This window comes from Alistipes sp. CHKCI003 (assembly GCF_900021155.1).
Lineage (GTDB): Bacteria > Bacteroidota > Bacteroidia > Bacteroidales > Rikenellaceae > Alistipes > Alistipes excrementavium.
Genome location: NZ_FCNT01000101.1, coordinates 1 through 51,816 on the forward strand (window position 1 = coordinate 1; position 51,816 = coordinate 51,816).

General features: G+C 60.6%; 44 protein-coding genes, 1 tRNA gene, 1 other RNA gene, 2 pseudogenes and 1 riboswitch. Of the genes and pseudogenes, 26 read left to right on the forward strand and 22 right to left on the reverse strand.

What is annotated here, in order from left to right:
• Window positions 1-150 precede the first annotated feature (150 nt).
• The 13 genes and pseudogenes from darG to BN3659_RS12365 form a co-directional block, all read right to left on the reverse strand.
• Window positions 151-1,224, reverse strand: a complete 1,074-nt coding sequence (gene darG / locus BN3659_RS12310) for a type II toxin-antitoxin system antitoxin DNA ADP-ribosyl glycohydrolase DarG (RefSeq protein WP_216092808.1) — start codon at window positions 1,222-1,224, stop codon at window positions 151-153.
• Window positions 1,221-1,873 (reverse strand): annotated as a pseudogene (darT, locus tag BN3659_RS13690) (type II toxin-antitoxin system toxin DNA ADP-ribosyl transferase DarT). Before darT ends, darG begins: the two are co-directional and overlap by 4 nt.
• 249 nt (window positions 1,874-2,122) lie before the next feature.
• Entirely contained in the window at window positions 2,123-3,400 is a 1,278-nt protein-coding gene (locus BN3659_RS12320) for a reverse transcriptase/maturase family protein (RefSeq protein WP_224757811.1), read from the reverse strand.
• A gap of 526 nt (window positions 3,401-3,926) precedes the next feature.
• Entirely contained in the window at window positions 3,927-4,298 is a 372-nt protein-coding gene (locus BN3659_RS12325) for a four helix bundle protein (protein WP_091537283.1), read from the reverse strand.
• Complete coding sequence (locus BN3659_RS12330; RefSeq protein WP_091537285.1) at window positions 4,267-4,923, reverse strand: hypothetical protein; 657 nt, start codon at window positions 4,921-4,923, stop codon at window positions 4,267-4,269. Before BN3659_RS12330 ends, BN3659_RS12325 begins: the two co-directional genes overlap by 32 nt.
• 169 nt (window positions 4,924-5,092) lie before the next feature.
• Complete coding sequence (locus tag BN3659_RS12335) at window positions 5,093-7,759, reverse strand: hypothetical protein (RefSeq protein ID WP_091537286.1); 2,667 nt, start codon at window positions 7,757-7,759, stop codon at window positions 5,093-5,095.
• Window positions 7,760-7,894: 135 nt separating this feature from the next.
• Window positions 7,895-8,944, reverse strand: a complete 1,050-nt coding sequence (locus BN3659_RS12340) for a fimbrillin family protein (RefSeq protein ID WP_091537288.1) — start codon at window positions 8,942-8,944, stop codon at window positions 7,895-7,897.
• Window positions 8,945-9,032: 88 nt separating this feature from the next.
• Window positions 9,033-9,998 (reverse strand): DUF5119 domain-containing protein, encoded by a 966-nt coding sequence (locus tag BN3659_RS12345; protein ID WP_091537289.1) that lies wholly within the window; start codon window positions 9,996-9,998, stop codon window positions 9,033-9,035.
• A complete protein-coding gene (locus BN3659_RS12350) occupies window positions 9,995-11,284 on the reverse strand; it encodes a DUF3575 domain-containing protein (protein WP_091537291.1) in 1,290 nt (429 codons plus the stop codon). Before BN3659_RS12350 ends, BN3659_RS12345 begins: the two co-directional genes overlap by 4 nt.
• 81 nt (window positions 11,285-11,365) lie before the next feature.
• Window positions 11,366-11,692: a helix-turn-helix transcriptional regulator gene (locus BN3659_RS13695; RefSeq protein ID WP_410488825.1), complete on the reverse strand. Its 327-nt coding sequence runs from the start codon at window positions 11,690-11,692 to the stop codon at window positions 11,366-11,368.
• 248 nt (window positions 11,693-11,940) lie between these two features.
• The gene (locus BN3659_RS12975) at window positions 11,941-12,327 is read right to left on the reverse strand and encodes a hypothetical protein (RefSeq protein ID WP_141682587.1); all 387 of its coding nucleotides are present in this window, start codon (window positions 12,325-12,327) and stop codon (window positions 11,941-11,943) included.
• A gap of 103 nt (window positions 12,328-12,430) precedes the next feature.
• A complete protein-coding gene (locus tag BN3659_RS12980) occupies window positions 12,431-12,646 on the reverse strand; it encodes a hypothetical protein (protein ID WP_141682588.1) in 216 nt (71 codons plus the stop codon).
• A complete protein-coding gene (locus BN3659_RS12365) occupies window positions 12,619-12,945 on the reverse strand; it encodes a hypothetical protein (RefSeq protein ID WP_141682589.1) in 327 nt (108 codons plus the stop codon). Before BN3659_RS12365 ends, BN3659_RS12980 begins: the two co-directional genes overlap by 28 nt.
• A gap of 51 nt (window positions 12,946-12,996) precedes the next feature.
• Between BN3659_RS12365 and BN3659_RS12370 the strand changes: the two genes are divergently transcribed.
• The 17 genes from BN3659_RS12370 (at window position 12,997) to BN3659_RS12450 (ending at window position 31,320) form a co-directional block, all read left to right on the forward strand.
• On the forward strand, window positions 12,997-13,590 hold the full coding sequence (locus BN3659_RS12370) for an N-acetylmuramoyl-L-alanine amidase (protein ID WP_091537297.1): 594 nt from the start codon (window positions 12,997-12,999) through the stop codon (window positions 13,588-13,590).
• 9 nt (window positions 13,591-13,599) lie between these two features.
• On the forward strand, window positions 13,600-14,052 hold the full coding sequence (locus BN3659_RS13380; RefSeq protein WP_216092811.1) for a hypothetical protein: 453 nt from the start codon (window positions 13,600-13,602) through the stop codon (window positions 14,050-14,052).
• 6 nt (window positions 14,053-14,058) lie between these two features.
• Window positions 14,059-14,550 (forward strand): hypothetical protein, encoded by a 492-nt coding sequence (locus BN3659_RS12380; RefSeq protein WP_091537299.1) that lies wholly within the window; start codon window positions 14,059-14,061, stop codon window positions 14,548-14,550.
• 2 nt (window positions 14,551-14,552) lie between these two features.
• A complete protein-coding gene (locus BN3659_RS12385; protein ID WP_091537301.1) occupies window positions 14,553-14,939 on the forward strand; it encodes a hypothetical protein in 387 nt (128 codons plus the stop codon).
• On the forward strand, window positions 14,936-15,328 hold the full coding sequence (locus BN3659_RS12390) for a hypothetical protein (protein ID WP_141682590.1): 393 nt from the start codon (window positions 14,936-14,938) through the stop codon (window positions 15,326-15,328). Before BN3659_RS12385 ends, BN3659_RS12390 begins: the two co-directional genes overlap by 4 nt.
• 5 nt (window positions 15,329-15,333) lie before the next feature.
• The gene (locus tag BN3659_RS12395) at window positions 15,334-17,445 is read left to right on the forward strand and encodes a hyaluronate lyase N-terminal domain-containing protein (RefSeq protein ID WP_091537304.1); all 2,112 of its coding nucleotides are present in this window, start codon (window positions 15,334-15,336) and stop codon (window positions 17,443-17,445) included.
• Window positions 17,446-17,712: 267 nt separating this feature from the next.
• Window positions 17,713-17,801 (forward strand) — tRNA-Ser (locus BN3659_RS12400).
• Between the two features lie 209 nt (window positions 17,802-18,010).
• On the forward strand, window positions 18,011-19,456 hold the full coding sequence (sufB, locus tag BN3659_RS12405; RefSeq protein WP_091537305.1) for a Fe-S cluster assembly protein SufB: 1,446 nt from the start codon (window positions 18,011-18,013) through the stop codon (window positions 19,454-19,456).
• A gap of 585 nt (window positions 19,457-20,041) precedes the next feature.
• Window positions 20,042-20,620 (forward strand): flavodoxin family protein, encoded by a 579-nt coding sequence (locus BN3659_RS12410; protein ID WP_366142839.1) that lies wholly within the window; start codon window positions 20,042-20,044, stop codon window positions 20,618-20,620.
• Between the two features lie 18 nt (window positions 20,621-20,638).
• Complete coding sequence (gene sufC, locus BN3659_RS12415; protein WP_091537307.1) at window positions 20,639-21,394, forward strand: Fe-S cluster assembly ATPase SufC; 756 nt, start codon at window positions 20,639-20,641, stop codon at window positions 21,392-21,394.
• A gap of 3 nt (window positions 21,395-21,397) precedes the next feature.
• Window positions 21,398-22,222: a SufD family Fe-S cluster assembly protein gene (locus tag BN3659_RS12420; protein WP_091537308.1), complete on the forward strand. Its 825-nt coding sequence runs from the start codon at window positions 21,398-21,400 to the stop codon at window positions 22,220-22,222.
• Window positions 22,223-22,724: 502 nt separating this feature from the next.
• The gene (locus tag BN3659_RS12425) at window positions 22,725-23,939 is read left to right on the forward strand and encodes a SufS family cysteine desulfurase (RefSeq protein WP_091537310.1); all 1,215 of its coding nucleotides are present in this window, start codon (window positions 22,725-22,727) and stop codon (window positions 23,937-23,939) included.
• A gap of 55 nt (window positions 23,940-23,994) precedes the next feature.
• Window positions 23,995-24,678: a nucleoside/nucleotide kinase family protein gene (locus BN3659_RS12430; RefSeq protein WP_091537312.1), complete on the forward strand. Its 684-nt coding sequence runs from the start codon at window positions 23,995-23,997 to the stop codon at window positions 24,676-24,678.
• A 7-nt stretch (window positions 24,679-24,685) separates the two neighbouring features.
• Complete coding sequence (locus BN3659_RS12435) at window positions 24,686-25,795, forward strand: BT_3928 family protein (protein WP_091537314.1); 1,110 nt, start codon at window positions 24,686-24,688, stop codon at window positions 25,793-25,795.
• Window positions 25,796-26,049: 254 nt separating this feature from the next.
• Window positions 26,050-27,042, forward strand: a complete 993-nt coding sequence (locus BN3659_RS12440) for an efflux RND transporter periplasmic adaptor subunit (RefSeq protein ID WP_224757812.1) — start codon at window positions 26,050-26,052, stop codon at window positions 27,040-27,042.
• Window positions 27,043-27,049: 7 nt separating this feature from the next.
• Window positions 27,050-30,082, forward strand: coding sequence for an efflux RND transporter permease subunit (locus tag BN3659_RS12445; RefSeq protein ID WP_091537317.1), 3,033 nt, complete (start codon window positions 27,050-27,052; stop codon window positions 30,080-30,082).
• Window positions 30,079-31,320 (forward strand): TolC family protein, encoded by a 1,242-nt coding sequence (locus tag BN3659_RS12450; RefSeq protein ID WP_091537318.1) that lies wholly within the window; start codon window positions 30,079-30,081, stop codon window positions 31,318-31,320. The genes BN3659_RS12445 and BN3659_RS12450 overlap by 4 nt, the downstream gene beginning before the upstream one ends.
• Here the strand turns inward: BN3659_RS12450 and BN3659_RS12455 are convergent.
• Window positions 31,317-31,724: an OsmC family protein gene (locus BN3659_RS12455; protein ID WP_091537320.1), complete on the reverse strand. Its 408-nt coding sequence runs from the start codon at window positions 31,722-31,724 to the stop codon at window positions 31,317-31,319. The two genes, BN3659_RS12450 and BN3659_RS12455, sit on opposite strands and share 4 nt — an antisense overlap.
• Before the next feature lie 277 nt (window positions 31,725-32,001).
• Here BN3659_RS12455 and BN3659_RS12460 point away from each other — a divergent pair, with 277 nt between their 5' ends.
• The 6 genes from BN3659_RS12460 (at window position 32,002) to BN3659_RS12480 (ending at window position 39,968) form a co-directional block, all read left to right on the forward strand.
• Window positions 32,002-35,013, forward strand: a complete 3,012-nt coding sequence (locus tag BN3659_RS12460) for a tetratricopeptide repeat protein (RefSeq protein WP_224757813.1) — start codon at window positions 32,002-32,004, stop codon at window positions 35,011-35,013.
• A gap of 10 nt (window positions 35,014-35,023) precedes the next feature.
• Window positions 35,024-36,730, forward strand: a complete 1,707-nt coding sequence (locus BN3659_RS12465; RefSeq protein ID WP_091537323.1) for a hypothetical protein — start codon at window positions 35,024-35,026, stop codon at window positions 36,728-36,730.
• Window positions 36,731-36,863: 133 nt separating this feature from the next.
• Window positions 36,864-37,121 (forward strand): hypothetical protein, encoded by a 258-nt coding sequence (locus BN3659_RS12470; RefSeq protein WP_091537324.1) that lies wholly within the window; start codon window positions 36,864-36,866, stop codon window positions 37,119-37,121.
• Complete coding sequence (locus BN3659_RS13565; RefSeq protein ID WP_224757814.1) at window positions 37,118-37,255, forward strand: hypothetical protein; 138 nt, start codon at window positions 37,118-37,120, stop codon at window positions 37,253-37,255. Before BN3659_RS12470 ends, BN3659_RS13565 begins: the two co-directional genes overlap by 4 nt.
• On the forward strand, window positions 37,255-37,773 hold the full coding sequence (locus BN3659_RS12475) for a P-loop NTPase family protein (RefSeq protein ID WP_224757815.1): 519 nt from the start codon (window positions 37,255-37,257) through the stop codon (window positions 37,771-37,773). The genes BN3659_RS13565 and BN3659_RS12475 overlap by 1 nt, the downstream gene beginning before the upstream one ends.
• Window positions 37,774-38,231: 458 nt before the next feature.
• Complete coding sequence (locus BN3659_RS12480; RefSeq protein WP_091537344.1) at window positions 38,232-39,968, forward strand: thiamine pyrophosphate-dependent enzyme; 1,737 nt, start codon at window positions 38,232-38,234, stop codon at window positions 39,966-39,968.
• A gap of 363 nt (window positions 39,969-40,331) precedes the next feature.
• Here the strand turns inward: BN3659_RS12480 and BN3659_RS12485 are convergent, their stop codons facing one another.
• The 5 genes from BN3659_RS12485 to BN3659_RS12505 are packed head-to-tail and all read right to left on the reverse strand — an operon-like array spanning window position 40,332 to window position 43,599.
• Entirely contained in the window at window positions 40,332-41,036 is a 705-nt protein-coding gene (locus BN3659_RS12485) for a Dph6-related ATP pyrophosphatase (RefSeq protein WP_091537326.1), read from the reverse strand.
• Entirely contained in the window at window positions 41,024-41,590 is a 567-nt protein-coding gene (locus BN3659_RS12490; RefSeq protein ID WP_091537327.1) for a DUF2284 domain-containing protein, read from the reverse strand. The genes BN3659_RS12485 and BN3659_RS12490 overlap by 13 nt, the downstream gene beginning before the upstream one ends.
• Window positions 41,587-42,321 carry a DUF6064 family protein gene (locus BN3659_RS12495; protein ID WP_091537329.1) on the reverse strand — a complete coding sequence of 245 codons (735 nt, stop codon included), beginning with the start codon at window positions 42,319-42,321 and terminating at the stop codon, window positions 41,587-41,589. Before BN3659_RS12495 ends, BN3659_RS12490 begins: the two co-directional genes overlap by 4 nt.
• A 13-nt stretch (window positions 42,322-42,334) precedes the next feature.
• Complete coding sequence (locus BN3659_RS12500; RefSeq protein ID WP_091537330.1) at window positions 42,335-42,835, reverse strand: threonine/serine exporter family protein; 501 nt, start codon at window positions 42,833-42,835, stop codon at window positions 42,335-42,337.
• Window positions 42,832-43,599, reverse strand: a complete 768-nt coding sequence (locus BN3659_RS12505; RefSeq protein WP_091537332.1) for a threonine/serine exporter family protein — start codon at window positions 43,597-43,599, stop codon at window positions 42,832-42,834. The genes BN3659_RS12500 and BN3659_RS12505 overlap by 4 nt, the downstream gene beginning before the upstream one ends.
• Window positions 43,600-44,505: 906 nt before the next feature.
• A riboswitch (cobalamin riboswitch) is annotated at window positions 44,506-44,701 on the forward strand.
• A 159-nt stretch (window positions 44,702-44,860) separates the two neighbouring features.
• Between BN3659_RS12505 and BN3659_RS12510 the strand changes: the two genes are divergently transcribed.
• Both BN3659_RS12510 and BN3659_RS12515 read left to right on the forward strand, forming a co-directional pair.
• Window positions 44,861-46,543 (forward strand): putative transporter, encoded by a 1,683-nt coding sequence (locus tag BN3659_RS12510; protein WP_091537333.1) that lies wholly within the window; start codon window positions 44,861-44,863, stop codon window positions 46,541-46,543.
• 94 nt (window positions 46,544-46,637) lie between these two features.
• Window positions 46,638-46,997, forward strand: a complete 360-nt coding sequence (locus BN3659_RS12515) for a hypothetical protein (protein ID WP_141682592.1) — start codon at window positions 46,638-46,640, stop codon at window positions 46,995-46,997.
• 226 nt (window positions 46,998-47,223) lie between these two features.
• Here BN3659_RS12515 and BN3659_RS12520 read toward each other — a convergent pair whose 3' ends face one another.
• The 3 genes from BN3659_RS12520 to ffs form a co-directional block, all read right to left on the reverse strand.
• Window positions 47,224-48,747, reverse strand: coding sequence for a nucleoside hydrolase (locus BN3659_RS12520; RefSeq protein WP_091537336.1), 1,524 nt, complete (start codon window positions 48,745-48,747; stop codon window positions 47,224-47,226).
• A gap of 4 nt (window positions 48,748-48,751) precedes the next feature.
• On the reverse strand, window positions 48,752-50,653 hold the full coding sequence (locus tag BN3659_RS12525; protein ID WP_091537338.1) for a TonB-dependent receptor: 1,902 nt from the start codon (window positions 50,651-50,653) through the stop codon (window positions 48,752-48,754).
• Between the two features lie 496 nt (window positions 50,654-51,149).
• Window positions 51,150-51,248, reverse strand: an RNA gene (ffs, locus tag BN3659_RS12530) — signal recognition particle sRNA small type.
• Between the two features lie 297 nt (window positions 51,249-51,545).
• Here ffs and BN3659_RS12535 point away from each other — a divergent pair.
• Window positions 51,546-51,816 (forward strand): annotated as a pseudogene (locus BN3659_RS12535) (MFS transporter); the annotation flags it as partial.

Sequence of the window (51,816 nt, forward strand, 5' to 3'; positions counted from 1 at the left end):
TAGAAAATCGTCTCTTATTCTGCAAAATATTTGCACCTTATTTGTTATTAAAACTATCCATTTTATGGATTTGGGCACTAAAAAAAATTTTAAGGGGCCATCTAAACTTGTTAGACAGCCCCTTTACTTAAACGTCGTCGATTTGCTATTTTACTTTACAATCCTAAATAGACTATCTCTTCCTTTGGAAAAATCTTCTAAATAAGAATAAGCTATTTGAATATACTTTTCTTTGAACAAATGTTTTTTACGAGGGGACCAATTTTGAATCTGTGTAATGGTTTGAGCTAAGTCAATACAAGTATTTTCTTTCCGAACGTATGCAACAGATGCGAGAATTTCCAGAGACAGAGCTGATTGAAATCCAGAGATCAGTTTTATCAATAATTTCAAACGATCAATCTGTTCCGACTTCAGTCTTGTTTTCACATATTCGCTGACTTCTTTTATCGTGCTATATTGCAACTCCAAAGAATCGAAAGCTCCGATCTTCATCTGTTCGAGACCTTTGATATATTTCCCGTTAATGTCGTGCAAAATATATCCGACCTGAGTACAATAGGGGCCATAATGTCCTGCAACGAATTTCAGTTTGCCAAATGAAGGTTCACCCAGCAATTGCATAAAGTACGCTAATTTATTTGCAACGAACAAACTGCTGTTTTCACCTAACGATTCATAGTAAAACAGAGAGTACAGCAACATGGCTCTCGCCGGAGTTAATTTTGCCTCCCGACGATTCGTTTCCTGCTTCAACAATTCGCTGACGGCTTCGTTCGGCTGGTAGATATGAATATCCACATTCAATTCCCCAAGATACTTTTCCATCAACTCTTTCACTTTGCTCCAATCCAATCCACCGTTACCGCATCCGAGAGGAGGAATAGCAATACTTCTTATCCGATATTGGTCAATAATCTGCACCAAATCTTTCAATCCTTCTTCAATATATTCATATTTGGAGCGATGCTTCCAGTCCTTTTTAGTCGGGAAATTAATTATCCATTTAGAATCGGTCGAAAGATTACTGTCTCGTGTTACCAACAATTTGCCTGGGGAAATGCTTCCTTCTTTACACGCTTGTTGATATACTTGAAAATTATAAGGATACCTATCCTTAAATTGCAAGGCGATTCCTTTACCCATAACACCAACGGTATTAACGGTATTGACCAGAGCTTCGTCGGAAGCTGCCAACAAATTACCTGTCACATAATGTATCATGGATAAAAATAGTTATTTTTACTATCAACGTATATCGGTATCTCAATGGCCAAACGAGATAAAATCGTTTTTACATATGCCTCACGGTCTGCCGTCTTAACAATAATTCCGGCAACACACGAAACCGGTACACAGTCTTTCACCAAAAATTCTGCCTGTTTTCTCCGCATCCGATCCATATTGGCCTCATCATTCCCCCAAAATTGCGTGCTGACGATTTCCCAATCCACATGAATCAAATCCTTGATGTCATTATAAAATTCAGTAAGTTTATTCTTTGCATGTCCATCGGTAAAGCACCATACAGGACATTGCGCAACAATATCCTTAATACGACAAACGATATAGACCAATTCGTCTTGTGGTTTTTTTTAATACCCCGATACCCCGTTTTAATATTTAATAACATCGGAGAATGACCTCCGAAATAAAACGGAATGTAATCTCCTAAATCCCCGCCCGGAGGGTTAATCCGAACATGAAAATTTTGTCGCTGTTCGATTAACTGAATGTCCCCGATATTGACATATTCAGGATCTTTCATACGACTATTCTTAGTGTATAATCCATGTTTTAGAATGAATTCCAAATTGGAATAGTGGATCATTCTAAAAATGAATTTTGAAGTATAGTCTGTTTGAATATCCATATCTTTATGTTACAAATGTAAGAAAATTTTAATTTACAAAAAATTTCTATCGAGAAGAATAACGTATCTATCTATTAGTATTCAAATAGTGATAGTATTATATTATTTTAAGACTCACTTATTTGATCTCGTCGTACTGCACAAGAGAAAGTCCGGCAGATATCGCCGGACTTTAATAAGGAAAACCCGGAGAGAGCCGACTTGCATCGATGCGCCTCCGCAAAGCCGGTCTGCACCGAGTTTCCTGTTTCATTGCTTCGGAATCGGGGCGTATTCCGAAAACAACGTTTCCTGACAATAGCCAATGTTCCCACCGAGACCGTCTCTGCGCATCGCCGCAGAAGCATCCGTCGCGGCTTTATAGCGTTCTTTTATCTTCGCCTTCCGATAATCCCGCGTGAAACGGAAATACTTTCTCAACGGCGACGACGCGAACTGAGCTTCCAGAATCCTGTACGCCTTGAAATGCCCCAGATGACCGCAATAAGAATTGATTACGGATAGCATCTGTGCAAGGCGTTCGGACGTCGGAACGCCTTCGAGACATTCCCGCTCCAAATTTTTCATGGCCGTATGGAACAACCCCACCGTCCTTGCCGTAGGATAACGACGGTACGGTTGTACCAATGCTCCGAGGAACGACGCCCCTTTCGTATAGTGTTGCAATACGATCTTATCGGGATGCAAGGTCAGGTGCAATTTCGACGACAGGTAGTCGCGCAGACAGGGAATCAGACCGCGCAGGTAATTGCGGCTCGGATGGACGATATAGAAATCGTCCACGTAACGTCCGTAATGGCGGCATTTCAATGTACGCTTCACATACTCGTCCAGCCTGTCGAGATAAATATTGCTGAAAAGCTGCGACGTAAGATCGCCGATCGGCAGTCCTACGCCCGGAGGCGATTTCAGCAGGCTTTTGGACGGAGGCAATCCGTTCCACTCCGAGGGCGAGCCGACGATGCGGCAGTTTTCGACCGGATTACGGAACAGAATCGCACGAATCAGGAAATCCGCCAAATCGCGGTCGAAATTTACAACACTCTTTTTCCGCTCGATCGTCCGTCCGATGATCGCATAAAGCAAACCTTTGTCGATGCTCATAAAATACCCCTTCAAATCGAGTTTCAGCACATAGGCTGACCGCGTATAGTTGTGCGTACAACTGCGCATGTGGTGCTCGAAACGTTCTATGCCTTTCAACGTTCCCTTTCCTTTACGACAGGAATAGCTGTCGTAAATCATCTGACGCTCGAACAGCGGGGCCAGATAATTGAACAGCAAATGATGCACGATCCTATCGCGGAAAGGCGAAGCGAAAATCTCTCGTTTGACGGGACGATCCGTAATGAAGCAGATGCCCGGCGACGGCCGATACGCCCGGTCCCTGATCTGCTCGTACAACACGATGAGATTATGTTCCAAATCCATCTCGAAAGCGAGCTGGCTCTCGGTATTGCGTTTGTGTTTTCTCGCATCGTAATAGGCCCGGAAAAGATCGGTCAGTAAATCGGAACCGATTCCCATAACTACAAGGTTCTTTCAAGCAGCGGTAAATTCTTGGACGGGACGCACGGGGAAGCCGTTGGCTCGGTTGTTGTTGTTCAACGGGTTGACGTTCGTCGAGTTGAAGTTCAAGTTACGGCCGTTGTTCGTCGAGTTCGGCACGGCCGACCAATAATAGCCGTTGCTGCCGACGTTGTTCAGCGACCCTGACGAGTTGTTGCGATAGCCCGAAGCAGGAAAGAAAGTAACCGCTTGCTAAATGGGGCGGAGGATTCCCTCGAAGGGGCAAACTCCGCCGCAGATTGGTTTTTCATTACCGACGACAACGCAACGCGACCGTCGCAAGGTCCGCTGCGAGATTTTTTCCGCCGCCGGTGGGTTACTGAATTTACAAGACACGCTTCCGAAAGCCTTGACTTTACGGAACTCTGGCCCTGAATCTGCCTTGAAAGGGGTGTTTTCGATATTCGGCTGCGAACCGAATCGCGCCCGACACCCTTTGGGAAAGAACCTTTCATACGAACCGCGCCTTTCGTATCAGGAGTTTTCACCCCCCCCCTGAATCGGGATTACTATGCCCCTTGACGTATTTCTGCCAAGATGCGAGCTGTTTCGATACAGCCTCGACTTGTTCGACCAGATGCGCATACAGCTTGGTGCTGATATGGTGTAGGTCATGCAGAAGGCGCAGCCGTATTTTCACCCCTACGAGCCGCTCGCGCATGTCGATGATGAGCGGCAGCTTTTCGGTCGTGGAATTTGCCTTGTAGATCAGTACGAGAATCTCTGTCAATTCGTTTTTAAGCGTTTCTACCAGCGTGAATTTCACGTCGCGCGGAACGTTCCCCATATCCCTGAAAACGCTCTGCAAAAGGTCGTAGGCGGCCTTATATACCGGAAGGTTGTCGTATTGAGCCACTCCCGTCTGCGGTGATGAGCATTTTTTTCAAGTCGGAGATAAAGAACATGCACTCCATAGGCGTCGAGGAGGCAAGATCGAACCCGCGCACACGCTCGGCCACGACACATGCCGTCGAGAGCGTGAAATCGGGTTGCGCCTGCGCTGCCGCAGCCGGAAGTCCGATAAGAGTTTTTTGTTCCTGCATGGCAGGAACACCGTCACATGTGACGGCCGCTCCGGCACTTTCCGGAGCAGTCGCACACATGCACGGGGAAGAAACGGCGGAATCATCTCCCGCCTTACTTTTCGAGCGCGGAAGCGCAAGCGGCACGGATGCTTTCCATGTTTCAAATTCCGCGACGACGACAGGCCGGCACGAAGCCAGCACCAGACGGTCGGGCTCCGTTTCGAGACGGGTCAGTCCGTCGAGCACCCGCTCTTCCGTACTCGACGGAAAGCCGATGGAGATCAACTCTCCGCCGTCGAGCGTTTTGAGCGAACGTTTGGTCGGTTTGAAAGGCCGTATCTGCGTACAGACGGCAAAGGCCGACCGTTCGTAGGCTTTCCAGAAAAGCCCCTCGCGGTAGAGGATGATGCGGTCGGTATTCTCCGCTTCGGCTCGTATGAAATCTTTGCTCGTCATGGCTCAAATAGTACCTTTTCGTGCCTTGTGTTATCGCTTTACGGCACCGGGAACTTAGCCCGGAAAATCGAAAAATTTTTTCGACCGGCTCCGCCGGTAAACACCCTGCGGCTGCAAGCCGCAGGGAATAAATCCAATAAATCGAATCAATCGAACGGGCGCTTCGCGCCTATTCTTGGACGGGACGCACGGGGAAGCCGTTGGCTCGGTTGAGGTAGTTCAACGGGTGGACGCTCGCCGAGCTGAAGCTCAAGTTACGGCCGTAGTCCGCCGAGTACGGCACGGCCGACCAATAATAGCCGTAGCTGCCGACGTAGTACAGCGACCCTGACGAGTAGTTGCGATAGCCCGAAGCAGGAAAGAATACCGTATTTTCTGTACAGTTGAAATCCCAACCTTTCTCGGCGGCGTTCCATGTACCGTTAATCTGCGAAGCGGTCGAAGTATTGCTGCCGGTGGTAGTGAAAGCCCTGAATGCATTGTTGAGCGGGACCTTGTAACCTACCGGACAAGGGTCGTAAACGGTTTTGGTAGAAGTCGCCAAATCCGATGACGTCGAAGTATTATCGGCAGCCCACAGATTATAATATGTTCGATCCATATAATAATTGGAACAAAACGTTCCGGGATTCAGAATACCGTCGGTAATAGCCGTGTTATCCGTATCCCAAGAAGCAGTGGACAAAGTCGTCGAAGAAATCCCCGCAGCATCATACCATGTCTTATTCGTATTGCCTGTTCCGGTCGAAGGGAGCATGGGGTCTTTGCGCCCCCACTGATAAAACGGGTTATTTCCCAAGACGGAGACGGTGTATGCCTCCTGACGGACCGTGATGATCTGCTGCTCTCCGGTTTCATCCTGCGTGAAGCGCACCTTGACGCTGCGGGCGGCGTAGGTCGTAGTCTGACCGTCGCACCAACCGAGATTATAAGGTAACATCGTATGAGTACCGGAATAAGAGACGGTTTTCAAATCATCGCCCAACTTATAATCCGTGACCCAGATATGCCAGCTCCACAAGACCTGATCGGAATTGTCGTACACGGCGACGACGGCATTGCCCTGCGCGATGGTCTCCTGATTGACCGTGAACTTCAGACTTCGATTATTGTCCGACAGCTCGACGCCGGAGACCAACCCCTTCGCGTCCTGCCATACCAACTTGGCGTAAGCAGGCTGGCAATCCTCATTGTCATAGATATACGGATTAATGTCTTTCCCCTTATGATTGAGAAAAGTTTTCAATACGTTCGAGCCGCTGGCCTTTGAGGTATAAGCATTCTTATTGTAGTAGGGCGATGTCGGATTTTTCTCCTTGTCGATTGCGTTGCCATAGACGAGCGGCAGAGAATAGATGCCGGGCGCGTTGATGACGTAACAGTTCGCCGTCCGCTCGACCTCGGCTGCCCCGGTGGCGTTGGAGAGGTTGTACGGGGTATGTCCGCTGCTGGTATTGATATCGGGAGCGTTTTTCAACGTTTCGGTATGCGAATTGTCCGTAACGCCGTCCTGCCCCCAAGCCGAAGCCGGGTAAGATTTATTCGATGTGCTACCGTTGCTGTCTTTAATCGTGAAAGTTTTGAGCCAATCGGGCTTGTCCTTTGTCCATGTCTGCCCGTCGTCAATCGAGAACTCGGCCTCCCAACCGACAGGGACGGTCTTCGTAGCGTCGCCTGTACGGGAAACGGTGACGTAGCTGGCAACGGTATAAGTATCGTCCCCGCCCTCGTAGGTGAAAGAGGGAGGCGTGACGTTGAGAACGGGAGTGATGTCGATACTCGTAGTGGAAATCTTATAGATGACGGTTCTGCCCATCGGCCATTGGTTGCCTGCAATGGAAGCGGTCAGCGTTCGCTGGGTCGAGGTCAGGTCGTCCGTATAGACGATCTCGATTTGCGCCCTCTCGGGCAAGGTCTGGGGCAGCATCATGAACGTAGCGACGTTGGAGGTAATTTCCTGCCCGGCCGAACCGTTCACCTCGACACCGATTTTCTGAGAAAAATCCTTGGCGGCATCGTGCTCCGTCCAATTCGTGCTCCCCATCGAAAGAACGGCCTTGCCGTACACGCCTTTGAGCGTGATCTTCGTAATTTTTCCGGCCAGCACCTCATCGCCCGTGGTTAATTTGACAGCGGTGAGCGCATGACCGAAAACCAGCGGAGCAGCGCTGTTGTCGTCCCCGTTCAGGTCGTCGGTGACGGCGACGCACAAATCCTTCTGGTCGGAAACGGCAGAGGGAACGGAGTACGTGATTTCGGGAGTACCGACAGCAGCCTTATCCGAGAGCGCAATGCCCGCTCCGTTGTAGGGCGCGTAGGCGAAGAAGCGGAGCTTGCGCCCGTCATTCGGCCAATGGTACGAAGTGGTCCAAGTGGACGATTCCGAGACCTCGACATTATACATGAACTCCGGCGTGCAAGAGCTTTCGTTCCAAGAACCGTCGAAAATCGAGGCCAGAACGCCGAACGACTCGTAGAACTTCTCGTCGGTGACGGGTGCGGCACGGGTTTCGGATTCCGGCCGCACGAAACGTGTGCCGTCGATGCCCTCGCAAACGGAGGCGTGCAGGAACAGCGTGTCGGCGGGAGTATCGCCCTGTAAAGTCAGAACGCCCGACGACTGCGGAGCGGAGTCCTGCGCGGCATCTGCGACAGCGCGGCTCTGCGGCACGCGATGCCACCCGTCCTGCTCGGAAACCTCGAAGCGGATCGTCCGCCCCGAAGGCACCGTGTCGGCTATCGGGTCCTCCGAACACCCGGACATCGACAAGACCGCAGACAAGAGGGGCAAAGGCCAAAAACGCTGCGGGAACAAAAACATTCTTCTCTTTCGCATATTGTGTACGTTTTAAGATTTCGAGCGATGGCCGTGCCATCCGTGCGGGCCTGTCCCGACCCGCCTTAGTGACCGGAAAGGGACATTCAACCCCTTCCGGCCTGTAAAAAGGCCGTGCGACCGACCTGCATGAAATTACATTTCGACATCATCCGGTTGCGGATCGGCAGGCTCCCAGCCTTTTACGGTCACGTCGAAGATAATGGGCTCACCGAAAATCTCGTCACCGCCATGCTCTTCGTCCGGATCTACGTTGCCGGCACCCTTCGAGAAGTCGAGCGTATAGATGTATTTCGTATTCTCCGCCCATGTCGTGTTGATGCCGACAGCAGCCCAACCGTAAGCATCCGCAGTTTCAGGGTAAACCTGCGCACCGTCCTTGGTCTTGATATTCACCAATACTGAGAGGAAAGAGTTCCCGTTAGTATTGGTCGGATCGGTCGAAGGATCCCATTTTGAAAGTGTCTGCGGGATCAGCATGGCGTTGTCGGCTACTTCACTGATTTTCGTCATGATGGTCTGAGCGTTGTCGTCCAAAGTAATCGCGGTATTATACTCGACCTTATAGTCCGTCTTTTCATTACCTTGCTGCCAAGAACTGTTGCTGAAATCGAACGTGCCGCTCGAAGCGACCGAACCGATCTTGACGCCTTTCACCAAATAGATATAAGCGTTGTTCGTATTCTTGGCCTTTACCTCGATCTGCGAAAGTCGATGCTTAAATTCCAGCGGAACACCGGCCCCTTCGTTGTCGGATTTATTACCGTTCGCATTGGCCGTGATGAAGTCGATCTGATCGGCGATCGTAGTGGAGGGAGTAACGGTAACGGATTTCGTCGTGTTGTCGATCGTCACGCCCGAAAGCGTCGAAGGAGCATAAGCGTAGAACGAAAGAGAACCCGTAGCGGGCCAATAATAAACCGGATCGGAAGTGAAAGAACCCGTCGTACCGCTTACCGACTGTTTCGTGAAAACCGCATCGGTGAAATAGGGAGTTCCGGTATCGGTGAGAGCGGTCACCTTGAACGATTCGAGGTTGTTGATCGTAGTCTCCTGAGCGCGGGTACCCATTGCGGAACGGAACGCGATCCCGTCGCCCGTGTTGAGTGAAGACGTTTCGTCCTTCGAGCACGAAACCATCGCCAAAGCTGCCCCGGCAGCGAAAACGAATAATACTTTTCTCATAACTGATAACTTGAATTAAAAAAAAAGAGTTAATAAATAATTGATTATCATGGATTTCCCCCCCCCAATGCCGGGGTGAGCGGGGCCATCACATTTCGATACCGATATTTACATCCTTCCACTCGTCCACCGAGGGTTGGAAACCGCCGCCGTTGACGATAGGCTCAGGCAGCGGAAGGCCGCTCAGCCTCAAAGTGACCTCATACGCATCGGGATCTTCGTGCAGTTGCGAGGTGACTTCGTCCGCGTCGAACGTGTAGGCGTATTTGTTGCCGTCGGACAGGACCGCATAGACGATCAGCGTATGTCGGCTTTGCGTATCGGGACAATGGCCGAAAGCGAGGAACTCCCCTTCAACAGAGGTCTTATCGGCGCTGACCCGCAATTCGAACGGATGCGTGACCTGCTCGGCAGAAAGTGCCGCCGAACAGGGCAGGATGCCGCCTGACATACTCGACAAGGTAGCGCTCAACCCCGAAACGTATTTCAGATTCTCGGCGTCGGTGATCTCGACCCGATATGTGCGGACCGATACGACGGGATGGAGCGTGAGCTCCGGTTCCGGCTCCGATTCCGTGAGCGTAATATCCTCTTCGGAGCCGCTCCACAGCCTGTCGGCCGTCAGGGCGATGCGCTCGCCCTCCGTGCCCTCAGCGCGGGGGGCATTGTCCGAGCGGACACCCAGACCGGTGACGCTCGAAGCGAGCAGGTCCGTCGTTCGGGTCGAAACCTCGAATGTCCCGTGCCGCTCCGTATTCCGATAGACGACACCTTCCGTGTCGGAGTTCAGGCAGAGAGCATCGTAGGAGCCGACGGGCACGCGGATCGTGCCGCCGCTACGATCGGTGAACTCGTAACGCAGCGCCTCGCCCTCCCCCTTCGGAAAGAGGTACAGAGACATGGAGGCGGGCGTGGCGTCGGGCGCCTCCGACCAATCGAAGACCACGTTCAACGAAACGACATGGGAGTGGTCGTAGCATAGTTCTTTATGTTGGCATGCCGCCAGCGCCAGCGCGGCTGCACAGTGCAGCAGGTATTTCATCGTCTTTTTCATCGTGCACCTCCTTTTCCTTTATTGGTGTTCCCTCGGCCGATCAGCCAGACGAGCGAGATTTCCACTTTCGTGGGGCCGAACCAGTGTCGCTGCCGGGTCGCCTGCCACACGTAGTGGCCGTCGATGGGCTCGTATTCCTTGTATTCGCCGCCGAGGTAGCCGATGCCGATGCCGAAGTCGATGTTCAGCCGCTTGGCCACGGGAAGCGAATAGCCGTACTCGATGCCCGCGCCGTAGCTGAGTTTGCTCTGGTAGCCCGTGCCGCCCAGCTCGAAGTCGTAGGTCAGCATCTGGCCGTACACGCCGAGGTGGTGGCCCGTGAGGGGCTTCTGCTTCGCACGTCGGCCGAAATACTTGCGGACGTCCAGCTCCCCGCCGTAGGTGCGCCAGTAGTCGTGGCGTTTGTCGCTTTTCCACCATGCGTACATCCAGTTGCCGCCGATCGACCATCCCCGGCCGAGGTAGAACTCCGCGCCGAGGTTCGGCACGAGGGCGGCATCGTAGAGCATGTTCGTTTTCAGCGACATGTAGAACGGCTTGCGTGCCGGCGTTTCCGGCTCGACGGGAATCTCGGCGGGAGCGGGAGCGGGTTCCGGTTCTACGACCGGTTCGGGTTCAGGGGCAGGTTCGGGCTGAGGCGCCGGTTCCGGCTTCGGAGCGGGGGCGGGGCGCTCGATCTCGCAGATCAGGCGCACGGCGGTACTGCGCAGTTGGGGAAAGAAATGCTCCTCCATATACCACCACGCACGGCCGCCGCGAAGCATACCCAACTGCCTGTTGCGGCTGTCCACGACTTTACCGTCCCGAATGACCCATACGGGAGTGTTGCGCAGAATATCGAGCGCTTCGTCCCGATAGGGCATGTCCGAAGCTGCGACAAGCCGCTCCAGTCCGGCCCAGTCGATACCCAAAGCCTGAATGTCGAGGGTGGCTCCTTCGAGCGAAATATGCTCTTCAAGCCAAGCGACGAGGTTCTTCGCACGCTTTTCCGACAAGCGCTCGTTCAACTCGGTGACACCTTCCGGCGAGGCCGTACCCACGATCCGGAGGGTTTTCATACGGCACGAGGCGTCCCGCTGCAAGGCCCGGAGGCTCTCCGCGAAAGCGGTCAGACGCTTTGCGTTGTCCCGAAAATCGGGCTCCAGAATCGAATACCCCTGACGGAAATAGACCTGAACGTTCAGGGTATCGGTCTGCACCTGCATCTGCATCCGTTCCTGCCCGTAACCGATACGGCAGCACCCGAGCAGCAACAGAAACAATAATATAAATCTATTTATTCGCATACCTTGTAAAATTGGTTTTCTATATTTTCCGGAATCAGTCTTCGAGCGAAATGCCGACAGAAATCCGCTCATTTCGTATTTTTAACCGCTTGCTGCTTTTGCCTCCGACGAAAAGAGCCGAATTTCCCCCCCCCTCGAAAATTCGGAAGATACGGCCCGATTGCCTTTCGTGGAAGTCGGTTTCGATCCCCGCCTCAACTCCGAAGGCGTCATGCCGAAATATTGTTTGCAGAATATCGTGAAATAGGAGGAAGTGGCGAACCCATAGCTTGCGGCGATTTCCGCAACGCTTTTATCGGTATTCCGAATATCGCGCAGGATACGTTCGGCACGACGTTCGTTGAGCCACTCGCGTACCGGCCGCTTGAATTCCGCTTTGAATTTTCGCTGAAAATTGCGTATGCTCATGTTGGCCAACGACGCAAAACCGCCCACGTCATTGACATGCAGATAATTTTGAAGTACGAAATCCTTGAAATTATCGCTGTTGCCGATAACGGATTTCAATAGTGTATAAAGTTCTTCCGGGCTATGATAACCCCGCAGGAGAATACATAGCTCCTCCTGTTTGAGCCGGTGGAAATGGAGACAATTAAGCCCTTCGCCGAGATTGTGGCAAAGTTCCGAATAGAAAGAAATAAGTTCCTTACAAACAGCTAATTGCGGAAATTTTCGGGGGGGGGAGAATGCTTACTGCTACGCTGACGCACATGGTGTTGCAGATCGGCCAAATCGTATTTGTTGCAAAGAGGCAACTGCCCGGCGAAAAAGCTGGCGATGAAATGACATGAGCCGATAGTTTGTCCGGTGAAGCCGATATTCTTCGGGAGAAATACCAGCATGCCGGATTCGACGGTGCGCGGCGTGAAATTCCCCAATGCGATCCGCAGGCGGCCTTCCGCAAGATAAAGAAGCACACTACGGCTTTCGTTCATACCCGAAATATCCGTGCCGTCAGACAAACGATACTGTCGAAACAGCGCGCTTTCATCCGTCGCATAATATACGCAGCCCGTGTGATCTTCTTTATTGTGCAGAGGCATAAATGTATATCTTAGTTTTCGGTGGCAAAATTACGATATTATACACGATCCGAATTTCTGAAATACGACAAAAAATATTCACAACACGACAAATTGCGCGTTTTTAATATTTAGCCATAGGGACAAACCGCACAGACGTTCCCGTAGATACGACAGATAAATCCGAGCAGGACGTATTCGTTCGCAGTTCGACCGGCAGTTCCATGAGTTGCGATACTTTCAGTGCGATCGCGCGGCTCATATAAATATCGTCGTGCTTCCCTTCGACGGCTCCATAGCTGCCGTCGGGTTTCAACTCGTACCACTCGATTTCATCCAACGCCCGCACTTGTCGCGTTCGATATAGAGGATTTCGCGCAGGCGTTTGGTCATCTGAGTTACAAGATCGGTCTTGCCGGCAGCGTTCGTGCGGAACCCGTAACGCTTCGGTCGTCCCTCGCGGATCTGCACGGGGTCTGTCCGCAAGAACAGATTATCGTAGTGTTCTTTTATCGTGTCGAGAATCGTCAGCGTATGGTCGTCCTCCTGCCCTTTGGGGTCGAGGCTGTTTGCTTCGACGGCCAGCAGCGTATGACAGAACCACTCGGCGATCTGCACCGAACTATTGCTCCAATACAACGAGGTGAAAAATAACGCCAGCCGGCAACAACCTAAAAATAACGATACGAAATGAAAATCTTGATCGACAACGGGCACGGCCGCGCCACGGCCGGAAAACGCTCTCCCGTATGGCCCGACGGGAAACAACTCTTCGAATACGAATTTAACAGGGCCATCGCCCGACGAGTGCATGAGGCGCTGACCGCACGCGGGGCCGACTGCGTGCCGGTCGTTCCCGAAATCGACGATATTCCGCTGGCGGAACGCACCCGCCGTGTGAACGAGATCGCCGCACAGGCCGGCCCGGAAAATTGCCTGCTCGTTTCGATTCATGCCAACGCCGGAGGCGGCACGGGATGGGAGGCATGGACATCCGTCGGAGAAACGGAAGCGGACAGCTACGCAACGATCTTTTACGAAGAGGCCGCCCGTGCATTTCCCGAACAGAGGATGCGTATGGACACGATGGACGGCGACCCGGACAAAGAGGCGCATTTTTATCTGCTCCGACATACGACCTGCCCGGCCATTATCACCGAGAATTTCTTTATGGACACGGAGGCCGATTGCCGGCTGATTCTCTCGGAGGAGGGCCGCAAACGTGTAGCCGATATGCACGTTTCGGTGCTGCTTCGCTGTATCGAATATCACCGAAACAAATAACCTGCCGCTATGAAAATCTACTACGATTCCAAACTCGCAAAGAGCCTGTTGTTCGGCTCGTTCAAAACCTGCATGTTCTTCGGCGTCGTGCTGACCGAGTGCACCGCATTGTCTGAAAAAGTGAAGCGGCATGAGGGGATTCATGTGCGGCAATATTGGGAATGTCTCGCCGCCGGCGTCGTATTGTGGTTTCTCCTCCATGTAGGAGCCGCGTTGCTGGGCGGCCATGTGTCCGCATGGTGGCTGTTGTTCGTGCCGACGACCTTCTACCTATTGTATGGGGTCGAATGGCTGATTTCTTACGTCTATCACATCCTCCGAGGCGATGCACGCGACCGATGGAACGACGCAGCCTACCACGCTTCCGCCTTTGAGATGGAGGCATACGCGCACGAAGCCGAGGCCGATTACCTGTCCTCGCGCCGGCGGTTCGCGTTCGTCAAATATTACGGAAAACTCTGATGGAACATGATACGCGCCTTACTCATAGCCTCTGTTCTGTCGCTCTGCATGGCAGGTTGTTCACCCAGCAGGGTATTGGTGCAAAGCCGCCAGACCGATAGCGTGCGGATAGACGAGAAAATCCGGATTCGGACGCAAATAAAATATGTTCCGGTCATCGTACATATTCCCGATCAGCAAACGAGCGTAATAGCCGAGCCGTCCGACACATCGCACCTCGAAACGCAATATGCCGCCTCCGATGCCTTCATACGTCCCGACGGGAAATTATATCACGACTTACGGAATAAGCCGCAAGAGAAGTCCGCAATCGTCCCCGTCGAAATTACGGATACAACGGCGACGAGTACGATCGTCCGGCAGGAACAAGAGCGGATCGAGGTACCCGTACCGATGCCTCTCACATGGTGGCAGCGGTTCTGGAATATGTCGGGAAAAATCGCATGGGGACTGCTGGCCGGAGCGATTATCGGAATCATCGTGCGACGAAGATTATAGTTATGGAGAGTTGCCGTACCCATACGATCATTGCAGGAACGAGCTTCGCTCTGCTGATTACCGCGTTGAGGGACGACGTGGAATTACCGGAGGAATTGCCCGACACGATTCCCTCCGCGTGGCTCGACGACCTCGACCGTTACCGCATCGTGCTGTTGTTATCGACGTCCAAACACGGCCCGAAGGCGATTGCCGGAACCGCAGCGGAATACGAACTGAAAATCGAGCGACGCGACAGCGCTCGCTACTTCGTAAATATTCCGGCCTCGGCGACCGAGGAAATGGAGGAAGGCGAAATCGTCCTTACCGTCGAATTGCGGGATACGCAGACCGATACGGTCATGAAAGCCGAACGGCGCACGGTTCCGCTTGTCAAAGCAAGACTATGAAACTACTCTGCATATTGCAACAAGGCGATTTGTCCGTAACCGACGGCTCGGCACTTTCTCACCGACTTTATTTCGACTTCGCAAACCGCATAGGCATCGACGGGAAAGACGGCGAAGATGGAACGGACGGAACGGACGGATTGACGCCGGAAATCGGCAAGGATGGAAATTGGTGGATCGGAGACCGAAATACCGGAGTACCGGCCGTCGCATTCCGCAGTTACGCATCGCTGGCCGCCTTCCCGAAACAGGGGAATAACGACACGCTTTATCTGGATGAAACAACGAACCGGTTTTATCGCTGGGACGCGCCGGCACAAAACTATCGCACGGTCGGCCCCGACTACGACGACATCAAAATAATCGACGGCGGAAACGCACAATTCTAAACCACATGGCCACGATAACGGTAAAAAGCAAAATCATCGTCCGCAACGATACCGAGGCGAATTGGGTCTCGGCGAATCCCGTGCTGCTGAAAGGCGAAGCCGGATATTGCACGGACAAACTCTACCTCAAATTCGGCGACGGTTCGACGAAATGGAACGACCTCCCCAAATTCGGCGGACAGTCCGTTATCATTCAGAGTACGGCGCCTTCGGATGGAAGCCGGCATACCTACGAAGAGGGGACATTTTGGATCGACCTTTCTGCGTCCTCTCCCGAAATCTACATATTGATCCAACGGGAGAGCGACAACCGCGAGTGGCTCCAGCTCATCACGGCCGAGGCACTCGCAGCAAAGGGGGCGATGCTGGCAAAGGATTTTGCAAAGGAGAGCGAAGCCGGCGCCAAGACCGGATATGTCGATAAGGCACTCTCGGCCGACAAGCTCAAAACGGCCCGAACTGTTACATTGACAGGAGCCATCACGGGAAACACGACCTTCGACGGTAGTAAAAACGTATCTATCGAAACATCGTTGAAACCGCTCGAAGAACAGGACATCCCTGAGCTGTCCTTATCTAAAATCAAAGACGCAGGAACGGCGGCCGCGTGCAATACGGGCACCGAAGCCGGACAAATACCCGTAATCGGGGAGGATGGAATGCTCGACGAGGCACTGATCCCTCGGCAAACACTTACGACCGACAATGTGAACGAGGGCAAAAAGAATCTTTATTACACGAACGAGCGAGTGAGTGGCCGCTTACTTACAGGACGATGCAAACACTTTTGTAATGGATGGAGGAAATGCATGATGAATGAACAGATAACCATACACACTCGATTTCAACACAGGCGGGCGACAGCGGCTCGCTGGGCAGAAGTCAATCCCATATTGCGGGAAGGAGAACTCGGCGTGGAACTCGATACACGGCGTATGAAATTCGGCGACGGCGTAACGAGGTGGAACAGTCTGGAATATTGCTCGAAAGAGATTCTCCCGGCATCGGCCGCCGAGCTGGGCGGGATAAAAGCCGAGGGGAAAAACGACGGATATAGCGTCGAAGTACGCATAGACCCCCAAACGCATAAACTGTATGTACCGGCCTATCCCGAAATTCCGGAACTGCCGCAACTCGGAGCCGTAGCGACCAGCAACGACTATAACGACCTCGATAACAAACCGAGTATTCCGGCCCCATATTCGCTGCCCGCAGCAACGGAAACCGCACTCGGAGGCATAAAGGCCGCAAGTAAAACCGTGGAATATACCGTTGAGGTAAAGAAAGACCCGACTACGCACAAGCTCTATGTACCGGCATCGACGGCATCGGTCGAATCGCCCGATAACGGAATATTGCCCGGACTGATCGTGAAAATAAGTTACAGACAACAGGATAAAAGCACGCATTTCCCGAACGAGACAGCAGCGATAATGAATGGCGACATTTATTTCCGTCCGCTGTGCAGTCCCGAATATTTCAATCGAATCTTGCCCGATTTATATATCGGGCTGGCAAGGTGCAATTCCCGCGCGTACAACAGAATCACGCAAAAACCTACAAAAAAACAAATAGGTTGGCATATCGTAGGGAACCCGCCCTATACACTCGGTTCGCAAGAACGGTATCCGCAAAAAAGTGTTTTCACCGGAGAGTTCAACAATTATCCCTGCTGGACATGGAATGATGCCGCACCGGTAGCTGTCGCCGATCTGATCGAAAAATACAACGGAGAATGGATTAAATTTCCGTATGATCTGGAAACGATCGCCCGACGTTTTATTTATATGTATCAAATACAATATCAGACGCCGAGAATATATACGGTTCTTCCGATCGAGACGTTGCAAGGGACGCAGGTTAAAGACGGATTTCTCAAAATAAGTACGATTCGTCGCAGAGTATCGTTGGATGGTGCGCGAACTTCGGCAAGCGGTTTTTACGCCTCGGTAAACCTCGGATTGTGTTTTTGTCGTTCAGAGACCGAGCCGCCGCACTTGCAGCGAACCTTATTAGGCCCTATTATGCCTCAACGAGTGATAATCGTGCGAAAGTTCGGCCTTAACAGGATTTATTATTTAATGAAAAACCCCGAACGTAGAAATCGCATAAGATAGGTCTCCAAGAGGGAGCGCAAATGGCACCGGTCAGAAATGGATGGTGAGCCCGCAAGGGCCCCATCTGTCGCTGGTTGGAACTGGAACGCCGAAAGGTAGTTCTGGCACTGGTTAGAACTGTTTGCTACACCCTCTTGGTTTTTATTTATTTTTGAGCTCACTCCGATTCTACACATCTAAAAAAATTCTTGCCCGCAATATTTGGTATTTTGGCATTTTTACCTTACTTTTGTTCCCGCTTCCCGAATATGGGGTATAAGCAGGCCCGGAGAGGTGGGTGAGTGGCTGAAACCACCGGTTTGCTAAACCGACGTACGGGGTAACCCGTACCACGAGTTCGAATCTCGTCCTCTCCGCTTCGTTTCGGGAGACGTTTTCCGGATCGTTCGGGACTTGAGCCCGCAGGTATTTTCGACCTGCGGGCTTTTTTGTTTCGACAGCCCCCTTGTGTCTGCGGGCGGGTTCTCGTTTCGTACTTATGCCGCTTGCGCCGTGGAACCATTCTTGTTGTCAGGGTTGGTAAATCGGAATTGATTTACTATCTTTGCATGTTATTTCCGCACATATGGCAGAGAACGAAAAAGATCTATTGGAAAACCTCGGGGAGCAGGAGTACAAATACGGCTTCACGACGGACATCGAGACCGAGACGATCGCCAAGGGGCTGAACGAAGAGGTCGTGCGGCTGATCTCCGAGAAGAAGGGCGAACCCGGGTGGATGACCGAGCAGCGACTCCGGGCCTACCGCCACTGGCTGACGCTCGAACCGCCCGCATGGGCCCATCTGACCATTCCCGAAATCGACTTTCAGGACATCATATACTACGCCGCGCCCAAGCAGTCGCCCAAGCTGAAGTCGATGGACGAGGTCGATCCCGAGCTCAAGCGCACGTTCGACAAACTGGGCATTCCTCTGGAAGAGCAGATGGCCCTTGCGGGCGTTGCGGTGGACGCCGTGATGGATTCCGTGTCGGTCAAGACAACTTTCAAGGAGACGCTCGCCGGCATGGGCATCGTCTTCTGTTCGATCTCCGAGGCGCTGCGCGACTATCCCGAGCTGGTGCGGAGATACCTCGGGAGCGTCGTGCCCTATACCGATAATTTCTATGCGGCGCTCAACGCCGCCGTCTTCTCCGACGGATCGTTCTGCTACATCCCCAAAGGGGTGCGCTGTCCGATGGAGCTTTCGACCTATTTCCGCATCAATGCGGCCGGCACGGGACAGTTCGAGCGCACGCTGATCGTGGCCGACGAGGGGGCCTATGTGAGCTACCTCGAAGGGTGCACCGCCCCGCGCCGGGACGAAAACCAGCTGCACGCCGCCGTGGTGGAGATCGTCGTCGAGCGCGACGCCGAGGTGAAGTATTCGACCGTGCAGAACTGGTACCCCGGCGACAAGGAGGGGCGGGGCGGCATCTACAATTTCGTTACCAAGCGCGGCCTCTGCCGCGAGAACGCCCGCCTGTCGTGGACGCAGGTCGAGACCGGCTCGGCGATTACGTGGAAATACCCGAGCTGCGTGCTCGCGGGCGACAACTCGGTCGGCGAGTTCTACTCGGTGGCCATGACCAATCATTTTCAGCAGGCCGATACGGGTACGAAGATGATCCACATCGGCCGCAACACCCGCAGCCGGATCGTCTCGAAAGGCATTTCGGCCGGGCGGAGCCAGAACGCCTACCGCGGACTGGTGCGCATCGCCCGGGGTGCGGAGAACGCCCGCAATTATTCGCAGTGCGACTCGCTGCTCATCGGCGACAAGTGCGGTGCGCATACCTTCCCCGAGATCGACAGCTACAATCCGACGGGAGTGGTCGAACACGAAGCCACGACGTCGAAGATTTCGGAGGAGCAGCTCTTCTACTGCAACCAGCGGGGTCTCTCGACCGAGGACGCCGTGGGGCTCATCGTGAACGGCTATGCCCGCGAGGTGCTGGCCAAACTGCCGATGGAGTTCGCGGTGGAGGCCCAGAAGTTGCTGGCCCTGAGTCTCGAAGGGTCGGTCGGTTAAGGTGCGGCGGCGGACTGCCGACATTGCGGAGGCGATGCCGGCGGTCGGACGGCGCGAAGATGAACCGAGAAGCGAACAGGGCGGAGGTTTACCCTTGCGGCGGGAAGGGAGGATTCCGCGGAGTGCGGACGGAACGGGGACGGGCGTTGATAAACGGGGGCGGTTTATTTCGGATCCGGGCAGCCGCCCGTTCGGCCCGCCCGGCACACGGAGGCGCGGTTTTCGCCTTGCGAACGGTTTGCCGGTGCGGCGCCGGTCTGCTTTTCTCCGCGCGGCGAGCGGGCCGAAAGCTCTGTTCGTTGTCGGGGGGGGCGGTGCCGGAAGACCCAAAAGAAAAGAGGGTGTTTCGAGTGCCTTCGGGTTGCGGAAGGCGGTGAGCCGCAGTCGGAGGTGTCTCCTGCAAAGAGGGCGCTTCTCCGCTGTCCGAGGTCGCACGGCCTGCACGGTCCCGAGGAGCCGCGACCCGGAATAGGGCGCGATGCGGAACGATTGTGCGTGTTGTATGAAGACGAGAGAAGGTCTGCCGAAGCGGGCGGATGGAAGAGGTGAGCAGCCGCCGGAATTTCCGGCACATACTGAAAATATATGACTGACACGAGAGTAGGGAACCGGAGGATGAAAACGGTCGTTCTGAATGGAAGTCCCCGCCGCGGCGGAGTCGTTTCGCAGATGCTCGCCCATGTGTGCGAAGCGTTGCCCGAGGGGTGCGACATCGAGTGGTTCGGGGTCGGCGAGTTGAATGTGCGGCCCTGTACGGGGTGCATGAAGTGCCGCTCCACGGGGCGTTGCGCACTGCCGCAGGACGATGCGCATCGCGTGGCGGAGGCCATTCGCGGAGCCGATCTGCTCATCGTCGGGTCGCCCTGCTACTGGGGCAATATGAGCGGACAGCTGAAGTTGCTCTTCGATCGGGTGGTCTACGCGATGATGGGGGGAGCGCCCCAACGGCATGCCCCTTCCGCTGCACAAGGGCAAGCGGGCGGTGCTGCTCGCGGCCTGCAATACGGTCTGGCCTTTCAGCGTTTGGTGCGGTCAGTCGAGCGGCGTGTTCCGTGCGCTGGGCGAGGTGTTGCGCTGGAGCGGCTTTCGGATAGTCGGCAGGTTCGCCAAGAGCGGGTGCCGCAGGCAGGGTGTGCTGACGGCCCGCGAAATTCGGAAATGTAAGAAATTGGGAAAAAAGATATGTTAAGCGTTAAGAATTTACATGCGTCCGTCGACGGCAAGGAGATCCTCAAGGGGATCGACCTCGAAGTGAAGGCCGGCGAGGTGCACGCCATCATGGGCCCCAACGGTTCGGGCAAGAGTACGCTGGCCTCGGTGCTCGCGGGCAACGAAAGATTCGCCGTTACGGCCGGTTCGGCCACCTTCCTCGGCCGCGATCTGCTCGCGATGTCCGTCGAGGACCGGGCGCGGCTCGGGCTTTTCCTCGGCTTCCAGTATCCGGTGGAGATTCCGGGCGTCTCGATGGCCAACTTCATGAAACTGGCCGTGAACGAGCAGCGCAAGTTCCGCGGCGAGGAGCCGCTTTCGGCCTCGGACTTCCTGCGCCTCATGCGCGAGAAGAGCGCCGTGGTCGAACTCGATTCGAAGCTCACGGCGCGTGCCGTGAACGAGGGTTTCTCGGGTGGCGAGAAGAAGAAGAACGAGATTTTCCAGATGGCGATGCTCGATCCGAAGCTGGCGATTCTGGACGAGACCGATTCGGGTCTCGACATCGACGCGCTGCGCATCGTCGCCACGGGCGTTACGAAGCTCCGTACGCCGCAGAATGCCACGGTGGTCATCACCCATTACCAGCGTTTGCTGGACTACATCGTCCCCGACCGCGTGCACGTGCTCTACAAAGGGCGCATCATCCACTCGGGCGACCGGACGCTGGCGCTCCGTCTCGAAAAGGAGGGCTACGACTGGCTCATCAACGATTACAGGGAGGAGTAGACGATGGAGGTGCAGGAGATCATCCGCGGCGGCGGTTTCGCCTCGTTCGACGGGCAGGTGCTCCGTATCGACGGCACCTGCGTGAGGCCCTATGCCGTAACGGATACGCGCAAACTCTCGGTCGAGGTGGCCGAGGGTGCCGAGGGGCGGCTCGTGCTGCTGCACGCCGCGCCTGTCGAGGCCGAGATCCGTCTCGCGCTGGCCGAGGGGGCGCGGCTCTCCGTTACGGAGATTTTCACGGCCGAAGCCTTCGTTTCGCTGTCGGTCGCCGAGGCCGCGCATAGCAGCTGCTCGCTGACAATGGTTCAGCTTGCGAGCGCCGACCTCTCCTTCAGCGCCGCACTCGACGGCCGCGAGGCCGGGTGCGACCTCCGCGGCGTCTTTCTGGCTTCCGGCAAGGAGCATTGCCGGGTCTTCGTGCGGATCGGACACAATGTGCCCGACTGCCGCAGCGATTCGCTCGTGAAAGGCATCGCGGGCGGCGAGGCGAAGGGCGAGTTCCGCGGACTGGTCTATGTGGCGCCCGACGCTCAGCGCACCGACGCCCGGCAGCAGAGCCGCAACATCCAGCTCAGCCGCACGGCGCGCATCACGACCCGTCCGCAGCTCGAAATCTATGCCGACGACGTGAAGTGTACGCACGGAGCGACGGTGGGGCAGATGGATGCCGACGCCATTTTCTACATGCGGCAGCGGGGATTGAGCGAAGCGCAGGCGCGGGCGCTCCAGATCGAGGGCTTCGTAGGCGACATCGTGCGCCGCTGCGACATCGAGCCGCTGCGCGAGGCGCTGACGGAGGCCGTGGCGGCGAAGCTGGAGCGCATGTAGCTGCCGGGCGAAGGCATGTCGGCGGCGTTTCCGGGTGCGGGGCCGCGGCGCCGGAGCGTGTGCGGCGAAGCCGGAGCGCAGAGGCGGGCGTCCGCGGCGGATGCCGGAAATGGAATCGGAGCTGAATAACCCTCGGGTACAGTCGGTTCGTGGAGCGGGGGAGCCGGACACGAGCGCGGAACCTGCTCCTTACGGCGAATGTCTGTGCGCCACCTGATCGGGTGCAGTCGGGAGGAGGCGAAACCGGACCGAGGAGTTGTGCGTATTGCAGGAAATGGCGGCCGCGTCAGGTGCCGGGCGGATGTGGACGGCCTGTGAATGACCGGAAGCGGATGTAACCGCTGTCGGAGGAGAGCCTCGCCGGAAGAAGTCTGGCCGGCTGCGGGAGCCGCCGGAGCTGCGGGAGCGCAGGGCCGGACGGCGGGAGGCTGGACGGGAAGCCGGCCGCTGCCGGAGATGCCGCGTTCGCGGCGGTTGAGTGGGAATGTAAGTGATTCGAGATATGTTCGACGTTGAAAAGATCCGGGAGGAGTTTCCGATTCTCTCCCGTGAAGTGTACGGCAAACCGCTGGTCTACCTCGACAGCGGCGCCACGGCACAGAAACCGCAGTGCGTGATCGACACGGTCGATCGGCTCCACCGCGAGCTCAATGCCAATGTCCACCGCGGGGCACACTACCTCTCGGAGGAGGCGACGGCGCTCTACGAGGCGGCGCGCGCGCGGATCGCCCGGTTCATCGGCGCCGCGCAGGAGGAGGTGATCTTCACGGCGGGCGCCACGGCATCGCTCAATACGGTAGCCTATGCGTGGGGCGGGGCGAACCTCGGGGCCGGCGACAACGTCGTCGTCAGCGAGATGGAGCATCATTCGAACCTCGTGCCGTGGCAGATGATCGCCCGCCGGCAAGGGGCCGAGCTCAGGATGCTGCCCTTCGACGAGCAGGGGCGGCTGATGACCGAACGACTGCCCGATCTGCTCGACGGGCGGACGAAAGTCGTGGCCGTTACGCAGGCGTCGAATACGCTCGGCACACGTCCCGATCTGCGGCCCGTGGCCGAGGCGGCGCACGCCGTGGGGGCCGTCGTCGTCGTGGACGGCTGTCAGGGCATCGTCCACGGCGGAGCGGACATGCGGACGCTCGGTTGCGACTTCTATGCCTTCTCGGGCCACAAACTCTACGGTCCGACAGGGATCGGCGTCCTTTGGGGGCGCCGCGAGTTGCTGGAGGCGATGCCGCCGTTCCTGTGCGGCGGCGACATGGTGGACCGCGTGTCGTTCGACGAGACGACGTTTGCTCCCGTGCCTCTGAAGTTCGAGGCCGGTACGGCGAATTTCGTCGGCGCCGTCGGACTGGGCGAGGCGGTGCGGTTCCTCGAAGGGCTGCCGCTGGCGGAGGTGGAGGCTTACGAGACGGAGCTGCTCGGCTATGCGACCGAGCGGCTGCTGTCGATCGACGGCCTGCGCATCTACGGCACCGCGGCCGGCAAGTGCGCCATCCTCTCGTTCAATGTCGAGGGGGTGCACCCCTACGACATGGGGATGATTCTCGACAAGATGGGCATCGCCGTGCGGACGGGGCAACACTGCGCCGAACCGGTGATGGCCCACTACGGCGTGAAGGGCATGTGCCGCGCTTCGCTGGCGCTGTACAACACGCGCGCGGAGATCGACGCGCTGGCCGCAGGCGTGGAGCGTGCGGTGCGCATGCTGCGTTAGGGCGGATTCGTGTCCTCTGCGGGGAGGGCGGCCGAGTATTAAAACGGATGAAGAGATGTTTGTAGTTTTGGAAGGATTGGACGGCGCGGGCAAGTCGACGCAGGTGCGGCGGCTGCGTCGCTTTTTCGAGGAGCGCGGGCTCGGGGTCGAGTACCTCCATTTCCCGCGTTTCGACGCTCCCGTCTACGGCGAGCTGATCGCCCGCTTTCTGCGGGGCGAGTTCGGCGCCGCGGACGAGGTGGACTCCTATCTGGTGGCGCTGCTCTTCGCGGGCGACCGCGCCGGGGCCGCCGCGCAGATCCGCGCATGGCTCGCCGGGGGACGTGTGGTGTTGCTCGACCGCTATGTCTGGTCGAATGTCGCCTACCAGTGCGCCAAACTGCGGGGGTCGGACGATGAGCGCCGGCGCCTCGGGCGGTGGATCCTCGACCTCGAATACGGTTACAACGGCATCCCGCGTCCCGACGTGTCGCTCTTTCTCGACGTGCCGCTGGCTTTCGTCGAGCGCAGGCTGACCGAGCAGCGCGAGGGCGACGACCGTGCCTACCTGCGAGGCGGACAGGACATCTACGAGTCGTCGCTCGCGCTCCAGCGCCGCGTGCGCGAAACCTATCTGGAGGCCGCCGCTGCGGACGACCGCCTGCGTGTGGTCGATTGCCGCGACGCCGACGGACGGATGACCGATCCCGACACCACGTTCGCGCGCATTCTCGGTGCGCTGACACCTTTTCTCGACTGACCCTGCCATGAAACCCAGACCGCTTCGCATCTTTTCGGACATCTGCCGCATCATTCTGGCTGCGACCTTCATCGTCTCGGGCTTCACGAAGGTGATCGACCCGTGGGGCACGGCGATCAAGATCAACGAATACCTGTCGATCTACGGCTTCGAGTACCTCGAACCCGGGAGTATGGCCTTCTCGATCTGGCTCTGCGGCGCCGAGTTCATGATGGGCTGCATGCTGCTCTTCAAGGTCCGCATCCGCCTCATTTCGATCTTCGCGCTGGCCTCGATGTGCTTCTTCACGCTGCTCACGCTGCTCAGCGCCACGTGGATCCCCGTCGAGGACTGCGGATGCTTCGGCGAAGCGCTGAAGCTCACGCCGTGGCAGACTTTTTTCAAAAACCTCGTCCTGCTGCCGATGGCATGGGTGGTGTGGTACCGTTACAGGCCCGACCGGGTTTTCGCGTTCAGGCCGCTGGAGATCGTCCTCACGCTCTTCTTTTTCTCGCTGGCCATGGGGCTCGGGACGTTCTGCTACCGCCATCTGCCGCTCATCGACTTCCTGCCCTACAAGGTCGGCGTCGACATCCGCGAGGCGATGCACGCCGCGGCGTCCGAGCCGGTCGGAGCGTCCGAAACGGTGCTCGTCTACCGCAACCGCACGACGGGCGAGGAGCGCGAATTTTCGCTCGACGACCCCGAGTGGCAGGATGCGGAGCAGTGGGAGTGGGTCGATACCCGCACGGACGCTCCGCTTCCGGCGGTCGAACCGCTCATCGGCGAATTTGCCCTGCGCGACGCCGAGGGCGACGCCACGGAGCGCATCCTCACGACGCGAGGCCGTCTCTACATGATCTGCGTTACGGCTTTCGACAAGATTCCGCGCGGATGCGAGCGGCGTCTGGGCCGTCTGGTGCGAGCGGCCGAGGCGGAGGGTGCGGAGGTCGTCTGCCTCACGCCCGAGCCGCTGGACGGCGTAACATGGCACTCGTTCGACGGCAGTGCGGCGGTGCGGTGTTACAACATCGACGCCACGGTGCTCAAGACCATGCTTCGGGCCGCGACCGGTCTGGTGGTGCTCGACGACGGAGTGATCGCTGCTAAAAAGAATTGTCGCGATATTCGTCCGTAGCGGCGCCGCGCGGTGCATGGTACGGTAATTGACTTCCGCGTAAGGTACGATCGAATCAGTGCCTTATGCGAACACCCGTTGAATTTCTTTCGGCCGTTTCTCGCCTCGGCTTAGCCCGGACCGGCGTTCGTCTCTGCGCTTGGCCCGGCGGGACGGTTCGTTTTTTTGCAGTCGTTTCGCCGTCCCGGCGGTCTTCCGGGCGGGGTTCGGGTTGCGCCCGGCTCATCGAAAACATTCCTCTCTTCATCTTCCTTTTGCTCGGTTCCTGCGGTTCGCCCCGCCCCGATGCGGCTGCGGTGCGGCCCGTGAAGGTCGTCGTCGCGGCCGGCGCCGAATTTCTCGACAAGGATTTCGCGGGGCTGGCGACGCCCGACGACGCCGTGAATCTCGCGTTCAAACTCTCGGGACAGATCCTCGACATACCCGTGTCGCAGGGCGAGAACGTGAAGAAGGGAGCGCTGCTCGCCGAGCTCGACCCGCGCGACGTGCGCCTGAAGGTCGATGCCGACAAATCGGCTTATGCCGAGGCCGAGTCGCAGCTCGCACGCATGAAACGGCTGCTCGACCACGAGGCCGTCTCGCGTCAGGAGTACGAAGCGGCTCAGACGCGCTATGCACAGGCCCGCTCGGCCTATGAAAATTCCAAAGACCTGCTCGCCGACACCAAGCTGCGGGCTCCGTTCGACGCCGTGGTCGAGGACAAGTATGCGGACGTCTATCAGCGCGTGCAGTCCGGCGAACCGATCCTGCGCATCGTGGGCCCCACGACCACGACCGTCAAATTCACCCTCCCCGAACAGGGGCTCTACCTGCTCTCGCTTCCCACGACGCGGTTCGCCGTGGAGTTCGACAACTACCGCGGCGTGCGCTTCGACGCCCGGTTGAAGGAGTATGCCAAGACTTCGTCCGATGCTTCGGGCTTTCCCGTGTCGCTCACGCTGGAGGGGACGTCCGCCTCGCGCTACCGCATTTCGCCCGGCATGTCGTGTCTGGTTACTATGCGGAGCGCCGACCCCGTGGCCGGCGCCGTTTCGGTGCCCGTGTCGGCGATCTATGCCCCCGCTTCGGGCGGCGAATACGTCTGGACGGTCGCCGGCGACTCGGTCGTGCGCCGTGCGGTACGGCTGGGCGAGCTCTTCGGCACGGACCGCGTGGTCGTCGACAGCGGTCTGGTGGCCGGCGAACGGGTCGTCTCGGCCGGCGTCTACCGGTTGCAGGACGGCGAGCGGGTGCGGATCTTGAAGTGAGACGGCCATGAATCTGCCCGAATACTCGATCCGCAACGCCAAGGTCGTCTGGTTCTTCCTCGCCGTGCTGCTCGCAGGCGGTGCCGCGGGCTTCGCTACGCTCGGCAAGAAGGAGGACGCGGCGTTCGTCATCAAGAGCGCTTCGCTCGTCTGTTCCTATCCGGGTGCGACGCCCGAGCAGGTCGAACAGCTCATCACCGAGCCCATCGAACGCGAGATACAGTCGATGCGCAGCATCCATAAGGTAACCTCCGAATCGTATTACGGCATTTCGAAGATCCTCGTCGAGCTCGACCCCGCCACTTCGGCGCGGGAGATCCCGCAGTTGTGGGACGAACTTCGACGCAAGGTGCTCGACATCCAGCCGAGCCTGCCGTCCGGTGCGTCGACCGTTACCGTGGCCGACGACTTCGGCGACGTCTACGGCATCTACTACGGTCTTTCGGCCGACGAGGGCTTCTCGTGGTCCGAGCTGCGGCAGTGGGCCCAACGCATCAAACGGACGCTCGTAACGGTCGAGGGCGTGCAGAAGGTGGCCCTCTACGGCGAGCAGACGCCCGTGGTGAACGTCTGCGTCAGTCTGGCGACGCTCGCCAATTTCTCCGTCCGCCCCGAGACGATCGTCTCGATCATCGGCCGCCAGAACACCATCGTCGACAGCGGCGAGGTCGAAGCCGGCAAGATGCGCATCCGCATCCTCGAAGACGGCGTCTACAAGAACCTCGACGCCATCGCCGACCAGCTGCTCACCTCGTCGTCGGGCAAGCAGTACCGGTTGGGCGACATCGCTCGCGTGGAGCGCGGCTATGTCTCGCCGCCGCGGACGCTCATGCGCGTGGACGGCCGCCGTGCCGTCGGCATCGGCGTCTCGACCGAGGCGCAGGCCGACGTGGTGAAGACGGGCGCACGGGTCGTGCGGGCGTTGGACGAAGCCACGCGCGACATGCCCGTCGGCATGCAGCTCACGGTGCTCTACCCCGAGGACCGCATCGCCCGCGAAGCCAATGCGACGTTCGTGCTCAATCTGGCCGAGTCGGTGGCCATCGTCATCGCCGTCATCATGCTCGTGATGGGTTTCCGCGCGGGTGTGCTGATCGGTTCGTCGCTGCTCTTCTCGATCGGCGGGACGCTGCTCCTCATGCAGTTCCTCGGCGAGGGGCTCAACCGCACCTCGCTCGCCGGATTCATCATCGCCATGGGCATGCTCGTGGACAACGCCATCGTCGTTACGGACAATGCCCGGCATGCCATGCTCCGCGGCACGGATCGGTTGCAGGCCGTAGCCGAAGGCGCCGATGCGCCCCGCTGGAGTCTGCTCGGAGCCACGCTCATCGCCATCTTCTCGTTTCTGCCGCTCTACCTCGCGCCGTCGGCCGTGGCCGAGATCGTCAAGCCGCTGTTCGTCGTGCTGGCGCTCTCGCTGCTGCTCAGTTGGGTGCTGGCTCTTACGCAGACGCCTCTGTTCGGCAGCTTCCTGCTCAAGCCCGCCGTGCAGCGCCGCGACCCCTACGATACGGCGTTCTACCGCCGTTTCGACCGGCTGCTGGGCGGTCTGATCCGCCGCCGCTGGTGGGTGGTCGGCGGTGTTGCGGCGCTGTTCGCCGTCTCGCTCGCCGTGATGGGACGCATGCCGCAGAATTTCTTCCCGTCGCTCGACAAACCCTATTTCCGCGCCGACGTCATCCTGCCCGAGGGCTACGACATCCGCGATACCGAGCGCAACATCCGCCGCATGGAGGAGTGGCTCCGCGTCCAGCCCGAGGTGAAGACCGTCTCGGCGACGATGGGCTCCACGCCGCCGCGCTACTATCTGGCCAGCAGCAGCGTGTCGCTGCGGCCCAACTTCGGCAACGTGCTCGTCGAGCTGTACGACAAGCGCTCCACGGCCGCCGTCGAGGAGCGGTTCGCCGCATTCGTCGGGGCCGAGCTGCCGGACGTGTGGCTGCGTTCGTCGCTCTTCAAACTCTCGCCCGTGCCCGACGCCGCCATCGAGTTCGGCTTCATCGGCGACGACATCGACACCCTCGTGCGCCTCACCCGCGAGGCCGAGGAGATCATGCACCGCAATGCCGGCGCCATGAACGTCCGCAATAGCTGGGGCAACCGCATACCGGCGTGGCAGCCCTTCTATTCGCAGGTGAAGGGACAGCGCATCGGCATTTCGCGCCGCGAGATGGCCGAGGGCATCACGGTCGCCACGCAGGGCTTCCGGTTGGGCGAATACCGCGAGGGGGATCAGTTGTTGCCGATTCTGCTCAAGGACGAGCGCATCGGCGATTATAACCTCACCAACCTTCAGGCCATGCCGCTCTTCACCCCGTCGGGCAAGGTGCGGTCGCTCGGACAGGCCGTGGACAGTTTCCGCTTCGGGTTCGTGCGGGGCGTGGTGAAGCGTTTCGACCGCCAGCGGGTGATGAAGGCGCAGTGCGATCCGGCGCGCGGCGCGAACACCATGCGGCTCTTCGCCGAGCTGCGCGATTCCGTCGAGCGGCAGGTGCGTCTGCCCGAGGGTTATGCGCTCAAGGTCTTCGGCGAACAGGAGAGCCGGCAGGAGTCCAACGAAGCGCTGGCGGCCAACATGCCGCTCACGCTGGTGCTGATCTTCGTCGTGCTGCTGCTGTTGTTCCGCAACTACCGGGAGCCTGCGGTGATCCTGCTGATGATCCCGCTGATCTTCATCGGCGTGGTGCTCGGGCTGGCGGCGACGGGCAAGGTCTTCAACTTCTTTTCGCTGCTGGGACTGCTCGGGCTGGTGGGCATGAACATCAAGAACGCCGTGGTGCTCGTCGAGCGGATCGGCGTGCTGCGCGCTTCGGGCATGACCCCCTACGATGCGCTCGTCTCGGCCACGCGCAGCCGCATCGTGCCCGTGGCGGTGGCTTCGGGCACGACGATCCTCGGCATGCTGCCGCTGTTGTTCGATTCGATGTTCGGGGCGATGGCCGCCACGATCATGGGCGGACTGCTGGTCGCCACGCTCCTGACGATCTGCGTGCTGCCGGTCGTCTATGCGCTGTTCTACAAAATCCGCAAACCATGAGAAAATCGGTGCTTTCCGCGTTTTGCCTCCTTTTGTGGCTGCCGCTTGCGGCCCAGATCACGCTCGACGACTACCGCGCCGACGTGGCCGCTTACAGCCGCCGGCTCCGCATGGCCGCCGCCGCGAGCGGCGAAGCCGCCGAGCGCGCGGGGCAGGCCCGCACGGGCTATCTGCCGCAGTTGTCGCTCGACGGCAGCTTCACGGTCGCGTTCCGCCGCGAGGACGGACAGAAATCGTGGACTTTCGGCGTGTTGCCCCAGATCGTGCAGACGCTCTACGGCGGCGGAGCCGTGCGGGCCGCCCACCGTCGGGCGGAGCTGGGCTACGACATCGCGCTGTGCGAGGAGGAGTTCGCGCGCTGCGACGTGCGCTATGCCGCCGACTACGCCTACTGGAACCTCTCGTCGCTGCGCATCTTCGCCGCCGCCATGAGGGAGTACGTGGGCATCATCCGCTCGCTTCGGGAGGTCGTCGAACGGCGTTTCGCCGAAGGGTACATCGCCAAGGGCGACGTGCTGATGATCGACGCGCGGCTGAGCGAGGCCGAGTACGGGCTGGTGAATGCCGAGCAGAATCTCTCGGTGGCGCTCCACAACTTCAACATCCTGCGCGGCATGCCGGTCGAAACGGAAGTGCGGCTCGCGCAGTCGATCCGCGACTCGATCCCGATGCCCGGGCGAGTATCGCCCGATGCGGCGCTTCTTAGGCGGGCGGACTATGCCGCCGCTGCGCTGCGGACCGAGCAGGCGGCGTGGGGCGTCGAGGCGGCCCGCGCACCGTTCGATCCGCAGGTGAGCGTCGGCGTGGGCGGCTCGTGGCAGCCTCATACGCCCAACCGCACGGGCCGCACGCGGATCGACGGGTCGGCCTTCGTGCGGGTGAGCGTGCCGATTTTCCATTGGGGCGAGCGGAGGCGCGCGGTGGGGGCGGCGCGTGCCGCGGAGCTGCGGAGCGAATGGAGCGCGGCCCAGCTGCGCGACGACATCGTGCGCGAGGAGACCAACGGCTGGACGGCCGTGGTCAAGAGCAATGCGCAGGTCTCCGCCACGGAGGAGAGCCTGCGCATCGCGGGCGAAAATCTCGAAATCAGCACCTATTCCTACGTGGAGGGACTCGCCACGATTCTCGACGTGCTGCAAGCCCAGTTGAGCTGGATTCAGCTCTACACGAACTCCATACAGGCGCGTTACAGCTATGCCGACGCCGTGTCGGCCTACCTGCGCATCACGGCCCGCTAAGCTTCGGCGGACTGGGTGCTGACGATGGCCGTTTCGTGGGAGACGGGTGCGATGCGTCCCAGCATCTGCACCGTTCCGCAGTATTTCTCGTGGGAGAGGTTGACGGCACGGCTGACTTTCGACTGTTCGTCGTAGCGGGCGCATTCGACGTTGTAGACCACGTTGAACGAACGGAAGACGCTCTCCGACTGCACGGTGTCGGTGGAGAGCTCGCCCGACATGCTGATTTCGAACCGGACGGGCGTTATGCGCTCCTTTTGCATGATCCTCAGGGCGGTGAGCCCGGCGCATTTGGCTCCGGCGTAGAGCAGCAGCGCTTTGGGGTTGAGGTCGGCGCAGGCCGTGTCTCCGCTCAGATCGAACCCCGACTTGTCGTTCATTTCCAAAGTTACTTTTTCGATCATAGTGTTAAGTGTTTAGAATGTAAAAGAATGTCTCCGTGCATGGCGCTTCATCGGACGCAACCGCCGGACGGGGTCGCCCGAAATCCCCGGCGGATAGGGGTTCGGGGCGTCGGCCCCGCAGACGCGGCCTCGGGCTGCGGATGACGGCGGCCGGCTGCGGAATCCGGGATGAAAACGCGCAGTGCACGAATCGGTCCTGTTACGGTTTTTCGAATGATAATAAAGCGGGGGCAATAATCGTTCCTTATGGTGTGCCCGAACTGAAAAATTCGTATCTTTGTCCGACTATATACCGGTACCTATGCGCAGCAATCCGATCATCCTGCCGATCCTCATCGCGGGGCTCCTCTGCATCCGTGCGGGGCGCGCCGCCGAACCCGAAACCCTCGCTCTCATCGACCGCGGCGTCGAGCTGTTCGACTACGGCCGCTGGAACGACGCCCGCCACGAATTTCTGCGGGCGCAGCAGGGGCTCGCGCCCGACGACCGCTACGAACGCCAGAAGGTCGAGTTCTATCTGGCGGCCTGCGCCGTCGAGCTGGGCGACCGGGATGCCGAGGGGGCGTTGAAGGGTTTCGTGGAGCGGTGGCCCGGTTCGGTCTTCGGCAACGACGTGCTTTTCTCGCTGGCATCGTACTACTGCACGGCGGGCGACATGGCCGCTGCGGCCCGCACCTTCGCCGAGGTGGATTACCGGTCGCTCGGCGCGCAGCGCAAGGCGCAGTACGACGTCCGCATGGGCTATGCGGCCTTCTGCGCCGGCCGCTACGACGAAGCCTACGGTTACTTCGACCGTGTGGAGCCGCGCAGCGAGTACGCCGACCATGCGCTCTACTACAAATCCTACATCGACTATGCCCGCGGCGACTACGACCGCGCCAAGCTGGGCTTCAACCGCCTCGCGTCGAGCGACGCTTATGCGCCTCTGGTGCCTTACTACCTGCTCCAGCTCGAATTCATGGAGGGCGACTACGACTATGTCGTCCGCGAGGGCGATGCGCTGGCCGCGAAAGCCGCGCCCCGGCACCGCACCGAGCTCGAACGGGTGCTGGCCGAGTCGTGGTACCATCTGGGCGACTACGACAAAACCGTCGGTTATCTATCGGCCTACCGCCGCGACGGAGGCGACTTCGGCCGCAACGAGGAGTATCTGATGGGATACTCGCTCTACCGCACGGCCCGCTATGCCGATGCCGAGGGCTACCTGCGCCGTGCGTGCGGCGCCGACGACGCTCTGACGCAAAACGCCTCCTACCATCTGGCCGACTGCTGCATCCGACGGGGCGCCAAGCGCGAGGCGATGCAGTCGTTCGCCATGGCCGCCAACGATGCGTTCGACGCTTCGATCGCCGAAGACGCCCTGTTCAATTACGGCAAATTGCAGTACGAACTGGGCGGCGGCGTCTTCAACGAGGCGATCAACCTCCTCACGCGCTACATCGAGCGCTACCCCTCATCGCCCCGCACGGCCGAGGCGCGACAGCTGCTCGTGGCCGCCTACTACAATTCGCGCAACTACGACGCCGCCTACGAAGCCCTCCGGTCGGTGCCTTCGCCCGACGCGGAGCTGCGCGCCGCCTTGCAGAAGATCGCCTACTTCCGCGCGCTCGAAGCGTGGACCGGCGGCGACCGTGCGGCCGCCGCACGGCTCATGGCCGAATCCGCTGCGGTGGGCGTGAGTCCCAAATACAATGCGCTCGCGCTCTTCTGGCAGGGCGAGATGGCCTATGCCGACGGCGATTACGCTGCCGCGGCGAAATGCTACGACGCCTACCTGAGACGCGCTCCCCGCAGCGCGGCGGAGTATGCGCTGGCGTGGTACAACCTCGGCTACTGCCGTTTTTCGGAGGAGCGGATGCCCGAGGCCGGCGAGGCTTTCTCGAAATTCCTGTCGCTCCGCCGCACGGCCGACGACTACCGCGCCGATGCGTGGAACCGGCTGGGCGACACGCAGTATGCCGCCCGCGATTTCGAAGCGGCGTCGGAGAGCTATGCGAAGGCCGTCGCCGCGGGCGGCCCTGCGAAATACTATGCACAGTATCAGCGGGCCGTAACGCTCGGCATTCTGCATGAACCTCAGGCCAAGATCGAGGCCCTGCGGGGGATCATCGCCGCGGGCGAGGGCGACTATGCGGACGACGCCTCCTACGAGCTGGGCCGCACCTATATCGCCGCAGAGCAGTACGCCGAGGGAGCCCGTGCGCTCGAACGCTTCGTGGCCGACTACCCTTCGTCGCCGATGCGCACGCAGGCGCTCGCCGATCTGGGACTGGCGTGGCTCAACCTCGGCGACGAGGAGAAATCGCTCGCGTACTACGACCGCGTGGTCTCCGCCGCTCCCCAATCCGCCGAAGCGAAGGGGGCGCTGGAGGGCATCCGCGACATCTATGTTTCGCGCGGCGACGCCGACGCCTATTTCGCCTATGCCGAGCGGGCGGGGCTCGAAAGCGACGTTACGCTCGTGGCGCGCGATTCGCTGACCTTCGCCGCGGCGCAGCAGCTCTACCTCGCACGGCAGGACGGGCCGGCGGCCCGTGCGCTCGCAGACTATGCGGAGCGCTTCCCCAAGGGCTACTACCTGACCGATGCGCTCTACTATCTGAGCGATACCTATCTGCGTCTGGGGCAGCGGGACGAAGCCGTCGCCACGCTCGCGGCGCTGGCGGATCGCAGTCCCAACGCCCACACGGCCACGGCGCTCGCCCGTCTGGCGGAGATGACCCGCGACGACGGACGTTATGCCGAAGCCGCCTCGGCCTACCGCCGCCTCTACGATGCGGTCGGAGAGCCGAAAGCCCGCAGCGAGGCCATGACGGGCTATGTGCGGGCCACGCTGGCCGAAGGCGATCCCGCGAAGATCGCGCCGATGGCCGCCGACGTGGCCGCTTCGGCCGATGCCGGTGCGGTCGCCGTGCGCGAATCGCAGTTCGCACTGGCCGAGCAGCTCCGCGAGGGGGGCGACTGGAAGGAAGCCGTGAAGATCTATCGCCGGCTCTCCTCCGAAGTGAAGAGCGCCGAGGGTGCGGCCTCGGCCTACTATGTCCTGCAGGATACGTTCGATGCGGGCGATCCGGCGAAGGCCGAGAAGGCCGTGTTCGCCTACATCGACCGCCGGACGCCCCACGCCTACTGGCTGGCCAAAGCCTACCTGCTTTTGGGCGACGTCTATGCCGCCAAGGGCGACGCCTTTCAGGCGCGCGCCACGTGGCAGAGCGTCGCCGACGGTTATTCGCCCGCCGACGACGGCATCGTGAGCGAAGCCAAGGCGCGCATCGCCCGACTCGATTGATCCCTGAGCCATGAAAAGAATCTTCCATACCATCCTCTTCGCGGCGCTGCCCATGCTGGCGGCGGCGCAGGTCGATAAAAGCGTCGAAGTGAGCAAGGAGTACGTGCCCGCCGTCGCGGCGGCCGCGAAATTGCCCGTAGCGCCCGACATGACCGATACGGTGCGTCTGCGTCCAGACATCGACTACTCGATCACTCCGCTTTCGATCTCCACCAACCTCGCCTCGAAACCCATCCGGCCGGCGACGGTTACCTACTGGGAGTTCAACCGTCCCGAGCCCTTCTACCTCAAGCTGGGGGCGGGCTGGCCTCTTAATTCGGCCGCCGACTTCTACGCATCGACGCAGAATCCCGGGACGGGGTATCTGCTCGGCTACATCAATCACGAAGGCCGCTATGCCGGTGTCCGCAACGATTTCGGACTCGCGGACGACGCCCTGCGCATGATCAACCGTGCGGGCATCGCTGCGGGCAAGTACTTCGGACGACATATGCTCGAAGGGGAGTTCGGCTACGAGAACCGCTTGTACCGCCGTTACGGCCAATATACGATGGACCCGATGCCCGCCTCCTTCGGCCCGAAGGCGCAGTACGGCGAGTTCGACGTGAAGGTCCGCGTGGGCGACGATTTCACCGACCTGAGCCGCTGGAATTTCAATCTCGGCCTGCGCGGCGCGCTCTTTCTCGACCACTCCGACGGCGGGCGGACCGCCGTCGGGGCGCGCCAGACCCATCTGGGCGTCGACGGTGCGCTGGCGCGCCGGTTCGGCAGCCACATGTTCCGCCTCGACGTGATGTACGAACACGGTGCCGGTGCGAAGTCCCTGTCGGATTATTATGAGGACATCTTCTCGGGCGGTTTGCGCTACGGTCTGCGCGGCGGCCGGCTGCGGCTGGAGCTGGGGGCCGACTACTACTACGACAAGATCGTGGGCCGCGACGGCCGCCACTACGTCGTGCCGGCGCTGCTCGTGCATCTCGATCTGGGCACCGAAGCCTTCAGGCCCTATCTGGAGGCGGACGGCAGCCTGCGCGACAACAGCCTGCGGACGCTCACGCGCCTGAATCCCTACCTCGCCGGACCGCAGTGGGGCGACAAGAGCACGGTGTCGTACGATGCGCGTCTGGGCGCTTCCGGTTCGCTTGCAGGCTCGAAACTCGTCTACCGTCTCTTCGCTTCGGCCGGTATCCGCGAGAATCGGCTCTTCTGGTACGGCGTGCGGCACGATACGGGGTTGACGACGGCGCTCGACGTGTTCTCCTTCGCACAGGGCCGTCAGCGCGTCGCCTCGCTCAACGGCGAACTGGAGTACAAACCCGCCGGCCGCTTCCACCTGATGCTGGGCCTGCACGGTTATCTTTACGACGACGATACGGTCTACGCCTGCGGTCTGCCTGCGTTCGAGGGCCGCTTCGCGGCCCGCTACAACGGACGCAAGGTGTCGTTCGGCGTTACGGCCGACGTGCAGAGCGTCCGCCACTGGACCGTGTTCGTCTATCCAGCCTCGGCGTCGGGCATCGCTCCGGCGCCACCCCGCACGGAGTCCTTCGCCGCGCCGTTCTCGGTCGATGTCGGCGCCGATATAGACTGGCGCATCACGCAGGGTTTCTCGCTTTTTGCGGAAGCGCACAATCTGGCCGATATGAAACTCTATCGTTATGCCTATTATCCCGAGTACGGGATCAATTTCACGGCGGGCGTGAAATTCGTCTTCTGATCTTGCGGAGTCTCTGGGCGGTCTTTCTTTTCTGCGGCGTGCGTTCGCCGGCCGCCGGGCGGGCGCCTGTCTGCGCAAGGCGGGACTTCTGTGGCGCTTCTACCGCTCGGCGCTTCTGCTGCCGTGCCTTTGCGTGTCGGTCGCCCTTGCGTGGGCCGCGACGTGGGAGGAGGGACCCAACGTGCCGACGCTCTGTGTGGCGAAGGCGGCGTGCTATGCGCCGATCCTCTGTCTGCTTTTCTCGCTCGGTCCGCGGCGTTTCTACTACTATGCCGATCTCGGGCGGCCGCGCAGACGGCTCGTCGCATGGTGCTGCGCGGCCGGTTTTCTGCTCTTCGTCGCACTGGCCTGCGCGGCGGCCCTCTTCGCAGCCGTAAACCGCATGCTATGAAACTCACGCTCGACATCGGTTCGGTCGAACCGGCATTCGCCGACCGGAAGATCTTGCAGGGGGTCTACATCCGGATCGAGACGGGAGCCGTCACGGGTCTGCTCGGCAGCAACGGCAGCGCAAATCGTGTCTGATGAACATCCTCTTCGGCATGCTGCACCCCGCGTTCAAATCCCTGCGCTTCGACGGCGTGTGGGCCGACCGCTTCGGCGCCGACGAAGTGCACTGCCTTCCCCAGCACGGTTTCGTCCCCGACAATCTGCGCATGGATCGGGTTTTGCGCGACTTCGGACTCGACGCCGCAGACTTTTTCGGCTGGTTCCCCGATCTGGACAAGTTGCGGGGCAGCCGCTTCGGGACCCTGTCGGGCGGCGAGCGGCGGGTCGTGGAGTTCTATGCGATCCTCTGCCCGCCCTGTCGCTTCGTGCTGCTCGACGAATCCTTCGCTCAGGTGATGCCGCTGCATATCGACACCTTCTGCAAGCTCCTCGAACGGGAGAAGCGCAACAAGGGCATCCTGCTCACCGATCACCGCTACCGTCAGGTGCGCGCCGTCTCGGATTCGCTCTGCCCCATGAGCGGCGGCACGACCCGTCCGGTTCGCCGGGCGGAGGAGCTCGTGCGGTGGGGATACGTTAACCGTACCGATTGAAGGCCGGAATTTTTTCCTTGAGTTTCTTTCGACCGTTTCCCGCCTCGGCCGGGTCCGAACCTGCGGTTGGTCTCTGCGCTCGGCTTAACGGCAAAGGGCCGATAAAATCGGGTTCGAAAACGATTCGTTGGTTTTTCTGGCGGAGTTATCGGGTGGGGGCGTCGCCGCCGCTTGCATCGGGGAAGCCCACATTGTGCTTTCGTGCCGGCGCTTTCGTCAGTTCGCAGGCTTCGTCCGCCGCGGACCATGCGAAAGCGGCATAAACGACGTTGCGACCCTATGTTGTCGTCTGTGGGATGTATTCCCGCATCCTCATGGTCGGGAGGCGGACCTTTTGTCGGGATGGCGGGTTTCGCGTTCGGCTCCCTTCGGTCGTCCGCTATGCGGATGCCGTCCGAGAACGCATCGTGGCACCGATCTTGAACCGGATCGCCGGAGTATCGAACAATAAGACGATCATGGGAACGAAAGCGGCCGACCGATTGGTCGAAACGATTTGCAGAGCGGGTATCCGCCGGATTTATGCCGTGGCGGGCGACAGCCTGAACGAGGTGAACGACGCCGTGCGCCGTGCCGGCACGGTGGAGTGGGTGCACATGCGCCATGAGGAGAGCGGGGCGTTCGCCGCGTCGGCCGAGGCGCAGCTCAACGGCATCGCCTGCTGCGCCGGCAGCAGCGGTCCGGGGCACGTGCATCTGGTCAACGGGCTTTACGACGCGCAGCGCAGCAATGCCTCGGTGCTGGCGATCGCCTCGACCTGCGCCACGGACGAATTCGGCACGCAGTACTTTCAGGAGACCGAGCCCCTTAAGCTGTTCGGCGATTGCAGCGGTTACTGCCAGATGGCCGCGACGCCCGCGCAGTTGGCGCGTATGCTGCCTGCGGCGCTCCAGTATGCGGTGCACCGCAAAGAGGTGGCGGTCGTCGGACTGCCCGGCGACGTGGCGGCCGCGGAGGCGGCCGAGACCCCGGGCGCTCCGTGGCTGCTGCCGTCCGAGAGCCTCTGCCGTCCCGCGGACGGACAATTGCGCGAGCTGGCCCGCATGATCGGCGAGGCGGAGAAGATCACGCTTTTCTGCGGCATCGGGGCGCGCGGGGCCCATGCGGAGGTGGTGCGGCTGGCCGGGACGATCAAGGCGCCCGTGGCCTACAGCTTCAAGTCGAAGATGGAGATTCAGTACGACAACCCCTACGAGATCGGGATGACCGGCCTGCTGGGGCTCCCTTCGGCCTATGCCAGTATGCACGAGTCGGATCTTCTGATTCTGCTGGGGACGGATTTCCCCTACGAAGCCTTCCTGCCCTGCCAGTGCCGGATCGTGCAGGTCGACATCCGTCCCGAACGGATCGGGCGGCGTGCCCGCGTGGAGCTCGGGCTGGCGGGCGACGTGGGGGATACGATCCGCGCACTGCTGCCGATGCTCGGGGTGCGGGACGACAGGGGATTCCTCGACCGTCAGTTGCGGCGCTACCGCGAAGTGCGGGAAAAGATGAACGCCGTGGCTGCGAAGCGCGGCGGCGAGGGGCGGATCGCGCCCGAGTATGCGGCGACGCTCGTCGACCGCATCGCGGCGGACGACGCCGTGTTCTGCGTCGACACGGGCATGTGCTGCGTGTGGGGTGCGCGCTATCTGCATGCCACGGGCCGCCGGCGGATGCTCGGGTCGTTCAACCACGGCTCCATGGCCAATGCACTGCCGATGGCCATCGGGGCGGCTTTCGCACGCCCCGGACAGCAGATCGTGGCCCTCTGCGGCGACGGCGGTCTTTCGATGCTGCTGGGCGATCTGGCTACCGTGGTGCAGTATCGCCTGCCCGTGAAGATCGTCGTGTTCAACAACCGCGCGCTGGGTATGGTGAAGCTCGAAATGGAGGTGGCCGGGCTGCCCGACAGCCAGACCGATCTGTACAATCCGGATTTCGCGGCCGTTGCCCGTGCCATGGGCATCCCGGCCTTCACGGCGGATTGTCCGGACGATGCGGAACGGGTGCTGCGCGAGGCTTTCGCGACGGAGGGACCCGTACTCGTGAGCGTGCAGACCGATCCCGATGCGCTGGCCATGCCGCCCAAAGTGGAGTTCGCGCAGATGGCGGGGTTCGTGCGGGCGATGACGAAACTCATTCTGGCCGGACGCGGCGACGAGGTGATCGCCACGGCCCGGAGCAACATCAAACATCTGTGGGGGATGATCTGACCGGAGGCCGGAGAAAAGAGAAAAGAGAAAGAGAGGGGCCGGCCGGCAAGTTTCGAAGATCGGAAATCGGCGGTGTGTCCCGACGGGTAGCCTCTGCTGCGTTGTGATCGGCATCCCGGCTCGGACCTGTATTTCGGAACGTTTCTTCCGCCGCGGATCCCGGTGTCCTGTATTTTCCGTTCTTGCATGTCTGAAGAGGAAGCGTCGAATTGTCCGATTGGACGCATCCTCGAATCGTCGAAAGGGGCGTCCGGCCCCTTTTTCGTATGGAGAACTTGTCCGTCTTCGGCTCCGCTGCTGCATCGGCGACGGGCGGCCGGAGCATTTCGATTGATCGGCGTCCGGGCGGTGCGGAGGTGCGGATTACGCTTCCAAGCGGGCGAACCAGTAGGTGTAGGTGCGTGTCGAACCGTCGTCGAGCCGAACGTCGTAGCTGCGGCTGAAGGGGTCGCCCAGACGGAACGGGACGGGGCGGCGGAAGATGGGGCCGTCGAAGCAGAAGGTGTGGTACTCGCCGTTTTCGCCGTTGGGGTCGGTGCCGGCGGGCAGCGAGTCGAGGAATGCGCGGTCGATCCGGCGGCCGATGGTCTCGGGGCCGAACAGGTCGGCTTGTGCGGTAACGACGACGGTCTTGAGACCCGTGCCGAGAAATTCGCGCATGACCGCTTCGGAGCTGCGGCCCCAGAGCGGTTCGGCCACCTCGATGCCGAGCGGTGCGAGCTGCCGCTCGCGGTAGGTGCGCACGTCGTGCAGGAAGATGTCGCCGAAGATGAAGCAGCGGACACCCTGTCGCTTGAAACGCTCTGCCGTGCGGGCCATCGCTGCACCGTAATCCTCCATCGTGCCGGCGGGCGCGAGGTCGACCGCGTGCAGGGGGATGCCGATGCTCGCGGCCTGTGCCTGCAACAGCGGAAGCGGGATGCCGTGCATGGTCGAGCGGCGCGTGTCGCGGTTGACGGTCGTCAGCAGCGCGACGATTTCGTAGCGTCCGGACTTCAGAGCCCGCAGCAGCGCGTGGGCCGAGTCTTTGCCGCCGCTCCAGTTGAAGACCGCCTTTACCCGTTCCATACGACGTGTTCCGCATTGTGGAAGAGACCGCAGACCAGCGTGAGGTATTCGGGCATCCGCCCTTCGCGGCCCCACCGGAGTTCGATGCCGAAGAGTTCGGAGGTCGTGCGGCCGATGTCGAATCCGCAGGCTTCGAGCGAGGGGCGCACGAGTTCGGGGTGGCGGCAGGGCAGACCTTCGGGCCGCGTGCAACTCCCCTCGGGGCAGTGGAGGCAGCTGCCGGCATAGGCGAACGAGCGGCCGCCGCAGGTGCGCTCCAGATCGAGCAGGCGCGCTTCGAGCCGCTGCCTCTCGGGTCGGATCAGACGGCGGGCTTCGGCGAGCGGAAGAGCGCGCTCGGCGGGAGTGATCTTCGTGGCGACGAGCAGTGCCGTGCGGTATTGCGCGAGGCGGGTTTCGACATCGAAATCGAACGGGGGACATCCCCAGCTGCGGCCATAGCTGGGGCAGGCGCGGCAGTAGCCGGCGATCCGCTCCGCATCGCGGAAGCGGGCCGTGTACTCGGCGACGGGAAGGGTCGCGATGCGGTCTTCGGCATGGTAGGAGAGGGTCATAGGCCGGCGAAGAGATCGAACTGGTGGAGGAGCGTGAGGGTGAAGAAGGTTCCGACGAGCAGGCACAGCACGGCCAGCAGCGCATTGAGCACGCGCGGCGAAGGTTTCGAGGGTGCGGCCGCGATCTGCCGGACGTACTCGCGGAAAAAGACGTAGAGCGCCGGGACGACGCTGCACGCGAGCAGATAGTCTTCGGGAATGCCGAAGAAGTAGACTTTGGAAAGGCCGATGAGGGCCCAGTGGCAGAGGAACATCGCCAGCACGATGTTGACCCGCTGGGAGAAGGCGAGCATCAGTCCGATGGTGAAGACGGCCACCGAGCAGGGCATGACGGGCGAGGTGATGGCCGGAAAGGTGCGCCCCAGTGCCAGCGAGGCGAGCGGATAGACCGCCGGCATGAGGAAGAGCAGCAGGGCGAAGCGGCTGTGGCGGCCCGTGCGTTCGAGCGAGGCGTGGCCGGCCGCGAGGTCGTAGAGCCAGATGCAGCCCATGATGGCCCAGAAGAGCGCCAGCATGTCGTGGTATTCGCGCGGGCGGCAGTAGATCATGTAGTAGACGCCGGCGATCCAGAAGTTCAGGAGGGCCATGTAGAGTTTCATTCCCGTCCGCACGGCTTTCGACGGGCGCACGCAGAGCAGCAGCGTGAGCAGGGCGCCGAGTGCCGCGAGTGCGATTTGCAGCGGCCATGTGGCGGCGTTGTAGGCGGAGATCGTATTCCAGAAGGTTTCCATGTGCGCAGGGCGGTTATCGGCCGGGATTTTTGCGTCGCGTGAGCGAGAAGGCGCGGCGGTTGAAGACGAAGATCGGCAGTGTGGCGCCGGCGGCCAGCAGGATGATGACGCTCAGCGAGACGGTGGCGTTGAGGAAGAACTGCTGCATGTATTGCAGCCCCTCGCCCGGGTCGTTGAGCGATTGGAGGAACATGATGAGCGAGAAGACGGTTTTGTAGGCGTAGATGCCCGGAACCATCGGCAGCAGGGCCGGAATGTAGAGCACCGTCATCGGGCAGCGCACGCCGCGCCCCAGCCAGAGGCTTCCCATTCCGATGGTCAGGGCGGCGAAGAGCGAGCCCGTGGCGATGTCGATCCCGGCGTAGTTCATCAGGCAGAAGCGCAGGGCGTGGCCTGCGGCCGCCAGCAGCGCGATGCGCGGGAAAGCCCGCATCGGCGGATCGGAAATGGCTCCGAAACCGATGGCGGCGACCGCCGCGAAAAGTCCGTCGAGAAAGATGTCCGCAGCGATCATAGCAAACTGTTTTTGACCATCAGAAGCGTGGCCGAGAGACCCACGGCGATGCAGACGATCAGCAGCAGGGCGTTGATCAGCCGGCTGAAACCGATCAGGATGTGGCCTTCGACGATGTCGATCACACCGTTGATGAGCGGTACGCCCGGGACGAGGAACAGCGGGCTGGTGGCCAGCGCGGTCTGGGCCGTGCAGTCGAAGCGCAGCGCCGCCGAGGCGCAGAGCGACGCCATGAAGGCCGCGACGATGAAGACGAGGTAGTGGTTGACGCCGTGGGCCTGCATCCGCTGTTTGGCCGCGAAGCCCACGAGCGTGGCGGTGAAGACGATGCCGACGGCCGTCCAATCGCCGCCGAAGAGGCGGCAGAACGAGGCGTTGGCCAGTCCGACGGTCAGCAGCACGAAGATCGGGTCGATGCGCGGCTTGGCGGTCAGCCCGCCGAAGCGGCGGCGGATCTCCTCCAGCGGCAGACGCTCGTCGAGGGCATCCCAGCTCAGGGCGCTCAGATCGGAGTTGCGTTCGAAGCTGACGGGCAGCGCCGGAATCCGCACTACGCGCGTTACGACCTCGCCGCTCGTCTCGTCGCGCGCGGTGAGAATCGTGCTCTTCTGGAAACTCGAAAGCTGGATGTCGACCCCCTGCGAGGCGCCGATTCGCTGCGAATTGCGGATCACGCGCGAGGTGTGTACGCCCGAACCGAGCAGATAGGTGGCGTACTCGGCGATGAAATCGAGGATTTCGTGCAGTTCCTTCTGGGTTTTCATAGGCGTTGGTTTTGTTGCCTTCGTTTTCCCGTTTCGGCGGTTTTCGGGTACGCGCGGATTGCCCTCCCCCTTCCTGCGGTCTTGACGGAAACGTTGGCTTCGCCTTCGTTTCTCGCTTCGGCAGAGTCGAAGAACGGGCATGGCTCTGCTCTCGGCTTAACGAAAACGCTGCAAAAGTAGTGTATTCCGGCGGAACCCGAAACGTTTTCGGAAAAAATTTGTCGGCGGCTGATTCGGGCCGTTTTCCTGTGCCGGTCGTTCCGTGTCGGCTGTCCGTTGCGGACCGTGCGATGCCGGCAGCCGGATCGGCGGGCGCGGCCGGCCTCCGACAGTCCGCAAGAGGAAGACGGGTGTCCGGGACTTTTTCCGGCGACGGGGCTGGACGATCCGCGAAATATCGCCTCGCGGTCTTTGGGATCCGGGTTTTGCGGTTCGTCGCCGGCGGCTCGGTTTTGCCGATGGTCCGGTGTCGGCGCTGCGGCATTGCCTTTGGTCGGCGTTCGCCGGCGGCATCGGGTTTCGGGCGGAGCTGCGGGCCGCCTCGGGAAGAGTGCGGCGGACGGCCTTCATCGCACGCGCGATCGAGTGCCGAAGCCCGTCCCTCGGTGAAAGGTCGTGCGCGGGCGTTACGGAAAAAGGTCGCGGATCAGGCGGGGTGCGGTCGTCCGCAATTCTGCCGGGCGATGCCTCAGCGTCCGCGGAAAGCATCGGTCCAATGCGCTGCCGGGCGATACGTCCGACAGCTCCGGACCCGCGCCGGCAGGGCCCCGGAACGTCCCGGAACGCATCGGAACCGGCCGGAAGAGGGCCGTGCGGAGGGTGCGGCGGAGACCTGTATGCGGAGCGGCCGGGATGCCGGATGTTTCGATTATTTGCGAAAAAGCTTTGTTTTTCGGAATTAACCCGTATCTTTGCGGCAGATTTGGTCTCCTGCCGCCGTCGGGCGGAGGGGTGAAAAGGGAATCGGGTGCAAATCCCGGACAGTCCCGCTGCTGTGAAGCTCCGCGTTCGTTCCGAACATCTCGGCCACTGATCCTCTCGGGATCGGGAAGGCTTCGGAACGGGAGTAAGTCAGAAGACCTGCCAAGTCGATTCGATGCCGTGAGACCCCGTGGGATGGGCAAACGGTTTCGGTTGAGTTCAAACGAATGTAACGAATGATTCGTTCCGGTACCGGCGGTGCGGGAAGCGGTGCGCATGTCGTGCGACGGCGCTCTGCCCGGACCGCAGACGAGTGCGGGAATGCGTAACGAATTTCGGTATGGAGCTGCTCGAAAGGCTTTTCATGGGCTCTCCCGCCTTGTGGGGCGGAGGCGTAGCCCACTCGGTGCTGATTCTCGCGCTGGTCGTGGCGCTGGGGATCATGCTCGGCAAAATCAGGGTTGCCGGCGTGTCGCTCGGCGTAACGGGCATCCTGTTCGTGGGGATCGCTTTCGGATGGTACGGGATGAACGTCGACGGCCATCTGCTGCATTTTCTCAAGGAGTTCGGACTGATCCTGTTCGTCTATTCGATCGGTTTGCAGGTCGGTCCCGGATTCTTTTCCTCTTTCCGCAAGGGCGGCGTTACGCTCAACAAAGTCGCTGTACTGGCCGTGCTGCTCGGCGTCGGGACGACGGTTGCGCTCTATTGTCTGACGGGGCTTCCGATGACGACCCTCGTCGGCGTGATGTCCGGAGCCGTAACCAACACCCCGGGGCTGGGCGCCGCGCAGCAGGCCTTCAGCGACCTGCACGCCGGAGCCGAAGCGCCCGACATAGCTACGGGTTATGCCGTGGCCTATCCGCTGGGCGTGGTGGGGGCGATCCTGACGCTCGCGGCACTGCGCTATCTGCTGCGCGTCGACACGCAGCGGGAGGAGCGCGAAGCCGGCAGCGGCACCGATGCGCTGAAGGATCTGACGACCCGCCGCATCTCGGTCGAGGTGTGCAATCCCGCGATCGAGGGCATGAGCATCGCGCAGCTCCGCGAACTCGCGTTGCGCGAGTTCGTGATTTCGCGCATCTGCCGCGCGGGCGGCGAACCCGAGCTGGCCGGCGCGGATACGAAGTTGCACGGCGGCGACAGGGTGCTCGTCGTTGCCGCACCCCGCGATATCGAGGCGTTGGTGGCTCTCATGGGCCGCGAAGCGGCGGACACTCCGCTCATGCGGGACCGAAAGATGATTTCGCGCCGCATACTCATCACCAAATCCGAACTCAACGGCAAACAGTTGGCCGATCTGAAGGTGCGCAGCACGTGCGGCGTTACGATCACGCGGATCAACCGTGCGGGCATAGACCTCGTGGCGGCCGGATCGCTCCAGTTGCAGATCGGCGACCGCGTAACGGTCGTCGGTCCCGAGCTCTCGGTGGCCCATGCCGAACGGCTGTTCGGCAATTCGCTGCGCAGGCTCGATCACCCCAATCTGATTCCGATCTTCATCGGCATCGCGCTGGGCGTCGTGCTCGGCAGCATTTCGTTCTGGATTCCGGGGGTCCCGCAGCCCGTGAAATTGGGCCTTGCGGGCGGTCCGCTGGTCGTGGCGATCCTCATCGGCCGCTACGGACCGCACTACAAGCTCGTAACCTATACGACGATGAGTGCCAATCTGATGTTGCGCGAAGTGGGCATAGCCCTCTTCCTCGCGGGCGTGGGACTGGGAGCCGGCGAGGATTTCATCCCGACGCTTCTCGCGGGCGGATACGACTGGATCGCCTACGGAGCGGCGATCACGGTCGTACCGCTGCTGCTGGCGGGACTCTGGGGGCGGCTGCGCTATAAACTCAACTACTACACGCTCATCGGAGTGCTCTCGGGCGCATCGACCAATCCGCCTGCACTGGCCTATTGCTCGGAGCAGACCCAGACCGATGCCCCTTCGGTGGGCTATGCCACGGTCTATCCGCTGTCGATGTTCCTGCGCGTGCTGGCCGCCCAGCTGTTGATCCTGATGTTCGGATAGAATTAAAAAGGCGCGGCGGAACCAGACACGTTCCTGCCAAAACAAGTCGAATAGAGATTAGTATGCCGCCGTGCCTTTTTTCAATACAGACGTTATGAATATCGTTTTACACGGAATCGCCGAGGAATGCGCGCAACGGATCGCCGCCCGCTACGGATTCGTTCTGCGCCGTTCGCTCGACGGGATCGGCGCGGGGAACAACCTCGTGCTGCTGCCGATGCCGACCGCCGATGCCGAGCGGATCGCACTCTTCGTCCGCATGCAGCGGCTCGAAGATTCGGTCGCCGTCGTCGCCTCCGTCGGTTCGCCGATGTTGAGCATCGTCCGGTACAGCGTGCGTCCCGAAAATTTCTTCACGGTGGATGCCGACGCGGACGACGGGATGCAGGAGTACGAGATCTCGCGGATCGTCGCCGCCTCGCTGGGGCTCGTCTGCGCCCACGAGGGGATCTGAAACGGGGCTGTCCGCAGCACGGCGGATTTGGCGGCGCGGCGGATCGCGGCGCCGGTTTCGCCCGTGTGCCGGACCCGATGCTTCGCCCGTGCCCCCCCCCGGCCTGTCCGCTTCGTCCGGGCGTCCCCTTTCCGTCTGCCTTTCCGTCTGCCTTTCCGTCTGCCTTCCCGTCTGCCGGCGGCGAAGCGCTGTGAGGCTGCTTGAGATGGCGTTGCGGACAGGTGTCCTATTTCTCCACGTACAAATCGAAGATTTCGTAGCGGTCGAAGTCGAGCCAGTAGCGCAGGGCCAGCTCCCGGACATAGAGCCAGTAGGCTTCGGTGAGATCGCCGTAGAGCTCGATGCCGCGCCGGACGTCGCGGCGGATGCGCTCGGCGTATTCGGGTTTGAGCGCCAGCCGGATCGTCTTGCCCTTGAAGGTGAAACGCGCCTCGGGCCGGGGATGGTCCGTGTCGGCCACCGTAATCAGTCCGTGGCCGACGGAGGCGCCCGTACCTGCTTGCAGGCCGTCGTTCATGCAGCTCACGGGCGGTTTGCGGCCTGCGAAGGTCGTAACCTCGATGTCGTCGACCCCGATGTTGAAGTATTCGCGGGCGCGGATTCCCATCTTGACGCCCACGGTGGCGTAGATGCCCAGATGGCCGTGCAGTTCGTTGGTCAGCACGCCGGCCCGCCATTCGCTCGGGCCGTGGCGTCGGACCGCCGAGTCGATGATCGGCGCCACGTCGGCGGCATAGAGTGCGCGGTCGGTCGGGAACCCGTAGAAGACGCGGCTCTCCGTATCGGGCTTGCCGCGCAGAACGGCGATGATTTCGCTTTCGACCTTCGCGGCCGGCATTGCGGCGGGGAGCCGGAGCGACACGACGTTCGTTCTGGCCGACACCTCCTCGAAGAGCTCGGGCCGGTAGAGCCGCAGGACGGTCAGATCGTCCCACAGACCGAGATGTCCGGTGCGGACTGCCGTGGCGAGCGGTTCGGTTCGGTGCGTGCGTGCGATCTTTTCGGCATAGGGAGTCCGGATGGCCGCGATCGAATCGACCAAAGCGCGGGTTACGGGCAGCGGCCGGGCCGGATTGGCCGAGACCGCCTCCGTGCGGATGCCGCTCGCCAGCACCTTGCGGGCCGCCGCGGTGTCCGCCTCGAAGTTGGGACCTGCGAGCGGATCGGCCGAAGCGGTGTACCAGACGATCCGTTCGATGCGTGCGGCGAGCTCCGGCTCCGCAGACAGAAGGTCCTGCACGTTGGTCAGGGCGCCGAGTGCGACGAAGACGACCTTTTCCTCTTCGCCCCGGAGGGTCCGGGCGATCAGTGCGCTCGCCGTCGGAAATCCCTCTTCCGGACTTTCGGGGCCGTTCGTGCTCTTCGCCTCCCCGGCATGCTCGGGGCCGGCCGGAGCGCCCCAGTCGACCTGTGCGGACTGCTGCCTCCATGCCGGAGCGGCTGCGCCGGCCGGGCGTCCGACGCCGACCGGGATGCCCTCGTGGTGGAACCCGTCCAGCAGCGCACGGACGCGGCGGGCGGTCTGCGCAGGCGGCAGAGCGCCGTCGGAGGTGGTAACGGCGAGCACTTCGGCTTCGCGGTTGCCGAGAAGCATGACGAGGGCCCGCAGGTCGTCGGGCGCGCCGTCGGTGTCGATGATTACGTGGAACCGCGCTTTGCCCGAGTGGGCGAGCCCGTTCGGGACGGCGGCGGCGAGCAGCAGGGCTGCGAGCAGCGTTTTCGCTGCGAAGAAGGATGCGGGTGATTTCATGGCCTCAGAAATGGATGTTCACGCCGCCCAGCGCCGTCGCTTTCGGCATGGGGTATCCGGCGTTGATTTCATAGCGTTGCGCGAGCAGGTTCTCGCCGCGGGCGAAGAGTTCGAGCCACTGCGTTAGACGGAAGCTCACGTCGGCGTTCCACAGCACGAAGCTGTCCGTCGTGTCGGGGGAGACCGACGTGTAGAGGTTGCGGACATACTGGATGCCGGTCGAAGCGTTCCAGCGGCCGCGCGAAAAGTGGGCGCCGGCGTAGAGTTTGTGTTCGGGGGCGGCGACGACCGGATATTTCATGTGAAGCCAACTGTAATTGGCCGAGACCGACCATGCGGCGTCGATCGCCCACGCAATTTCGGCTTCGACGCCGCAGTTGCGCACCTTGCCGGTGTTGACGTTCATCGGGCGGCCGTCCACGGGTACGCGCATGATCATGTTCTCGCCGTCGATACAGTAGAGGGCGACTCCGTACGAGAGCGCTCCTCGCAGCAGCCGTTGCGAGTAGGAGAGTTCGTAGCTCATCAGCCGTTCGGGTTTCAGATCGGGATTCTGCGGCGGGAACATGTACATCTCGCGAATGGTCGGAAAACGGAATCCCTTGCTCGCCATGGCCTTGATCTGGGCATCGCGGGGCAGACGGAACGAGAGACCGCCCTGCGGGATCCACTCCGTGCCCACGTGCGAGTGGCGGTCGATGCGGATGCCTGCGTCGAGCGTTAGCCAGTCGGCGAGCGTCTGGCGGAAGTCGACGTAACCGGCCACCTCATCCATCGTTTCGTCGGCCGTGGTCCGGTCGGGCTGTCCGTCGATATAGCGGTTCCACGCCTTGCCGCCGAAACGTTGGTAGTCGACGCCCGCCGTCAGCCGGTTGCCGCGGAAGAGCGTGGCGCTCTGGTACCACGAGACGCCCAGCATCCGGTCGCGCGAGTTGAAACGGTAGTCGAGCGGCGTCTCGCCCGCCGAGTAGCCGTCGTTGATCTTGTGGCGGCCCCAGTTGTAGAAGAAGCTTAGAGCGCCCGAGGTCGTGCCGTAGTCGTTGCGCAGCGCGAACGAGGTCATGCCGCGCGTGATGTGCGAGTCGTTGTCGTAGATCGGGGCTTGGACCGTACCCGGATTCTCGGCGTCGAAATGCGTAACGTTCACGTCGGCCCATACATCCCATGCCTCGCCGAGCTCGTAGCCCAGTTTGACGTAGCCGCCGTACTGGTCGAAGGCCATGTCCCTGCGGTGGCCGTCGGTGCGGTTGTAGGAGAGCGTCGCCACGCTGGTGAAACGGCCGGCTTTCACGCGGTTCGTCGCTTCGGTCTGGAGCGTGTTGTAGGAGCCGTAGCCTGCGCGGATCGCGGTTCGTACGCCGTCTTCGCGCATCTTGCGCGTTACGATGTTGATGACGCCGCCCATGGCGTTCGAACCGTAGAGCACCGAGGCGGGGCCGCGCACCACTTCGACGCGGTCGGCCAGCATCGACTGATAGGCGTCGGCGATAGGGTGCCCCATCAGCCCCATGTACTGCGGATGACCGTCGATCAGGACCAGCAGTCCCGTGGTCGGATTGCCGGCTTCGTTGCCGTTGCCGATGCCGCGCAGGGTCATCTGCCCGGCGGCTCCGGTCGAGACGCCGTAGCCCATCAGTCCGCGTCCCGTGATGAAGAGCCCCGGCACCTGTTCGGCAAGCGTCGGCAGCAGCGAGGGCTGTCGCCGGCTTTCGATCTGCGCGCGCCCGACCACGGAAATCGTCATCGGCAGATGGCGCAGGTCGGTTTCGCTGCGCGTGCCCGTAACCACCACCTCGCGGATGGGGTGCACCTCGTCCCCGTGCAGCGTGTCGCGGGACTGCGGATGGAGGGTGCACAGCGGTGTCATGCTGCCGATCAGAAGCAGCAGTATCGGTTTCGTTTTCATCGTGTCGGTCGGTTGTCGTTCATTGGATTTCTCGGTGCGGGGAAGAGGTGCGCCTGCCGCCCCTGCTCGGTGTCCGGCGGCGGTCGGCGTCCGACCCGACGGTCGCCGGAGCGTGCGGAGGTCGGATGCGACGGTTCGCCGGTGCGTTTTGCTGCGTAGGACGGGTCATATATAACAAATGGTATGACGATGGTTGCACATCCCGAAGGTACGGAGAGGGGTGTTGCAATTTCGGTGCCATCGTGTTGCGGGTCGGGGCTCCGTGGGTGTGTGCGGTGCCGCGCTTGTACCGCACGCCGCGGATGCGGAGCGTGCGCCGCGGCGGCGGGCGTGCGAAGAGCGGGAGGGGTGGGCGAATGCGGCAGAGAACGGGAATGGACCGGGAAAAGACGTAGCAAAGAGGAGGGAGAAGATAACGGGAAAAGGGATTCCGATCCGTCTGCTCCGGAGCGATCGGAAGGCCGGAGCGGACACAGAGGGATGCGGAGCACAAAAAAAGGGGAAAGCTACTTACATCGCACCGCTACGACCGCATACCCTTGCTCGATTCCTCGCCTGGGGGATTCTGCGGGAGCTGGTCGTGTAAGACTTTCCCTCGGCAAAGGTAGGCAAATTATCCGTTTTTGCAAATAGATGGCGGAATTTTATTTTCCGGTTTTGTCTTCCGCCTCGGTGCGGACCGCACGCAGACGCGGCGAGGGTTCTGCGGGATTTCTTCCTCACGCATTCCGACGTGTATGCGGGACATGAATCCGCTGTTCGCCTCGGGAGACGGAGCCCCGTGCCTTCTGGCTTGCGATTTGCGGAACCGCAGTGTGCGAAAGCCCGCCCTTCTCAGTCGCCGCGAATCCCCGCGAGCGCTGCCGCCGGCAATCCGGCAAACGGCTGTACGATGGATGCGAAAACGGTAAATATGGATACGATGCCCCTTCGCCGGGGCCATTTCCGCGTGCTCGTCGCGGCCTCTCTGGGACAGGTGCTCGGTGCGGGACTCGCCACGCTCGTGGGCATCGTGATTCCGATGATCCGGATGCTCCGCCATCCCGAACTCTCCTCGCTCGGACAGGGGGCGGTCGCCTGCACCAGTCTGGTCGGCATCATGGTTGGGTCGATGCTTTTCGGTGCGTGGAGCGACCGAAGAGGATACCTCTTCTATTTCCGGC

Excerpts from the sequence above, each read along its gene's own strand:
- sufC (WP_091537307.1), top strand. The coding sequence starts at position 20,639 with ATGTTAAGCGTTAAGAATTTACATGCGTCCGTCGACGGCAAGGAGATC.
- BN3659_RS12465 (WP_091537323.1), top strand. The coding sequence starts at position 35,024 with ATGAAAAGAATCTTCCATACCATCCTCTTCGCGGCGCTGCCCATGCTG.
- BN3659_RS12480 (WP_091537344.1), top strand. The coding sequence starts at position 38,232 with ATGGGAACGAAAGCGGCCGACCGATTGGTCGAAACGATTTGCAGAGCG.
- BN3659_RS13695 (WP_410488825.1), bottom strand. The coding sequence starts at position 11,692 with ATGAGCATACGCAATTTTCAGCGAAAATTCAAAGCGGAATTCAAGCGG.
- BN3659_RS12525 (WP_091537338.1), bottom strand. The coding sequence starts at position 50,653 with ATGAAAACGAAACCGATACTGCTGCTTCTGATCGGCAGCATGACACCG.
- BN3659_RS12450 (WP_091537318.1), top strand. The coding sequence starts at position 30,079 with ATGAGAAAATCGGTGCTTTCCGCGTTTTGCCTCCTTTTGTGGCTGCCG.
- BN3659_RS12490 (WP_091537327.1), bottom strand. The coding sequence starts at position 41,590 with ATGACCCTCTCCTACCATGCCGAAGACCGCATCGCGACCCTTCCCGTC.
- BN3659_RS12390 (WP_141682590.1), top strand. The coding sequence starts at position 14,936 with ATGAAACTACTCTGCATATTGCAACAAGGCGATTTGTCCGTAACCGAC.
- BN3659_RS12380 (WP_091537299.1), top strand. The coding sequence starts at position 14,059 with ATGATACGCGCCTTACTCATAGCCTCTGTTCTGTCGCTCTGCATGGCA.
- sufB (WP_091537305.1), top strand. The coding sequence starts at position 18,011 with ATGGCAGAGAACGAAAAAGATCTATTGGAAAACCTCGGGGAGCAGGAG.
- BN3659_RS12510 (WP_091537333.1), top strand. The coding sequence starts at position 44,861 with ATGGAGCTGCTCGAAAGGCTTTTCATGGGCTCTCCCGCCTTGTGGGGC.
- BN3659_RS12350 (WP_091537291.1), bottom strand. The coding sequence starts at position 11,284 with ATGCGAATAAATAGATTTATATTATTGTTTCTGTTGCTGCTCGGGTGC.
- BN3659_RS12505 (WP_091537332.1), bottom strand. The coding sequence starts at position 43,599 with ATGAAAACCCAGAAGGAACTGCACGAAATCCTCGATTTCATCGCCGAG.
- BN3659_RS12320 (WP_224757811.1), bottom strand. The coding sequence starts at position 3,400 with ATGGGAATCGGTTCCGATTTACTGACCGATCTTTTCCGGGCCTATTAC.
- BN3659_RS12430 (WP_091537312.1), top strand. The coding sequence starts at position 23,995 with ATGTTTGTAGTTTTGGAAGGATTGGACGGCGCGGGCAAGTCGACGCAG.
- BN3659_RS12340 (WP_091537288.1), bottom strand. The coding sequence starts at position 8,944 with ATGAGAAAAGTATTATTCGTTTTCGCTGCCGGGGCAGCTTTGGCGATG.
- BN3659_RS12335 (WP_091537286.1), bottom strand. The coding sequence starts at position 7,759 with ATGCGAAAGAGAAGAATGTTTTTGTTCCCGCAGCGTTTTTGGCCTTTG.
- BN3659_RS12330 (WP_091537285.1), bottom strand. The coding sequence starts at position 4,923 with ATGACGAGCAAAGATTTCATACGAGCCGAAGCGGAGAATACCGACCGC.
- BN3659_RS12395 (WP_091537304.1), top strand. The coding sequence starts at position 15,334 with ATGGCCACGATAACGGTAAAAAGCAAAATCATCGTCCGCAACGATACC.
- BN3659_RS12485 (WP_091537326.1), bottom strand. The coding sequence starts at position 41,036 with ATGGAACGGGTAAAGGCGGTCTTCAACTGGAGCGGCGGCAAAGACTCG.
- BN3659_RS12370 (WP_091537297.1), top strand. The coding sequence starts at position 12,997 with ATGAAAATCTTGATCGACAACGGGCACGGCCGCGCCACGGCCGGAAAA.
- BN3659_RS12515 (WP_141682592.1), top strand. The coding sequence starts at position 46,638 with ATGAATATCGTTTTACACGGAATCGCCGAGGAATGCGCGCAACGGATC.
- BN3659_RS12425 (WP_091537310.1), top strand. The coding sequence starts at position 22,725 with ATGTTCGACGTTGAAAAGATCCGGGAGGAGTTTCCGATTCTCTCCCGT.
- BN3659_RS12420 (WP_091537308.1), top strand. The coding sequence starts at position 21,398 with ATGGAGGTGCAGGAGATCATCCGCGGCGGCGGTTTCGCCTCGTTCGAC.
- BN3659_RS12410 (WP_366142839.1), top strand. The coding sequence starts at position 20,042 with ATGACTGACACGAGAGTAGGGAACCGGAGGATGAAAACGGTCGTTCTG.
- BN3659_RS12520 (WP_091537336.1), bottom strand. The coding sequence starts at position 48,747 with ATGAAATCACCCGCATCCTTCTTCGCAGCGAAAACGCTGCTCGCAGCC.
- darG (WP_216092808.1), bottom strand. The coding sequence starts at position 1,224 with ATGATACATTATGTGACAGGTAATTTGTTGGCAGCTTCCGACGAAGCT.
- BN3659_RS12495 (WP_091537329.1), bottom strand. The coding sequence starts at position 42,321 with ATGGAAACCTTCTGGAATACGATCTCCGCCTACAACGCCGCCACATGG.
- BN3659_RS12345 (WP_091537289.1), bottom strand. The coding sequence starts at position 9,998 with ATGAAAAAGACGATGAAATACCTGCTGCACTGTGCAGCCGCGCTGGCG.
- BN3659_RS12975 (WP_141682587.1), bottom strand. The coding sequence starts at position 12,327 with ATGCCTCTGCACAATAAAGAAGATCACACGGGCTGCGTATATTATGCG.
- BN3659_RS13380 (WP_216092811.1), top strand. The coding sequence starts at position 13,600 with ATGAAAATCTACTACGATTCCAAACTCGCAAAGAGCCTGTTGTTCGGC.
- BN3659_RS12455 (WP_091537320.1), bottom strand. The coding sequence starts at position 31,724 with ATGATCGAAAAAGTAACTTTGGAAATGAACGACAAGTCGGGGTTCGAT.
- BN3659_RS12500 (WP_091537330.1), bottom strand. The coding sequence starts at position 42,835 with ATGATCGCTGCGGACATCTTTCTCGACGGACTTTTCGCGGCGGTCGCC.
- BN3659_RS12385 (WP_091537301.1), top strand. The coding sequence starts at position 14,553 with ATGGAGAGTTGCCGTACCCATACGATCATTGCAGGAACGAGCTTCGCT.
- BN3659_RS12445 (WP_091537317.1), top strand. The coding sequence starts at position 27,050 with ATGAATCTGCCCGAATACTCGATCCGCAACGCCAAGGTCGTCTGGTTC.
- BN3659_RS12475 (WP_224757815.1), top strand. The coding sequence starts at position 37,255 with ATGAACATCCTCTTCGGCATGCTGCACCCCGCGTTCAAATCCCTGCGC.
- BN3659_RS12435 (WP_091537314.1), top strand. The coding sequence starts at position 24,686 with ATGAAACCCAGACCGCTTCGCATCTTTTCGGACATCTGCCGCATCATT.
- BN3659_RS13565 (WP_224757814.1), top strand. The coding sequence starts at position 37,118 with ATGAAACTCACGCTCGACATCGGTTCGGTCGAACCGGCATTCGCCGAC.